This is a genomic window from Pseudomonas sp. S09G 359, from assembly GCF_002843605.1.
GTDB lineage: Bacteria > Pseudomonadota > Gammaproteobacteria > Pseudomonadales > Pseudomonadaceae > Aquipseudomonas.
In genome coordinates this window covers 6,127,501-6,183,815 of the sequence record NZ_CP025263.1, presented here as the reverse complement: position 1 = coordinate 6,183,815, position 56,315 = coordinate 6,127,501, and the positions used below count along the sequence as shown (strand labels likewise).

Sequence of the window (56,315 nt, the reverse complement as noted above, 5' to 3'; positions counted from 1 at the left end):
AATCCGTACGCAGCCACGCCACGTAATCGAACTCGCCGCTCACTGCACACAACTGTTGCACCTGAGCCATGGCACTCAGCCTGCGCAGCACCTCTTTGCCCGAGCGTGGTTGCACGGTGATGCCCACGTACGCCTGCAACCCGCCATCGACCACGCGCTGGCCCAAGCGCACGCCGTAACCGGTGATCACCTGGGTTTTCTCCAACCGCGCCAGGCGCGAGGTGACCGTCGTGCGCGCGATACCCAACTGCCGGGCAAGCATGGCCACGCTTTCGCGGGCGTTGATCTGCAGGGCAGCGATGAGTTGGCGGTCGATTTCGTCTAGGGCGGGCAAGGGCGAAGCTCCAGTGCGGGCGGCGGTGGAGGGGTATGTTACAGACTTCCAGACACACAAAAGCCGCGCAATGCGCGGCTTTTGAATTGGTGGGCCCACACGGACTTGAACCGTGGACCAAAGGATTATGAGTCCTCTGCTCTGACCAACTGAGCTATAGGCCCTTAACAGGTCGCGGATTATAGCGATGGTTTCCCCGCTGTGCCATCCGAAAAATCCTCAATGCTTGTGCGAAGAAATGTTGCCGCAAAAAGCGCCGGCGGAAGTGGCAGGCTGACGATGTAGCCTTGCATCTGTTCGCAGCCTTCGGCGGCCAGGAAGGCTTGCTGTGCGGGGTTCTCTACGCCTTCGGCGATGATGGTGAATTGCATGCTGTGGCCCAGGGCGATGATGGCGCGCACGATCGCGGCGTCGTGGGGGTCGTCGGGGAGGCCGCGGACGAAGGATTGGTCGATCTTGAGGAAGTCCAGCGGCAGGCGTTTGAGGTAGCTGAGGGAGGAATAACCGGTGCCGAAGTCGTCAATCGCCAGCTGTACGCCCAGGTGCTTGAGTTGGTGCAGCACCTCCAGGGCTTCTTCGGCCTGGCTCATGATGAAGTTTTCGGTGATCTCCAGTTGCAGGTAGCCGGGGTCCAGGCGGTTGTCGTGCAGGAGCTGTTCGATGCGCCCCAGCAAACCAGGGTGGCGCAGTTGCGCGCCGGCCAGGTTGACCGACAGCGGGCCGAAGTCATTGAAGGTGGTTTGCCAGGCGTGCATTTGTCGGCAGGCCTGTTCCAGCACCCAGTCGCCAATCTGCAGGATCATGCCGTTCTCTTCGGCCAGGGCAATGAAGTGTTCGGGGGGCACGTCGCCAAACGTCGGGTGGCGCCAGCGGATCAGCGCTTCGGCGCCAATCAGCTCATGTGTCGCCAGGCTCAGCTTGGGTTGGTAATACAGGGTCAGCTCATCGCGCTCGATGGCGCGGCGCAGTTCGTGTTCCAGCGCTACGCGTTCGTTGGCCTGGGCGGTGAGGTCTTGGGTGTAGCTTTCGACGCGGTTACGGCCCTTGGCCTTGGAGCGATACATTGCCGCGTCGGCGTTTTTGACCAGGGTGGCGACGTCCGTACCGTCCTGTGGGTACAAGCTGGTGCCGATGCTGGCGCTGATAAAAAACTCGTGTTCGCCAGCCTGGAACGGCGGGGTGAAGCAGGCCAGCAGTTTATTCGCCAGGTGCTCGGCATCGGTGGCGTGTTGCAGGCCGGGTAGCAGGATGATGAATTCGTCGCCGCCCAGGCGCGCAACGGTGTCGATGTCGCGCAGTTGTTCCTTGAGGCGCACGGCGATGTCTTTGAGCAGCAAGTCGCCGATGGGGTGGCCGAGGCTGTCGTTGATATGTTTGAAGCGGTCCAGGTCCAGAAACAACACGGCACCTTGCTTGCCGGTTTCTTGATGGCCGTTGAGCGCGGCCTGCAACCGGCTTTCGAACAGGGTGCGGTTGGGCAGGCCGGTCAGTGGGTCGTGGTGCGCCTGGTAGTCGAGGCGCGCCTGGGCCAGCTTGAGGCTGGAGATGTCGGCAAACACCGCGACAAAATGGGTGATCAACTGGTCGCGGTTGCGCACGGCGCTGATGGTCAACCAGCTGGGGTACAGCTCGCCGTTCTTGCGCCGGTTGGAAATTTCGCCCTGCCAATGCCCTTGGGCCGTTAACTGGTGCCACATCGCTGCATAGAACGCGCTGTCATGCAGGCCGGAGGCGAGCAGGCGCGGTGTGTGCCCCAGGGCTTCGGCTTCGCTGTAGCCGGTGATTTCGCTGAAGGCGCGGTTGACGGCGCTGATGTTCTGCCGGGTGTCGGTGATCAGCACGCCCTCGGCGGTACTCTCGAACACGGTGGCGGCCTGCTGCAGTTTTTCCTGCATCAGCTGGCGTTCGGTGATGTCGCGGGCGATGGTCAGCATGCAGTCTTCTTCGCCGATAGGCAGCGGGCGGCTGGACAGCTCGCAGAGGCGTATCAGGCCGTCGGCGCGGCGGATATGGCAGACAAAATCACGCACAAAGCCGTCGCGGCGCATCAGATCCAGCATGTGTTGACGTTCGTTGAGATCAACCCAGATGCCGAGGTCCAGGGTCGATTGGTCGAGGGAAGTGGCGGCTGTGTAGCCGGTGATGCGACTGAAACCGTCGTTCACTTCAATCAGCAGGCCGTCACGCTGGCGGCTCAATAGCAGGCCGTCGGGGGAGGCATGGAAGGCCTTGGCGAATTTCTCTTCGGAGGTTTGCAGCTGTTGCTGGGTTTCTTTGAGCTGGGTGATGTCGCGCACCACGACCACGATGGCTTCGACCGTATCGAGCTGGAACGGCTCGGCGGAAATCAGCCCGGTAAAGGCTTGGCCGTTGCTGCGTCGGAACGGCATTTCCAGGTTGCGAATGCTGGTGGTCTGTACCCGCTGCAACAGGTCGGGGCCGACGCCGTCGATGCCCCAGATATTCAGCGCGGTGGCGGTTTTACCCACGACCTGTTCGGCCGAGAGGCCGATCTGGTCCTCAAACGCCTTGTTGACCTCCAGCAGGCAGCCATCGCAAAGGCGCGCGATCACCAGGATGTCCGGGCATTGCTGGAACACCGAGGCAAACTTCTGCTCGGACAGCTGCAGCGCCTCCTCGGTGCGCTTGGCTTCGCTGATATCGATCATCAGGCCGCGCAGGACCGGTTCATGGCCGTGTTCGATCAGGCTGACAATGTCACGCACCCACAAACAGCGACCGTCGGCGGTGATCACCCGGTAATCAATGCTGTGATCGCGGTTGGCGCGGGTTTCGCGGTAGCAATACGCCTCGGCGCGGATCAGGTCGGCGGGGTGGATGATATTGCGCCAGAAGCCCGGAATCAGCCAATGGGCGCGCGGGTAGCCGAGCAAGTCCTCGGCGTGGGGCGACACGTAGCTGTAAGTGAAGTCGGTGACGCTGGCTTCCCAGGCGATGGCGGACAGGCTCTCTACTAGGCCGCGGTAGTGGTATTCGCTGCTGCGCAATTCTTGTTCGAGGGCGACGCGGCGGGAAATCTCCGAGCTGAGCCGGCGGTTGATGCGAATCACGATGGCCAATACGGTGCTCAGCAACAGCACGGCGGGCAGACCGTACATCAGCAGGTCTTTCCAGAAGGTGCGGCTATCGGTGAAGTTGCCCACCCAGTGTTGCTGGATGGCGTTGGTTTCTTCCGGGCTGAGGTCGGCCAGGACTTTGTCGAGGATACCGACCAGCATCTTGTCGTCGCGCGGCACGCCCATCGCCAATTGATAGCGGTAGGGGGTTTCGCCACTGACATACAAGCCGTCGAGCTTGAGTTCGCGCAGGCTCCAGACGCTGGATGCCAGGTCGCTGACCACGGCATCCACCTCACCGGTGGCCAGGGCTTGCAGCGTGGAACTGACGTTGGGCAGAGCCACCAGGTTGAGGTCTGGGTGGTGGGTGCGCAGCAGCTCATGGGGTGCGTAGTTTTCCACCACGGCAATCTTCAACCCGTACAGGTCCTTGAGATTACGCGGCCGCGCGCCGCCTTCGTGGGCCAGAATCACCATTGGGAAGTCGATATAAGGCCGGGTGAAGGCCAGGTAATTCTGGCGTTCCGGGGTCGACATGATGCTCGGGATCAGGTCGAGCTGGTTGCTGCGTGCCATGTCCAGCACGGCGCCCCAGTTCGGCGGTTCGATCAGCTTGACCCTGACGCCCAGGCGGTCCTGGATCAGGCGTACGTAATCCGCCGACAAGCCCTGGTAGTGGCCATTTTCATCACGGTATTCAAAAGGTGGCCAGGAGGCATCCACCCCAAGGCTCAGCTCCTGATGGTCCGCCAGCCAGCTACGCTCATCATCGGTAAGAGTCAACGCGCCAGCCGTTGCGGTCCAGGTCAGCAGCGACAGCAGTAACACGGTCGGCAATCTGGGCATAACGGTCTCGTTATGGCACGGGGAATGGTTCGAGTGTAGACGGGCATTGCGGGGAGGGGAGGTGCGCGGGCAGTTAATCTATAGAAAGAAATCTATACAAAACAAAACCCCCGGCCTGGGCCGGGGGTTCTGGTATCACTCGTCGAGGAAGGAGCGTAGATGCTCGCTTCGCGTCGGGTGGCGCAACTTGCGCAGCGCCTTGGCTTCGATCTGACGGATCCGCTCACGGGTCACGTCAAACTGCTTACCGACTTCCTCAAGGGTGTGGTCGGTATTCATGTCGATGCCGAAACGCATGCGCAGTACCTTGGCTTCACGGGCAGTGAGGCCGGACAGTACGTCGCGAGTCGCTTCTTTAAGGCTCTCAACGGTGGCGACATCGATTGGCGACTGCATGGTCGAGTCTTCGATGAAGTCACCCAGATGGGAGTCTTCGTCATCACCGATCGGGGTTTCCATGGAGATCGGCTCTTTAGCGATCTTCAATACCTTGCGGATTTTATCCTCAGGCATTTCCATGCGTTCGCCCAGCTCTTCCGGGGTCGGTTCGCGACCCATTTCCTGCAACATCTGCCGGGAAATACGGTTGAGCTTGTTGATCGTCTCGATCATGTGCACCGGAATACGGATGGTGCGGGCCTGGTCGGCGATCGAGCGAGTGATCGCCTGACGGATCCACCAGGTGGCATAAGTCGAGAACTTGTAGCCGCGACGGTATTCGAACTTGTCCACAGCCTTCATCAAGCCGATGTTGCCTTCCTGGATCAAGTCGAGGAATTGCAGGCCACGGTTGGTGTACTTCTTGGCGATGGAGATCACCAGACGCAAGTTCGCTTCAACCATCTCTTTCTTCGCGCGGCGGGCTTTAGCCTCACCGATCGACATGCGACGGTTGATGTCCTTGATCTCGGCGATCGTCAGGCCGGTCTCGGTTTCAAGCGCGGTCAGCTTCTGCTGGCAACGGATGATATCGGGCTGCAGGCGGCCAATGGCTTCGGCGTACTTCGCCTTGCCTTTTGCCAGTGCGTCGGTCCAGCTTTCGTCTACTTCGTTGCCCGGGAACTGGCGCAGGAAGTCGGCACGCGGCATGCGCGCATCACGCACACACAGCTGCATGATGGCACGCTCTTGTGCACGCAGACGCTCAAGGGCGCTGCGAACACGCTCAACCAGGCCTTCGAATTGCTTCGGTACCAGCTTGATCGGCATGAACAGCTCAGCCAACGCCAACAGCTCGGCGATTGCCTGCTTGTTGGAGCGACCGTGCTTTTTCAGGGCCTTGCGGGTGATTTCCATTTGATCGGAAACCGCACCGAAACGCTGGGCAGCGATGATTGGGTCTGGACCGCTTTCGACTTCATCTTCGTCGTCGCCGCTGGCTTCAGCATCGTCGTCTTCGGAATCGTCGTCGGCTTTCGCGGCTTTCGCATCGACAGGCGGCGGTACTTCGGCAGCTGGCGGCGCAATGCCGTCGTCCGGGTCGATATAACCGCTCAGGACGTCGGACAGGCGGCCACCTTCGGTGGTGACACGAGTGTATTCGGAGAGAATGTGGTCAACCGTGCCAGGGAAGTGCGCAATTGCGCCCATCACTTCACGGATACCCTCTTCGATACGCTTGGCGATTTCGATTTCGCCTTCACGTGTCAGCAACTCGACGGTACCCATTTCACGCATATACATGCGCACAGGGTCAGTCGTGCGACCGATGTCGGTCTCCACCGCGGCCAACGCGGCAGCGGCTTCTTCAGCGGCTGCCTCGTCGGTATCGGCGTCGGCCAACATAAGGGCGTCCGCATCCGGAGCACTCTCGTGTACGGGGATCCCCATGTCATTAATCATGCGGATGATGTCTTCCACCTGCTCTGGATCTGAAATATCCTCAGGCAGGTGGTCGTTGACCTCTGCGTAAGTCAGATACTTCTGCTCACGACCAAGGGTGATCAACTCTTTGATACGAGACTGCTGTTGCGCTTTTCCGGACATAACACCCTATCCACTGAAGGTCTTGGCGGGCAAAAAACAAGCCGAGGATTATACCCGAGCTATGACCTCACACGCCAGCTGAGGTCGGGTTTGATGCGGAAACATTCTGTTTTAAGAGGTCGCGCATCTGTTTTGCTATCTGAATTTGCTCTTCAGCCGATAATCCCGGCTGCCTCGCTCTCTTGATGAGTTCATCGAGGGTCTGCGTGTGCTGACCCGCGGATAACCTAGTAATGGTGTCTAAAAACTGTTGTTCAAGGTTATCGCCGTCAATTAGCCACTCCTTTTCCGCAAGTGCTTTCAATAAACGGCCTTGTTCGGTGCCATGCCAACGAGCCATCAGCTGAATAGAGTTTAGCTTAGGATTTTTCTGCACGGCTTCGATCAGGGCAATCAGCACCTGAGCGTAGGTGTTGCTCTCGTTGGCAAAATGATCGGCACTTTCAACCCTCTCCGCCAATTGCGGGTGATGGATGAGTGTGCGCAGGGCAATCAGTGTCGGTGCTTCTACGGCAACCGGCGTGCGCGGGGCGTAGGCCTCATCGCGATCGCCACGCTTGCCGTTCTTGCTCCAGGGTTTCTTGTCCCATTTCTTGCCGCCGGCACCGGGTTTCTTCGGTGTCCAATCCTGCTGCGGCGCGTAGGCGTCCTGCGGCTGGTGGAAGTCGGAGTAGTCCGGCATGGCGTCGTAATCCATGCCCGGATCGTAGGCCGGCGGCGCATCCTGCGGCGCGCTGTGCACCAGCTGGCTGACGGCTTCGCCGCTCAGACCGGTGATTTCCAGCAGGCGCTGGCGCATCAGGGTACGCAGGTTGGCGCCAGGCACTTTGTCGATCAGCGGCGCGGCGAGGGTGGCCATGTGGGCCTTGCCTTCGAGGGAGCGCGGGTCGGCTTCTTCGGTCAGTTGCTGGAAGAAATAATCCGCCAGCGGCTGCGCATGTTGGTTGATGCGTGCGCGGAACGCGTCGGTGCCTTCGGAGCGCACCAAGGTGTCCGGGTCTTCGCCTTCGGGCAGGAACAGGAAGCGCGCACGGCGCCCGTCCTGCAGGCTCGACAGCGTGGCTTCGAGCGCGCGCCAGGCGGCGTTGCGGCCGGCTTGGTCGCCGTCGAAGCAGAATAGTACGCTGGGCACGACGCGGAACAGGCGTTTCAGGTGCTCCTCGCTGGTGGCGGTGCCGAGGGTAGCCACCGCGTTGCGCAAGCCTTGCTGGGCCAGGGCGATCACGTCCATATAGCCTTCAACCACGATGATCTCATCGAGGTTGCGGTTGTTCTTGCGGGCCTCGAACAGGCCGTACAGTTCCTGGCCCTTGTGGAATACCGCAGTTTCCGGGGAGTTCAGGTACTTGGGCTTGTCGTCCCCCAGTACGCGGCCACCGAACGCGATGATGCGGCCACGGCTGTCGCGGATCGGGAACATCACACGGTCGCGGAAGCGGTCATAGCGCTTGCCGGTCTCGGCGTTTTCCACCAGCAGGCCGGCATCGATCATGGCTTTTTGCTGGAGGGTGTCGCTGCTCAAGTGTTTGTAGAGATTGTCCCAGCCGGGCGGGGCGAAACCGAGGCCGAAGTCGCGGGCGATTTCACCGGTGAGGCCGCGCCCCTTGAGGTAGTCGACAGCGGCCTTGCGCTGCGGATGGCTTTTAAGCGCCTGACGATAAAAGTCGGCAGCGGCCGTCAGCAGGGGGTACAGCGGCGAATCGGTGGGCTGGCGCGGTTTGTGCGGGCGGCCACTTTCCTCGCGGGGTATTTCCATGCCGGCGGCTTTGGCCAGGTCCTCGATGGCCTGGGGGAAGTCCAGGTTGTCGTGGTCCATGAGGAAGCCGAGGGCGTTGCCGCCGGCGCCGCAGCCGAAGCAGTAATAGAACTGCTTGTCGGGGCTGACGCTGAATGACGGGGTTTTCTCTTTGTGAAACGGGCAGCAGGCCGTGTAATTCTTGCCGGCTTTCTTCAGTTGCACGCGCGAGCTGACGACATCGACGATGTCGGTGCGGTTCAGAAGGTCGTCAATAAAGCTCTGGGGAATCAGCCCGGCCATGGCGTTCTCGTCATCACTGCGTGTAAATGAGGGCCCGTGAGGTGTTCAAGCGCACGTATCGAGTGCTCGAACATCCAGCGTCTGCATGGGGAGTGTATCTGCCGAACATTCGCTGACGTTAATTTCTATCAGTCTTCGGCATGGAAATGTTGCCCAGGCGCCCGGTGTTGACCAATGGCTGGCCTCGGGAACGCCTCGATGGGCACAGTCGACCGTTGGTCGTCTGTTTACAGAATTAGTGTGCTCGTCAGTAGCCTTGTTAGGCTCGTCAGAAGAGACGTGCACCGCTGGCAGAAGAGCCAGTCCTGACGTGTGAAGCAGTTGTCTCGGTCGCGTGTGCGGCGTCGACGATTTGAAGCATCAAGCGATATCCGCAAATGCCAACAGCCCGGCTGAGGGCCGGGCTTGGCAGAAGCTTGCTACGAACGTCTGTGTATTAGTACAGACGAACGGCGCGGCGCTGTTCGCGCTGAACTTTCTTGGCGTGACGCTTAACAGCGGCTGCTGCTTTACGCTTACGCTCAGAAGTTGGCTTCTCATAAAATTCGCGGCTACGAACTTCAGCCAGAACACCGGCTTTTTCGCAGGAGCGCTTGAAACGACGCAGAGCTACGTCGAAGGGTTCGTTCTCTTTTACTTTGACGGCTGGCATCCAGAGCTACCTTCTTTCATTACCGGGAATCAACGTTCTCGTCGCAAAAAATTCGCGGCTGAGGTCGTCGGTTTTTAAGGGTTGCGGATGTTAACCCCTCATTGCCCGGAATGCAAAGCCTCTGATCGAAAACCGCTAGTCGGGAGGGGGAGTGACGACTATTATGCGCGCCTTCGAATTCAGCCTCTACAAGGCGCAAACCCATGCTAGTACTGGGACTTGAAACCTCCTGCGACGAAACCGGAGTCGCACTTTACGACAGTGAACGCGGGCTTTTGGCCGATGCACTGTTCAGTCAGATCGACCTTCACCGTGCCTATGGCGGTGTGGTGCCGGAGCTGGCCAGCCGTGATCACGTCAAGCGCATGCTGCCGTTGATTCGCCAGGTGTTGGACGAGGCCGGCTGTGTGCCGACCGAGATCGACGCCATTGCCTACACTGCCGGCCCCGGATTGGTTGGAGCCCTTCTGGTTGGGGCCTCTTGCGCCCAGGCGCTGGCTTTTGCCTGGGGCATTCCGGCCCTGGGTGTGCACCATATGGAAGGCCATTTATTGGCGCCCATGCTGGAAAAAACACCGCCGCAGTTCCCGTTCGTCGCTTTGTTGGTTTCGGGCGGTCATACGCAGCTGGTTCAGGTCGACGGGATCGGCCAATACACGCTGTTGGGCGAATCTCTGGACGACGCTGCCGGCGAAGCATTCGACAAGACGGCGAAGATGATGGGGCTCAATTATCCGGGTGGCCCGGAAATCGCGCGCCTTGCCGAAAAAGGCGTGCCGGGCCGCTACACCTTCCCGCGCCCGATGTGCGACCGCCCGGGCCTGATGTTCAGCTTCAGCGGTTTGAAAACCTCCGCGTTGAACACCTGGCAGCAGAGCGTCAGCGCCGGGGACGACAGTGAGCAAGCCCGTTGCGACATCGCGCTGGCGTTCCAGCAGGCCGTGGTGGAGACTTTGACCATCAAGTGCAAGCGCGCCCTGAAGCAGGCTGGCATGCAGCGGCTGGTGATCGCTGGCGGCGTCAGCGCCAACAAGGCGTTGCGTGTTTCGTTGGAGAAAATGCTCGGCGACATGAAGGGCGATGTGTTCTACGCGCGCCCCGAGTTCTGCACCGACAATGGCGCGATGATCGCTTATGCCGGTTGCCAGCGCTTGCAGGCCGGGCAGCATGAAAGCCTGGCGATCAGCGTGCAGGCGCGCTGGCCGATGGAGCAGTTGTCGCCGTTGTGAGGCATGGCCTGCGCCGGGCGCATCGAACGTATTTAAAAATGCCGTTCGCGCCCGGCAAACAGGTCGCGTAAATTGCCCCGGTGGCGCCACACGATCAGCAGTGTCAGCACGCTCATCGGCAGCAGCGCCGCCGGTTCCTGCCAGGCCAGCAGCGGCAGGGTGAGCGGTGTGGCGATCAGCGCGGCCAGTGAGCTGGTACGCGTCAGGTAGAACGTCAGCAGCCAGGCGAGCACGGCCAGCAGGGCGGCGGGAGGGTAGATCCCCAGCAGCATGCCGGCCGCCGTGGCGACACCTTTGCCACCGCGAAAGCGGAAGTACAGTGGAAACAGATGGCCCAGGACGGCGCACACGCCTACCCAGGCCTGTTGTTGCAGGGTAAGGCCGGCGAGGCTGGCGATCAGCACGGGCAACAGGCCCTTGCAGACGTCGCCGAGCAGCGTCAGCACGGCAAGTTTCTTGCCGGCCAGGCGCAACATATTGGTGGCGCCGGCATTGCCTGAGCCACTCATTCGCGGGTCGGGGTTTCCCGTCAGGCGGCTGAGCAAAATGGCGAAGGACAGCGAGCCGAGCAGGTAGGCGAGAATCGCCAGTGACCAAAACATGCTAACTATTCCGGGCGAGGACGCCCTGATTCTAACGGGGCATCGCGCCCTTGTCGTGCTGCGGAGAAGAGCTTGGACAGAGTGTTTATCGAAGGCCTGGAAGTCGACACCGTAATCGGGGCCTACGACTGGGAGCGCGGCATCAAGCAATGCCTGCGCCTGGACCTGAGCTTCGCCTGGGACAACCGCCCGGCCGCCGCCGGTGACGACCTGACCCTGGCGCTGGATTACGCCAGCGTATCCACACGTATCCAGGCCTTCGCCGAGCAATCCCAATACCAGCTGGTGGAAACCTTCGCCGAGCGCCTGGCTGAAGTGTTGATGGGTGAGTTCCAGATTCCCTGGCTGCACCTCAAGCTGACCAAGCCGGGGGCCGTGCCGGCCGCCAAGGGCGTGGGCGTGGAGATCGAGCGCGGATGTCGCTAACTCAGGTTTACCTTGGCCTTGGCAGCAATATCGACCGCGAAGCCCATTTGCACGCGGGCCTCGACGCGCTGGCGGGCTTTTTGACCGACATGCGCTGTTCGGCGGTATTCGAAAGCCAGCCGGTGGGCATCAAAAGCGGGCCGTTCTTCAATCTGGTGGTGTCGGGGTACACCGACCTGCCGTTGATGGAGCTGGATCGCCGGCTCAAGTTCATCGAGGCTGACAATGGCCGTTACGCGCCGGACCGCAAGGGCCTGCCGTTGGATATCGACGTGCTGTTGTATGGCGATTTGGTCGGCAACTTTGATGGGTTGGTCCTGCCGCGTGCAGAGATCCTGAAAAACGCGTTTGTGCTGTGGCCGCTGTCGATGATGGCGCCCGATCGCGTGCATCCAGAGGTGGGCAAGACCCTGGCCGAGTTATGGCGCGATGCGCAGATCGATCAAGTGCTGGCGCCTGTCGGGTTTGAATGGCAGGGCCGGCAACTGACGCCGACGGATCTCCTGTAGCCGCCGATGCTCCTGGCTTGACCGGATCAACTGTGGGAGCGGGCTTGCCCGCGAAAGCGGTTAGTCAGCCAGCATCAATGTTTGCTGGGCCGACGTCTTCGCGAGCAAGCCCGCTCCCACAGGTTTTGCATTTAACTGAATCGGCAAAGGTTGGCGTCTACAGGCTGTGTTGTTCTTTGTAGGCCTTCAGTGCCTTGAGCCGTTCGCGCTTGAGCGCTTCGCCCAGCTCGGGGCCTTTGAAGCCCTTTTCCAGCAATGGCGCCACCGCCACTTCGCGCGCTGCTTTCGCTGCGCCGCGTAAATAATCCGCTTGTGGATAACTTCTCTGTTCCAGCCCTTTACGGCCCCGGGCGTCCATCTCACAACTCACCACAAATTCTTCAAAGCGCTGTGGCCGACGGTACACGTCAAAGCTCTGCAGCAACTCCAGCAGCGTCGAGGCCTTAAGCTCCAGCGCGCGATGGCCATGGGTGTGATATTCGCCGACCAGCAGCGCCAATTCCTGACAATCCCTGGGCACCTTGAAGCGTTCATTCACCGCTTTGATCAGCGTCAAGCCCCGGTGCTCATGGGCAATATGCTGTGGCAACTTATCCACAGGTGTCAGGCCCTTGCCCAGGTCATGCAGCAGGCACGCCCAGCGCACAGTCAGCGGTTGTTTGTGCAGGGCGGCCTGTTCCAGCACGCTCAAGGTGTGCACGCCGGTGTCGATCTCGGGGTGGTGGGCTGCCGGTTGCGGCACGCCGAACAGCGCGTTCACTTCAGGCATCAGGGTTTTCAGCGCGTCGCAGTCGCGCAGTACCTGGATAAACACCTGAGGCTGATCTTCCATCAGGGCGCGGGAAATTTCTTTCCAGCTGCGCTCCGGGGTGAGGGCCTCCAGCTCGCCGGATTCGCTGAGCTGGCGCATCAATTCCAGCGTCTCGGCGGCTACGGTGAAACCCAAGGGTGCATAACGCGCGGCAAAACGCGCAACGCGCAGGACGCGCAGGGGATCTTCGGCGAACGCGGGGGAAACGTGGCGCAAGATGCGGGCTTCAAGGTCGCGCCGGCCGTAATAAGGATCGGTCAGGTTGCCGTCATCATCTTGCGCCATCGCGTTGATGGTCAGGTCCCGACGGATCAGGTCTTCTTCCAGGGTGACGTCGGGGCTGGCGTGAAACACAAAGCCGCCGTAGCCGCGGCCGCTCTTGCGCTCGGTGCGGGCCAGGGCGTATTCGTCGCCATTTTTTGGGTCGAGGAACACCGGGAAGTCAGAGCCTACCGGTTTGTAGCCGTTGGCTAGCATCTCTTCAGCCGTTGCGCCGACAACGACGCGGTCGATATCGGTGACTTCAATGCCCAGCAGGCGGTCACGCACGGCCCCGCCGACTTTGTAGATTTTCATGAAAAAGCCTCCATTAGCGCCACAGGATACCGCCTGTGCCTGGCCAATGGAGGCTTTGCTGTTTCAGAGATGTACGACGGCCAGGTCCAGGCGCCCGTAGTCGTTGTCGTTGTGGTCGCTGCGTGGCGGTACATGGTGGGTTTTCATTACCTGATCGCCCTGCAGGGTCTCCAGGTGGATGTCGAAGCCCCATAGCCGGTGCAGGTGCTTGAGCACTTCCTCGGTGGATTCGCCCAAGGGTTTGCGGTCGTGCTGCTGGTGGCGCAAGGTCAGCGAGCGATCACCGCGCACGTCGATGCTGTAGATCTGCACGTTAGGCTCACGGTTGCCCAGGTTGTACTGCGCGGCCAGGGTTTCGCGGATGGTGCGGTAGCCAGGTTCGTCGTGGATGGCCGGTACCAGCAAATCGTCCTTGAGGTCGTCGTCGAGGATGCTGAACAGCTTGAGGTCACGAATCACCTGGGGTGACAGGTACTGCAGGATGAAGCTCTCATCCTTGAAGCTGCTCATGGCGAACTTGATCGTCGACAGCCAATCGCTGCCGGCGATTTCCGGGAACCAGCGACGGTCTTCCTCAGTGGGGTGTTCGCACATGCGCCGGATGTCGCGGTACATGGCAAAGCCCAGTGCATAGGGGTTTATGCCGCTGTAGTAGGGGCTGTCGAAACCCGGTTGGAACACCACGCTGGTGTGCGACGTGAGGAACTCCATCATGAAGCCATCGGTGACCAGGCCTTCGTCGTACAGGTCGTTCATCAAGGTGTAGTGCCAGAACGTCGCCCAGCCTTCGTTCATCACCTGGGTCTGGCGCTGTGGGTAAAAGTACTGGGCGATCTTGCGCACGATGCGCACGATTTCCCGTTGCCATGGCTCCAGCAGCGGCGCGTGTTTTTCCAGGAAATACAGGATGTTTTCCTGGGGTTCGGCGGGGAAGCGCGCATTGTCCTTGTCACTGTTTTTGCCGGTTTTCTTCGGGATGGTACGCCACAGGTCGTTGATCTGTTTCTGCAAGTGCTCCTCGCGCTCCTTCTGGCGCAGGCGTTCTTCCTCGGCGGAAATCGGATACGGGCGCTTGTACCGGTCAACCCCGTAGTTCATCAGTGCATGGCAGGAGTCGAGCAAGTCCTCGACCGCATCGATACCGTGGCGCTCCTCGCACTGCATGATGTACTGCTTGGCGAACACCAGGTAATCGATGATCGAGCTGGCATCGGTCCAGGTACGGAACAGGTAATTGCCCTTGAAGAAGCTGTTATGCCCGTAGCAGGCATGGGCCACCACCAGTGCCTGCATGCAGATGGTGTTTTCTTCCATCAGGTAGGCGATGCACGGGTCGGAGTTGATCACGATTTCGTAGGCCAAGCCCATCTGGCCACGGGTGTAGGACTTCTCGGTGCTGAGGAAGTGTTTGCCGTAGGACCAATGGTGATAACCCAAGGGCATCCCGACGGACGCGTAGGCGTCCATCATCTGCTCGGCGGTGATCACTTCGATCTGGTTGGGGTAGGTGTCCAGGGCATAACCCGCCGCAATGCGGCTGATTTCCCGGTCATAAGCCTGGATCAGTTCAAAGGTCCATTCGGAGCCTGTTGAAATGGGTTGGCGTTTATTCTCTTTTTTGGCGGTCATGTCACTAACCTGCGCTGGAAGAGTTCACGGAAGACCGGGTAGATATCGCCGGCCGAGACCAGTTGCTGCTGGGCGAATGTGTCGGCAAAGGCTTCGCCGATGCGCTCGTATTCGAACCACAGGGCCTGGTGCTCACGGGGGGTGATTTCGACGTAGGTGTAGTACTGCACGAACGGCATGATCTGGTTGATCAAAATGTCGCGGCAGATTGGCGAGTCGTCGTTCCAGTTATCGCCGTCGGAGGCCTGGGCCGCGTAGATGTTCCACTCGTTGGCCGGGTAGCGTTCGGCCATGATCTCCTGCATCAGCTTCAACGCGCTGGACACGATGGTGCCGCCGGTTTCCCGCGAATAGAAGAACTCTTCTTCGTCGACTTCCCGGGCGCTGGTGTGATGGCGGATGAACACTACGTCGATCTTGTCGTAGTTCCGCTTCAGGAACAGGTACAGCAGGATAAAGAAGCGTTTGGCAATGTCCTTGGTGGCTTGGGTCATCGAGCCGGACACGTCCATCAGGCAGAACATCACGGCCTTGGAGCTGGGGTTGGGTTGCTTCACCAGCAGGTTGTATTTCAAGTCGAAGGTGTCGAGGAACGGCACGCGGTGAATACGCGCGCTAAGTTTTTCTATTTCTGCCTCGATTTGCTGGATATCGCCGAAGTTGTCCGGCTCTTCACGCTTTAAGCGCGCCAACTCTTCCTTGGCTTCTTTCAGTTTTGCGCGGCTGCTGCCCGACAGGGCAATACGTCGCGCGTGGGCCGAGCGCAGGGTGCGGATGATATTGATGCGGGACGGGTTGCCCTCGTTGCTGATCCCGGCGCGCACGGTCTTGAAGGTGTCGGTACCGGTCAGGTTGCGTTTGACCAGGTTGGGCAGCTCCAGGTCTTCGAACATGAATTCGAGGAATTCTTCCTGGGTAATCTGGAACACGAACTCATCCATGCCCTCGCCGGAGTTGCCGGCCTTGCCCGGGCCTTTGCCGCCGCCACCGCCTTGGGGGCGCTGGATATGTTCGCCGGTGGTGAATTCCTTATTGCCCGGGTGCACGACGGTCTGTTTGCCGCCCCGGCCATGGTGCAGCACCGGTTCGTCGATGTCGCGTCCGGGAATGCTGATTTGCTCGCCATGCTCCATGTCGGTGATGGAGCGGCGGCTGACGGCCTCTTCAACGGCCTTTTTGATGTGGTCACGGTAACGCCGCAGGAAACGCTGGCGGTTTACCGTGCTCTTGTTCTTGCCATTGAGGCGTCGGTCGATCACATAGCTCATGGGGAGCCCTCCGGGCAGCTTCACGTTACAAGCTTCAAGCCGCGAGCTGGAAGCTTAGAGACAAGCGGTCGGCTACCCGGCCAACGGCCCGGCAGCCCACGCTTGTCGCTGCCTTATTGTGATTTACGAACCCGCAGGTACCACTCGGAGAGCAGCCGTACCTGTTTGTCGGTGTAGCCACGCTCGACCATTCGTGTAACGAAGTCGTTGTGTTTTTGCTGGTCCTCCTTGCTGGCCTTGGCGTTGAAGCTGATGACCGGCAGCAGGTCTTCGGTGTTGGAGAACATTTTCTTCTCGATGACCACCCGCAGCTTCTCGTAGCTGAGCCAGGTTGGGTTCTTGCCGTTGTTGTTGGCGCGGGCGCGCAGCACGAAGTTGACGATTTCGTTGCGGAAATCCTTCGGGTTGCTGATGCCGGCGGGTTTTTCGATCTTCTCCAATTCCTCGTTGAGGGCCACCCGGTTGAGGATTTCGCCGGTTTCCGGGTCGCGGTATTCCTGGTCCTGGATCCAGAAATCGGCGTACAGCACGTAGCGGTCGAAGATGTTCTGGCCGTACTCGCTGTAGGACTCCAGGTACGCTGTCTGGATTTCCTTGCCGATAAACTCGATGTAGCGCGGTGCCAGGTATTCCTTGAGGAAGCGCAGGTAGCGTTCGCGTGTTTCGGCCTGGAATTGCTCCTGTTCGATCTGCTGTTCCAGCACATAGAGCAGGTGCACCGGGTTGGCGGCGATTTCATGGGGGTCGAAGTTGAAGACCTTGGACAGGATCTTGAACGCAAAGCGTGTCGACAGGCCGTTCATGCCCTCATCCACACCGGCGGTGTCACGGTATTCCTGGATCGACTTGGCCTTGGGGTCGGTGTCCTTGAGGTTTTCGCCGTCGTATACCCGCATCTTCGAATAGATATTCGAGTTCTCCGGCTCCTTGAGGCGTGACAGCACGGTGAACTGGGCGAGCATCTTGAGGGTGTCGGGCGCGCAATGGGCCTTGGCCAGGGAGCTGTTGAACAGCAGTTTGTCGTAGATCTTGATTTCATCGCTGACCCGCAGGCAGTACGGCACCTTGACGATGTAGATCCGGTCGATGAAGGCTTCGTTGTTCTTGTTGTTGCGGAAGGTGTGCCATTCCGATTCGTTGGAGTGAGCCAGCAGGATCCCGGTGAACGGAATCGCGCCCAGGCCTTCGGTACTGTTGTAGTTGCCTTCCTGTGTGGCCGTGAGCAGTGGGTGCAGCACCTTGATCGGTGCCTTGAACATTTCCACGAACTCCATCAGGCCTTGGTTAGCCCGGCACAGTGCGCCCGAATAGCTGTAGGCGTCGGCGTCGTTCTGCGGGAATTCTTCCAGCTTGCGGATATCGACCTTACCTACCAGCGCCGAAATGTCCTGGTTGTTCTCATCCCCAGGCTCGGTCTTGGCCACGCCGATCTGGTTGAGGATCGACGGGTACAGCTTGACCACGCGGAACTGGCTGATATCACCACCAAACTCAGCCAGACGCTTGGTGGCCCAGGGCGACATGATGGTGTTGAGGTAGCGCCGTGGGATGCCGAAGTCTTCTTCGAGAATCGCGCCATCTTCCGTGGCGTTGAACAGGCCCAGCGGCGACTCGAAGACCGGTGAGCCCTTGATGGCGTAGAAGGGCACCTTCTCGATCAGTTGTTTGAGCTTTTCGGCCAGGGACGACTTGCCGCCGCCGACGGGGCCGAGCAGGTAGAGGATCTGTTTCTTCTCTTCCAGGCCTTGGGCGGCGTGGCGGAAGTAGGAGACGATCTGGTCAATGCATTCTTCCATTCCGTGGAAGTCTTCAAAGGCCGGGTAGCGACGGATCACCTTGTTGGAGAATATTCGCGACAAGCGCGAATTATTCGCGGTTTCCACCAGCTCCGGCTCGCCAATCGCCAGTAGCAGGCGTTCGGCGGCAGACGCGTAGGTGCTGCGGTCCTGTTTGCACAGCTCAAGATACTCTTGCAGCGTGAGTTCTTCCTGCTGGGTGGACGCGAAGCGTTGTTGGAAGTGGCTAAAAATACTCATGACGTCGTCACCTCGCTCGATACGTGGAGCCGACGCCGGATCAATCAGTCGATGCTGGCAGACATTGACGAACGCCAATGGCCGTTTTCCCCCCAGAACACCCTGAAACGCTACCGATGACCCGCACGCCGGTGTACCGGCTCTCCCCTGATTCGGATGGCCTGCGCTTAAGGATAGTTCGGAATCGGGGAGGTCAAGGCGCGATGCGTAATTAGTTTGGCCGCGCCGTTCGTCAGAAACGGCGCGAGCCCAAGCGTCACGCGGGGTAGCGGGGTTTGAAAAAAATTATTGCGAATCGCCCGAGGCAATTTCTGCAGGATAGGTCGTACGCCACAGCTCAAAGCCGCCGTCCAGGCTATAGACGTCGGAGAAGCCCTGGCTGATCAGGTAGGCCGCCGCGCTCTGGCTGGAGTTGCCGTGGTAGCAGGCCACGATCAGCGGCGCGTCGAGGTCGGCGGCGCGGATGAAGTCGGCGATATTGACGTTGTCCAGGTGCTTGGCGCCGTTGATGTGGGCGGCTGCGTACGTCGGCTGGTCGCGGATATCAACCACCACGGCGCCTTGCTCGCGCAGGGCCTGGGCTTGTTCGGGAGAGATACGTTTGAATTCGCTCATGGCGGGCTCCTATGGCTTGGCGGCCGGCAGTGTAACGGGAAGTGGGGATTCGCACTGGCAGCTGTGGCGCTCGCCGGTGTCGATGTTCATCAGGGTCATGGCGCCGCCCCACACGCAACCGGTGTCGAGGGCAAAGACGCCGGGCTCGTCGCACTTGCCTTCGAGGGCTGCCCAGTGGCCGAAGATGATCTTCGTGTCACGGGTCTTGCGCTCCTTGTGGGCGAACCAGGGTTTGTAGCCGGGCAGGGCGGTGTCGGCGCCTTCCTTGCTCTTGAGGTCGAGCTTGCCCTCGGCGGTGCAGAAACGCATGCGCGTGAAGTAGTTGGTGATCACCCGCAGGCGCGTGACGCCGGTGAGGTCGTTGTCCCACTTCACCGGTTCGTTGCCGTACATGCCGTCGAGGTAGGCGATGTACAGGTTGTCGTCGGCCAGCGCGCTCTCGACTTCGGCGGCGCACTTGAGGGCTTTCTTCAGCGTCCACTGCGGCGGCAGGCCGGCATGCACCAGTGCCATGTTACGGCGCTCGTCGTAGTGCATGAGCTTTTGTCGGCGCAGCCAGTCGAGCAGTTCGGCACGATCGGGCGCTTCGAGGATTTCCCGCAGGGTGTCGCCCTTTTTCAGACGCTCGATGTTATTACCGGCCGCCAGCAGGTGCAGGTCGTGGTTGCCGAGTACACACACCAGGGAATCGCGCAGGCTATATAGGTAGCGCAGCGTGTCCAGCGAGGCGGGGCCGCGGTTGACCAGGTCGCCGACCAGCCACAGGCGATCGTTCGCCGGGTCGAAGGCCACACGCTCGAGCAGGCATTTGAGGGGGGCCAGGCAGCCTTGCAGGTCGCCTACCGCGTACGTCGCCATCAGTGCAGGGACCCCGGCACGGCGAGGCGGAAGGGCGCGATAACGGCATCGAATAACTGACCGTCGGTGGCTTTCATCTGATAGGAGCCTTGCATGGTGCCGACCTTGGAGGTCATGACCGTGCCGCTGCTGTAGGTGTGGCTGGCGCCAATATCGATCAGCGGCTGCTGGCCGACCACGCCTGCGCCGCGGACTTCCTCGACCTGGCCGTCACCGTCGGTAATCACCCAGTGGCGTGACAGCAGCTTGGCCGGCACCAGCCCGTTGTTTTTCACCGTGATGGTGTAGGCAAAGGCGAAGCGGTTCTGTTCAGGTTGCGATTGGTCCGCCAGGAAGCGGGTGACGACGCTGACGTCGATCTGGTAGCGAGGATCGGACATGCAAGAGGCCTTAAAAGCAAAAGCGGAGGACAGCAGATGCGGATCAGTCTAGGCCAATAGGTGGGCACTAGGCCAGACAAGTGTCTGGCCAGGTCCGGGTGGCTCAGTCCGCGGCGGGCGCCGGCTGGATCGCAAGCTGGTCGGCCAGGCGCACGAACGCGGCCAGGTCCAGTTGCTCGGGGCGCAGGCTGCCGTCGACGCCGGCCGCTTCGATCTCGGCGTTGCTCAGCAGCGCCTTGAGCGTGTTGCGCAGGGTCTTGCGGCGCTGGTTGAACGCCTCGCGCACCACACGCTCGAGCAGCTTGTGATCCTTGGCCGGGTGCGGCAGCACCGCGTGCGGCACCAGGCGCACAATGGCCGAGTCGACTTTTGGCGGCGGGTTGAACGCGCCCGGGCCGACGTTAAACAGATGTTCGACGCGGCAGTGGTACTGAACCATGATCGACAAGCGACCCCAATCACCGCCACCCGGGCCGGCCGCCAGACGCTCTACCACTTCTTTTTGCAGCATGAAGTGCATGTCGCGGATGATCCCGGCGTTGTTCAGCAGGTGAAAAATCAGCGGCGTAGAGATGTTGTAGGGCAGGTTACCGACAACCCGCAAGCTGTTGGGCGCGGCATTGAGGCTGTTGAAGTCGAACTTCAGCGCATCGCCCTGGTGCAGGTTGAAGTTGGATTTGCCGGCGAACTGCTGGTTGAGGATCGGGATCAGGTCCTTGTCCAACTCCACCACGTCCAGCTGCCCGCCACTGGCCAGCAGGCCTTGGGTCAGCGCGCCCTGGCCCGGGCCGATTTCCAGCAGGCGGTCTTCGGGCTTGGCATGGATGGAGCGCAGGATACGGTCAATCACGCCAGCGTCGTGCAGGAAGTTTTGCCCGAAACGCTTGCGCGCCCGGTGTTGGTAATGCTCGGTCATATACGGGTCTCGGCCATCTGATAGGCGGTTTCCAGGGCCACGTGCAGGCTGCCGGTATCGATCTTGCCGCTGCCCGCCAGGTCCAGGGCAGTGCCATGGTCGACGGAGGTGCGGATGATCGGCAGGCCCAGTGTCACGTTGACTGCGGCGCCGAAGCCTTTGTATTTCAGCACCGGCAGCCCCTGGTCATGGTACATCGCCAGCACTGCGTCGCAGTGCTCCAGATATTTGGGGGTAAACAGAGTGTCTGCAGGCAATGGGCCACGCAGGTCCATGCCTTCTTGGCGCAGGCGCTCCAGGGTTGGTTCGATGATGTCGATTTCTTCATGGCCCAGGTGGCCGCCTTCGCCGGCGTGGGGGTTGAGCCCGCAGACCAGGATGCGTGGTTGGGCAATGCCGAATTTGTGTTGCAGGTCGGCATGCAGGATGCGCGTTACGCGCTCTACACGTTCGGCGGTGATGGCATCGGCAATGTCACGCAGTGGCAGGTGCGTGGTCACCAGGGCGACCCGCAGGCCGCGCGTGGCCAACATCATCACGACTTGTTCGGTATGGGTCAGTTCAGCAAGGAATTCGGTATGGCCGGAAAAGGCGATGCCAGACTCGTTGATCACGCCCTTGTGCACCGGGGCGGTGATCATGCCGGCGAAGTCGCCGTCGATGCAGCCTTGCCCGGCGCGGGTCAGGGTTTGCAGCACGAAGGCTGCGTTGGCCGTGTCCAGCCGCCCGGCAACCACCTTGGCCGCCAGCGGGGTATCCCACACATACAGGCTGCCGGCGGGCGCGGGCAGGTCGGGCCAGTTGCCGGGTGCCACGTCCAGCAAGTTGACAGCCACGCCCAGTTGCGCGGCCCGCTCAAGGAGCAGGTCGCGGCTGGTAATGGCAATCAGGGGGTGTGGCTGGGGTTGCGAGGCGAGCAGCAGGCACAGGTCTGGACCAATGCCGGCCGGCTCGCCGGGTGTCACCGCGAAACGCTGGGGTTTCACTGGGTTGCCTGGCTGGCGCCTGTTTGCTCAGCGCCTGGCAGCTTGTTTTCTACGTAGGCTTCGTCACGGATCTGACGCAACCAGGTTTGCAGCTCTTCGTCGTACTTGCGGTTACGCAGTACGTTAAGCGCCTGTTGCTCGCGGGCCTGGCTGGTGTTGTCGGTGGCGCGACGGCCAAGGACTTCCAGCACATGCCAGCCATATTGGGTTTTGAACGGCTTGGACAACACGCCTTGCGGGGTCTTGGCCATAACGTCCTGGAACTCTGGCACCAGCGCTTTCGGGTCGATCCAGTTCAGGTCGCCGCCGTTGAGGGCAGAACCCGGGTCTTCCGAGAAGCTCTTGGCCAGGGTGGCGAAGTCTTCGCCGCTTTCGATGCGGTCGTAGATCTTCTGGGCCAGTTCCTTGGTTTGCGCTTCGGTACGGATTTCGCTTGGTTTGACCAGGATGTGACGAACATGCACTTCGTCTTTCAGCGAGGTCTCGCCACCACGACGCTCCAGCAGCTTCAGGATGATGAAGCCTCCTGGGGTGCGGGCCGGCTGGGTGATGCCACCGACTTCCATGGCGCTGAGTTCGCGGTCGAATGGAGGTGGCAGTTGAGCGGCTTTACGCCAGCCCATGTCACCGCCTTCAAGGGCGTTGTCACTGCCGGACACGGCGATGGCCGTCTGCGCAAAGTCGGCGCCAGCCTTGAGGCGGTCATAGACAGCCTGGGTCTTGGCGGCGGCGGCATTGAGCTGCTCGGAGTTGGCGCTGTCCGGGGTAGGGATCAGGATGTTGGCCAGGTGCAGTTCTTCGGAAAGCTGCATCTTGCCCAGGTCCGATGCCAGGAAGTTCTTCACTTCCTGCTCGGAGACCTGAACCCGCTCGGCCACACGGCGCTGACGCACACGGCTGATGATCATTTCGCGGCGGATCTGGTCACGGGCGTCCTCATAGGACAAACCGTCGTGGGCCAGGGCGGCGCGGAACTGGTCAATGCTCATGTTGTTGCGCTGGGCAATGGTGCCGACAGCCTGGTTCAGTTCTTCGTCCGAAATACGGATGCCGGAGCGATCGCCGATCTGCAGTTGCAGGTTTTCGACGATCAGGCGCTCGAGCACCTGTTGGTCCAGGACGCTGGTCGGTGGCACGCCGCCGCCACGCTTGGCGATGGTTTGCTGCACTTCCTTGACGCGCTGGTCCAGTTGGCTCTGCATGATCACGTCGTTATCGACGATGGCCACTACTTTATCCAGTTCTTGAACCGCAGCGTGAGCCGATGCGGTACCCAGGAACAGTGCGCCCAGCACTAGCGGGCGCAGACAATCAGAAAGCTTGGTCTTCACGTTCACGATAACCTTCAATGCCTTTGTCGAGGAAGCTCTCTACCTTGGCGCCGGTCAGGCCGCCGAGTCCTTTGAGGACGATCTGCAGGAAGAGCCCGTGGTCACCCTTTTCGTTAAGCGGGGCGATCTGGCTGTATTCGTCGTTGGAAACCCAGTAGCGGTTGATGACGCGCAGTTTCCAGCAGCAGTTGTCGTACTCGAAACCACCAAAGGCTTCCAGGGTACGGTTGCGAGCGTAGTCATACTGCCAACGGGTGATCAGGTTCCACTGGGGAATGATCGGCCACATCATCGAGAAATCGTGTTGCTGGATTTTGTAGTAATCCTTCACGAAGTTCGCGTCGCCTGGCTGGCCGTAGTCACCACCGAACTGCCATTTGCCGGTCAGCTGGTTGTAGACGACCTGGTCGTTACGATAGCGATAACCAACGTTGATGATCTTGTTCGGGTTGTCTTCCGGCTGGTAGTGAAGCATTGCGCTGCCGGAACGAGGGCTGTGCTCCTCGGTGTCCCAGTTGTAGTCGGCAGTAGCGCGCCAGTCGCGGTTGAAGCGGAACTCGTAGTCCAGGGCAACCGGCGACACGTCGGTATTTGCATCGGCACGGTCAGACGCGAGGATGCCCGGCAGTTGGACTTCACGATCCTTGAAGTACAGGGCCTGGCCCACGGACACGCGCTGACGCTCGAAACCATTGTCTTCGATCCAGCGGCTGGTCAAGCCCAGGGACAGTTTGTTCTCGTCGCCGATCCGGTCGGAGCCGCTGAAGCGGTTGTCACGGAACAGCGACGCGTAGCTGAACGAGTACTCGCTGGTGTCGAATACCGGGATATCAGCCTGGTCCTTGTTCGGTACGTACAGGTAGAACGCACGCGGCTCAAGGGTTTGGCGATAGTTGGTGCCGAACCAGTTGGTATTGCGATCGAAGTACAGGCCGCTGTCGACGCTGGCCACCGGAACCGCACGGTCCTGGGAGCTCTTGAAGGTGCCGCCTGCGTACGGGTTGGCTGCAGTTGCCGCGGCTTGATCAGCAATGATCTGGTTCTTGCCGGTGCTGTCCAGGTCCAGGTCGTACTTGGTGTAGACGTACTTGAGCTTCGGCGTGACGAAGCCGTAGGTCCAGTTCATCGGGTACTCGACGGCTGGCGCTACGTTCAGGCGGGTACCGTTTGCACGGGTCAGGCCGCGTACGTAGGTGTCCAGGCGCGCTGTTTCGACGCCGTCCTGATCTTTGAACGTGCCGTTCTCCAGGTCGCGGTCGAAGCGTACGGCTTCGGTCTCGTAGCTGAAGTTCAAGCCACCTGGGTGGTACGGCAGCTGACCGTTGAAGGTGATCTGCGGCAGGCGGTCATACGGGGTGACCTGGGAAATCGTTGCCAACTGGTAGGCTTGCAGGTTCAGGCGTGCCTGGAAGGTATCGCCACGATAAGTGACGGCGCCCTGCTGGTTGACGTAGTCCCGGCTTTCAACACCTTCCTGGTTCGACTTGAGGTCCTGGAAGAAGTAAGGGTCGCTGATCGTGGTGTAGTCGACTTCGGTCAGTACACGCGAATCCAGCCCGCCCTTGTGTTGCCAGTTGAGCATGTAGCGGGTTTTTTCGTAATCGGTCTGCAGCTTGCGTTCGTCGTTGTCGTCGTTCAGGTACGCGCCGCCGAACTGGCCTTCGCTGGACTTGGTGAGGTAGCGGAATTCGCCTTCCATCATCATGCCGCGCTTGGTCATGTATTGCGGGTACAACGTGGCGTCGTAGTTGGGCGCCAGGTTGAAGTAGTACGGCGTAACCAGGGTAAAGCCGGTTTCGCTGCCGCTGCTGAAGCTCGGCGGCAGGAAGCCGGATTGACGACGGTCGTCGATCGGGAAATAGATGTAGGGGGTGTACAGGATCGGGATGTTCTTGATCCGCAACGTCGCGTTGGTGGCCGTACCGAAACCGGTGGCCGGGTTCAACGTGATGTTGTTGCCCTTGAGCTGCCAGGCGTTGCTGTCCGGCTCGCAGGTGGTGTACGTACCGTCCTTGAGACGGATGATCGCGTTCTCGGCACGCTTGGCGTACAGCGCGTTACCGCGGATACGCGACTTGTGCAGCACGTATTCGGCGTTGTCGACCTGCGCCGCACCGGTGTCCAGCTGAACCTCGGCGTGGTCGCCGACGATCAAGGCACCGTTGTCGCGCATACGCACATTGCCATTCAGCTCGCCACGGTTCTCAGCCTGGTACAGGCTGGCTTCCTCGGCTTCGAGCTGCATGCTGCCCTGGCGCATGACGACGTCACCGGCCAGGGTTGCGACTTGTTGTTCCTGCTCGTAACGAGAGGCCTTGGCACCGATGAAGGTGGGCGCATCGCTCTTGTTCGTCTTGTCGTTCATGCCAGGACGAATTGGCTCGATGTACGCACCGCCGCAGTAAGGACCGGTTTCGGCCAACTGGGCTGCGGTCAACTTATCGCGCGGTACCCAGTCCAAGTGGCTGTAGTCGGCGCTGCGCGAACGCAGGCCACGGCCCTTGGAGTCGGTGACCAGTGCGGTCTTCGGCTCGGCATCGGCTTTGCCACCAGTGTCGGCTTGCGCCGTGCTGTTGGCCGAGCTGATGGCTGCGCCATCATGCACCGGACGCGGTGGCAACGGGGCTGCGGCGGTTTTCGGCGCGCAGTCCCAGGCACCCGAAGCAGAGACTGAGCAGTCATACTGTTCCGCGGCGACCACGAATGAAGTGGCGAAGGGTTGCAGGGCCAGCAGACTGCCGGTTACCAGCAACGGAAATTTTCTACGAAACGCGGGGGATTTCAATGCCATCTTATTAGTCCGGGCTTCCTGCGTGCCATCTGCCCGCGGTTTGGGCCGCACGCCTCTCGATGGTCTGAAAAAGATGCGTGATAATAAAGCATGCCCCGCTTGACGGCTAGCGCCGTCGGAGACCCTTGTAATGCCCGAGCAAGATCTACGTTTACAACAGCTGGAAGTCTGGCTGGAAGAGCAGTTGCCGATCCTTTTCAACGCTCAAGGCTGGGGTGCCGTACCCCCGGCCACATTGACCGCGGCCAGCAGCGACGCGAGTTTCAGGCGCTATTTCCGCTGGGAAGGCGGCGGTCGAACCTTCGTCGTCATGGACGCGCCACCCCCCCAGGAAAACTGCAAACCCTTCGTCGATATCGCGCATTTCTTGGCAAAGTCAGGAATAAATGTTCCAAAAATTTACGCAGAAGATTTGCCGCGCGGCTTTCTTTTGCTCAATGACCTGGGCAAAAAGACTTACCTGGACGTGATTGACGAGCAAAACGCCGATCAATTGTTTGCCGATGCCATCGATGCCTTGCTGGCTTTTCAGCAACTGCCGATGGATACGCCGCTGCCCAGTTATGACGTGGCGTTGCTGCGCCGCGAGCTGGAATTGTTTCCCGAGTGGTACGTGCGCCGGCACCTGGGTATCGAACTGGATACCCGCCAGCAAGCCTTGTGGCAGCGTGTCAGCGACCACTTGATCGACAGCGCCCTGGCGCAGCCCAAAGTGCTGGTGCACCGTGACTATATGCCGCGCAACCTGATGATCAGCGAGCCGAACCCCGGCGTGCTGGATTTCCAGGACGCGGTGTACGGCCCGGTGACCTACGACATTACCTGTCTGTTCAAGGACGCCTTCCTCAGTTGGCCCCAGGCCCGCGTGCGCGAATGGCAGCGCGGCTACTGGGAGCGCGCGGGGCAGGCCGGTATTCCGGTGCAGGCCGACTTCAGCGAATTCCTGCGCGCCAGCGACCTCATGGGCGTACAGCGTCACCTCAAAGTCATCGGTATCTTCGCGCGCATTTGCCATCGCGACGGCAAACACCGCTACCTGGCCGACGTGCCGCGCTTCTTTGCTTATATAGAAGCGGTGTTGGCTGAACGGCCTGAATTGAGCGAGCTGGCTGAACTGCTGAACAGCTTGCGTCAGCCCGCCGAGGCCAGCGTATGAAGGCGATGATCCTGGCGGCGGGCAAAGGCGAGCGCATGCGCCCGCTCACCCTGCATACGCCCAAGCCGCTGGTGCAGGCCGGCGGCAAGCGCCTGATCGAGTATCACCTGGAGGCGCTGGCCAAGGCCGGCTTCAGCGAAATCGTGATCAACCATGCTTGGCTGGGCCAGCAGATCGAAAGCTACCTGGGCGATGGCGCGCAGTTTGGCGTGCGCATCCGCTATTCCCCGGAAGGCGAGCCGCTGGAAACCGGCGGCGGAATCTTCCAGGCCCTGCCATTGCTGGGGGATGAGCCGTTCCTGGTGGTCAATGGCGATATCTGGACCGACTACGACTTCATCCGGCTGCGCCAACCGCTCCAGGGGCTGGCCCACCTGGTGATGGTCGACAACCCGGCGCATCACCCTTCGGGCGGGGATTTCTACCTTGATCAGGGTTTGCTTCATGATGCGGCGCCCGGTGCCGATAACCTGACCTTCAGTGGCATTTCAGTGCTCGACCCCAAGTTATTCGCGGGTTGCAGCGCCGGTGCCTTCAAGCTGGCGCCGCTGCTGCGTGCGGCCATGGCGAAAGGGTTGGTAACGGGGGAACACATGGCTGGACGCTGGATTGATGTCGGCACGCTGGAGCGCCTGGCGCAAGTCGAAACCTTGCTGACAGCAGGCCAGTAACATGTTGTGGCCAGGGACGCTGATCGGCGCCGGGGCTGGCTTTGCCATTGCCAGCATTCCGGGGGCCTTATTGGGTGCGCTGTTGGGGCAGGCGCTGGATCGCCGCCTGCAACTGCAAAGCTGGGCGCAATTGCGCGAACGCCTGGGCGGGCGTGCGGCGTTGCGCAATGACGAGTTGTTGTTTGTGTTGCTCGGGCGCCTGGCCAAGAGCGGCGGGCGTGTGGTGGATGGGCATATCCAGCAGGCGCGGCAAGAGATGCGTTCTCTGGACATGACCGAATCGGCCCAGCGCCGTGCAATTGCCGCGTTTAACCGTGGCAAGTCCGGCTCCGACCGGGTGCGCAGCTACCTGCGTGTGCTCAAGGCCCAGCCCCATGCGGCGGAAGGTGTGTTGCGTGCGTGCTGGCGGATGGTCTGGGCGGATGGCAAGGCGGATGACGCCGAGCGCGACCTGATCGATCTGTGGGGCAAATGGCTGGGCTGGACGCCGCAACAACTCCAGGCGCTGGCCGCTGACTACACGCCGGAACGCAAGCCGCTGGTCAATCGCGGTGGCAGCTACCAGGATGCGTTGCGCTTGCTCGGCGTCACGGCCACCACCGAGCCATCGGCGATCAAGCGCGCCTATCGCCGCCTGCTTAGCCGCCACCACCCGGACAAGGTGGCCGGCAGTGGCGCCACCCCCACGCAAGTGCGCGAGGCCACCGAGCGCACCCGCGAATTGCACAATGCCTATGCGTTGATTCGCGAGCGCCGGGATTTTCGCTGAAAACCACAATTTTAGTGTGACAGCCCAATCCCATGTGGGAGCGGGCTTGCTCGCGAATGCGGAGTATCAGTCGACTCATTCGTCAACTGACAGACTGCATTCGCGAGCAAGCCCGCTCCCACACAAGCCCGCTCCCACATGGGTTCTGTGGTGTTATTGAAATAGTGATCAGTCCGCGTTGGCCTGCGGGCTCAACCAGCCACGAACCCGGCGATACAGCTGCTCCTGCTCGGCAGCACTGTTGCCGGGTAGGGTTTTGAGCGACACCTGCTTATAACCGTCGTTTTTTGCACGCTTGGCGGCCTGGGCGCGCTCTTGTGCGTTTTTGCGATCCTGGGGGCTGTCTTGATAGAAGACATCCGCCGTGGGCACTTTCAAGGTCGGCGCCAGTTGCTGCAGGTCCGGCGTGCGTGCCGCCGGGGTTTTGCCGGCCACCATGACCAATTTCTGCACCTGGGCCGGCTGTTTCTCGCTCAGGTAACGTGCGGCCCACCAGGCGCCGGTGCCATGGCCGGCCAACACTATGCTGCGCGCACTCTGGGTTTGGGCGAAGGCCACGGCGGCATCGATGCGCGCAAAGATGCGCGAGGCGTCGGTTTTGTCCTGCTCGTCGGCCCCAGGCACCACGGCCGGGTCAGTGCCTTCGGCTTCGGCGCTGGCGGCCTGCTCGATCGGTTTGTCGGCGGTGGCCGCGTCTTTGCTGCTGGTGTCGACGGTGGCTGCGGGCGCTGGTGCGGCGCGCGGCGGCAGGGTGTCTACGCTGATATCCGGCAGCGACAGGCTGAGGCTGCCCCAATTGGCATCCGGCAATTTGCGCCGCAATGGGCCGATTGCTTGCGGCCAGTCAGCATTTTCCCCGGCGCCCGGGACGATAATCACCACGCCTTCGGGCTCGGCGCTGTTGGCGGGCTTCCACAGGGCGAGGAACGAATCACTGCCGGCCTGCAACTGTTGCTGTTCCTGTTGCGGGATTTTACGCTCCAGCGCGCTGGCTTCTTCCAGGCTGCGCTCGGGCAAGGGCTGGCGTTCTGCGGGTTTTTCGGCGGCCGGCGCAGGTGCGTCGGCGGCCTGGACAGAAAAGGCACTGGTAACGAGCAGTGACAGGCACAATGCTGGCAGTGCCGAACGGTTTCGATGTGGCATCGTTGATTTCCGGCCAGAAGTGATTCCAGCAGCCTAATGGGTTGGTCAGTATTTGTCAGTGATGTGAGACGTGGATCATGGGTTTTCGCTGTCTGCTGGTTATCGGCTGTTTGTGCTTTGCCTTGATGGCAAATGCTGCTCCCGCGCCCGCCGCACCGCAGGCGCAACTTACCGCGCAGCAACGTGAATGGCTGGTGGCGCACCCGGAACTGCGGGTGGGCGTGGTATTGCAGGCGCCCTACGCGCAATACGATCGCCGCCTGCAACGCTTGTCCGGGGCCAACGTGGAATTGATGCAGTGGCTGGTCAAGGCGCTGAATATCGAAGTGTCCTGGCGCAACTTCCCCAACCAGGAAGCGCTTGAAGCCGCCGTGCGCGATGGCGAAGTGGATATCGCCCCCGGGCTGCAACAAACCCCGGCCGGTTTGCGCCTGTGGCTGTTCAGTGACCCGTATATGCGCGTGCCCCAGCACATCGTCGGCATCCGTGACGGCGGCGGGGCGGTGGAGCTGGAAAAGCTCGATGACCAATCCCGCGTTGCCGTGCGCATGCCCAGCGCCGTGGCCGACTACCTGCGCAGCACCTACCCTGCACTTAATCTGCAAGGCGTGCCCCTGGAGCGCCAGGCTTTGCAGTTGCTGGTCAGCCAGCAGGCGCGGTATGCCGTGGTGGATGAAGCGCAGCTGAGCCGGTTGTCTGCTGAGGCCGAGTTCGCCGGGCTGGCAGTGGTGGGGGATATCGGCCTGCCGCAACTGCTGCGGGTGGCCACGCGGCGCGAATGGCCGGAGTTGGCCGGCATTATGGAAAGCGCCCTGCGCGCCATCCCCGCCCGCGACCTGGACCAATTGCACAACCGCTGGCTGCAAGCCAAATACCCACGGTTGTCGGAATCCCCGGGCCTGTGGCAAAACCTCAGCCTGTTGCTGGGCCTGTTCCTGCTCGCCAGCCTGGCCATCGTGTTCTGGCAGCGCCGCCAGCAACGCGTGCTGGAACATGACCTGCTGGCCGCCCGCGAAGAAAGCGCGGCCCGCGCCGCCGGTGCCGAAGCGCTGCGCTTGACGCAGTTTTCCATCGATCAAAGCACCGTCGGCATTCTCTGGGTCAACTGGGACAGCCATGTGCGCTACGCCAACCGCGCGGCCGAAAGCATGCTCGGCTATGGCCCCGGCGCCTTGATCGAGCGCCCCCTGGTCGACCTCGACCCGAGCCTGGATATGGACCGCTGGCTCAACCTGTGGAAACGCGCGCGGGCCAGCGAAGACGGCCCGCAGAACTTCGCCACCGACTGCCGGCGCGCCGATGGCAGCATCCTGCCGGCCAACGTGTCCTTGAGTTTTCTGCGCTTTGCCGAGGCCGAATACCTGGTGGTCTACCTCAACGACGTCACCGAGTTGCGCCGCACCCTGGCCGCCTTGCTGCAAAGTGAGGCGCAACTGCGCGAGCTGTCGGCCCACCTGGAAACCGTGCGCGAAGAAGAAAAAGCGCGCATCGCCCGCGAGGTCCACGACGAACTCGGGCAGATGCTCACCGTGCTCAAACTGGAAACCTCCATGTGCGAACTGGCCTACGCACAGCTGGACTCTGGCCTGCACGAGCGCTTGAACAGCATGAAGCGTCTGATCGCCCAGCTGTTCCAACTGGTGCGGGACGTGGCAACCGCGCTGCGCCCGCCGATTCTCGACGCCGGGATTGCCTCGGCCATCGAGTGGCAGGCGCGGCGTTTCGAAGCGCGCACGCAAATCCCCTGCCTGGTGCAGGTTCCGGATAACCTGCCGGCCCTGAGTGACGCCAAGGCCATTGGCCTGTTCCGCATCCTGCAGGAAGCGCTGACCAATGTGATGCGCCATGCCCAGGCGCATACTGTGGAGCTGACCCTGGCGGTGGAAGGCACGGACCTGCGGCTGACCATCAGCGACGACGGCGTCGGCTTCGTCCAGCCCCAAGGCCGGCCGGTGTCGTTCGGCCTGGTGGGCATGCGCGAGCGGGTGCTGATCATGGGCGGGCAGTTGAGCCTGGAAAGTGAAGTGGGCGAGGGCACCACCCTGAGTGTCACGGTGCCGCTGGATGCATAACCATATGAGGAAACCCTTGTGATTCGCGTACTGGTAGCCGAAGACCACACCATCGTTCGAGAAGGCATCAAGCAATTGATCGGCCTGGCCAAAGACCTGCTGGTGGTGGGCGAGGCGAGCAATGGTGAGCAATTGCTCGAGACCCTGCGCCATGTGCCCTGCGAGGTGGTTTTGCTGGATATCTCGATGCCCGGCGTCAACGGCCTGGAAGCGATTGCGCGGATCCGCGCATTGAGCAACCCGCCGGCGATCCTGGTGCTGTCGATGCACGATGAGGCGCAAATGGCCGCCCGTGCCTTGAAGGTCGGCGCCGCCGGTTATGCAACCAAAGACAGCGACCCCGCGCTGCTGCTCACGGCGATCCGCAAGGTGGCGGCCGGCGGGCGTTATATCGACCCGGACCTGGCCGACCGCATGGTCTTCGAAGTCGGCTTGACCGATACCCGGCCGTTGCATTCATTGCTGTCCGAACGTGAGTTTTCGGTGTTCGAGCGCCTGGCCCAGGGCGCCAACGTGAACGACATCGCCCAGCAACTGGCGCTGAGCAGCAAGACCATCAGCACCCACAAGGCACGGCTGATGCAAAAGCTCAATATCACCTCCCTGGCGGAACTGGTGAAGTACGCCATGGAGCACAAGCTTCTGTAGCGACATGCCTGTTTGCGACGCCCTTTGAGTTGCGCTGAGCCGATTCCCGGCGCGCGGCGCGGCGGCACTGTTCCATCCCCGCCATCTGTGTAGGGCGATCCCTACCCCCAACCTTCCATCCGGCTGATGCAATTCTCTCACGGCCCCCGATTTCCGGGGCCTCGCGCCTGGACTACGCTTGTGCCACAGCAGTCCAAAATACAAAGGTGCGGGTATGAGCGAGGTGGATTCAAATGATGTGCTGGTCAGCTTTCGTGGCGTGCAGAAGAGCTACGACGGCGAGAACCTGATCGTCAAAGACCTCAACCTGGAGATTCGCAAGGGCGAGTTCCTGACCCTGCTCGGGCCGTCCGGTTCAGGCAAGACCACCAGCCTGATGATGCTCGCCGGTTTTGAAACACCGACCGCCGGGGAAATCCAGCTGGCCGGGCGGTCGATCAACAACGTGCCGCCGCACAAGCGCGATATCGGCATGGTGTTCCAGAACTACGCGTTGTTCCCGCACATGACCGTCGCCGAGAACCTGGCGTTCCCGTTGTCGGTGCGTGGTTTGAGCAAGACCGATATCAGCGAGCGGGTCAAACGCGTGCTGAGCATGGTCCAGCTCGATGCCTTCGCCCAGCGCTACCCGGCGCAACTCTCCGGCGGCCAGCAACAGCGCGTTGCCCTGGCACGCGCGCTGGTGTTCGAACCGCAATTGGTGCTGATGGATGAACCCCTCGGCGCCCTCGACAAGCAACTGCGCGAACACATGCAGATGGAGATCAAGCACCTGCATCAACGCCTCGGCGTGACGGTGGTGTACGTGACCCACGATCAGGGCGAAGCGCTGACCATGTCCGACCGTGTGGCGGTGTTCCATCAGGGCGAGATCCAGCAGATCGCCGCGCCGCGAACCCTGTACGAAGAACCGAAGAACACCTTCGTTGCCAACTTCATCGGCGAGAACAACCGCCTCAATGGCCGCCTGCACAGCCACACCGGCGACCGTTGCGTGGTCGAGCTGGCGCGCGGCGAGAAGGTCGAGGCGCTGGCGGTGAATGTCGGCCAGGTCGGCGGCCCGGTGACGCTGTCGGTGCGCCCGGAACGCGTGAGTCTTAATGGCTCCAGCGAGAGTTGCGTCAACCGCTTCTCCGGGCGGGTGGCGGAATTCATCTACCTGGGCGACCACGTGCGTGTGCGCCTGGAAGTCTGCGGCAAGGCCGATTTTTTTGTGAAACAACCGATTGCCGAGCTGGACCCAGCCCTGGCGGTTGGCGACGTGGTACCGATTGGCTGGCAAGTCGAGCACGTTCGCGCACTCGACCCACTTCTAGAGGCGAATTAATCGCCCCCATGGCTTCACCAACCCTGCACGTGGAGAGAACAACAATGTTGAGTTCCTTGAAGTATTCCGTTCTGGCATTGAGCTTGATGGGCGCGACACAGGCCATGGCCGGCCCGGACCTGACCGTCGTATCGTTTGGCGGCGCGAACAAGGCGGCCCAGGTCAAGGCCTTCTATGCACCGTGGGAAAGTGCGGGCAACGGCAAGATCGTCGCCGGCGAATACAACGGTGAGATGGCCAAGGTCAAAGCCATGGTCGACACCAAGAGCGTGTCCTGGGACCTGGTGGAAGTGGAATCGCCAGAACTGTCGCGTGGCTGCGACGAAGACATGTTCGAGCCGCTGGACCCGAAACTGTTCGGCAACAGCGCCGATTACGTCAAAGGCGCCATCCAGCCATGCGGCGTGGGTTTCTTCGTGTGGTCGACCGTGCTGGCCTACAACGCCGACAAGCTGACCAGCGCACCGACCAGTTGGGCGGATTTCTGGGATACCAAGAAATTCCCGGGCAAACGCGGCCTGCGTAAAGGCGCCAAGTACACCCTGGAATTTGCACTGATGGCCGACGGTGTGGCGCCGAAGGACGTGTACAAAGTGCTGGCCGGCAAAGATGGCCAGGACCGTGCGTTCAAGAAACTCGACGAGCTGAAACCGTCGATCCAGTGGTGGGAAGCCGGCGCACAACCGCCGCAGTACTTGGCCTCGGGTGACGTGGTAATGAGTTCGGCCTACAACGGCCGTATCGCGGCCGTGCAAAAAGAAAGCAACCTGAAAGTGGTGTGGAACGGCGGCATCTACGACTTCGATGCCTGGGCCATTCCAAAAGGCCTGGCGAAGGACCGCGCCGAAGCGGCGAAGAAATTCATCGCCTTCTCGGTAGCCCCGCAACAGCAAAAAACCTACTCGGAAAACATCGCCTACGGCCCGGCCAACACCCAAGCCGTGCCGTTGCTGGCCAAGGATGTGCTGAAGGACATGCCGACCACCCCGGAAAACATCGCCAACCAGGTGCAGATCGATGTGAGCTTCTGGGCGGATAACGGCGAGCAGTTGGAGCAGCGCTTCAACTCCTGGGCGGCTAAATAACCAGCAACACCGCTAAATCCTTGTGGGAACCGGTAAGTGTGGGAGCGGGCTTGCTCGCGAAAGCAGTGTGACAGTCAACACATGAGGAGGCTGACCCACCGCATTCGCGAGCAAGCCCGCTCCCACACAAGCCCGCTCCACATGGGATCTGCTGTGTTGGGCAGATTGCATTCATTTTCATAATCGGAGTTTGCCATGGCTATCGCCATTCCTGGCCCCACCCTCAAGCAGCGCCTGGCGCGTGCCGAGCGGCTCAACCGCTGGAAGGCCCAGGCCTTGATTGCGCCGTTGGTGCTGTTTTTGCTGCTGGTGTTCCTGGTGCCTATCGTCGCGCTGCTGTTCAAGAGCGTCGGCAACCCGGAAGTGGTGGGCGGTTTGCCGCGTACCGTGGTGGCGGTGACGGCCTGGGATGGCCGCGGCCTGCCGGGCGAGCCGGTGTACCAGGCCCTCAGTGAGGATCTGGGCGAGGCACGGGCCAACCAGACCTTGGGCGATCTGTCCAAACGCTTGAACATGGAACTGGCGGGCTACCGCAGCCTGCTGACCAAAACCGCGCGGGCGCTGCCGTTCAGCGAAGTGCCTGGCTCGTATAAAGAAGCACTGGAAAACCTCGACGAACGCTGGGGTGACCCGGCGTACTGGCAGGCGATCCGGCGCAATACCAGCAGCCTGACGCCGTTCTACCTGCTGGCAGCCGTCGATCACCGTATCGACGACCTCGGTGAAGTGGCCCCGGCCACCCCCGACCAGGCGATCTACCTGGACATCTTTGCCCGCACCTTCTGGATGGGCCTGGTGATCACCGCCATCTGCCTGGTGCTGGCGTACCCGCTGGCGTACCTGCTGGCCAACCTGCCGGCGCGTAAAAGCAATTTGCTGATGATCCTGGTGTTGCTGCCGTTCTGGACCTCGATCCTGGTGCGGGTGGCCGCGTGGATCGTATTGCTGCAGTCCGGTGGTTTGATCAACAGCGCGTTGATGGGCATGGGCCTGATCGATAAGCCGCTGGAACTGGTGTTCAACCGCACCGGTGTGTACATCTCGATGGTGCATATCCTGCTGCCGTTCATGATTCTGCCGATCTACAGCGTGATGAAGGGCATCTCGCCGACCTATATGCGCGCGGCGATTTCCCTGGGCTGCCATCCTTTCGCCAGCTTCTGGCGTGTGTATTTCCCGCAGACCTACGCCGGTGTCGGCGCCGGTTGCCTGCTGGTGTTCATCCTGGCAATTGGTTACTACATCACGCCCGCGCTGCTGGGCAGCCCGAACGACCAGATGGTCAGCTATTTCGTGGCCTTCTATACCAACACCAGCATCAACTGGGGCATGGCGACGGCGTTGGGCGGCTTGCTGCTGCTGGCGACCGTGGTGCTGTACCTGATCTACAACCGGCTGGTGGGCGCCAGCCGCCTGCGCCTGAGCTGAGGAGACCTTTGCGATGCTGAGCCCTTATATGTCACCGGTGGAACGGGTGTGGTTCTACAGCTTGCGGATCCTCTGCGGCTTGATCCTGCTATTCCTGATCCTGCCCGTGCTGGTGATCATCCCGCTGTCGTTCAACAGTGGCAGTTTCCTGGTGTACCCGTTGCAAGGTTTTTCGCTGCACTGGTACCAGGACTTCTTTGCCTCGGCCGAATGGATGCGCGCCCTCAAGAACAGCATCATCGTCGCCCCGGCGGCCACGGTGCTGGCCATGGTATTCGGTACCCTGGCCGCTATTGGCCTGACCCGCGGCAATTTCCCCGGCAAGGCGCTGGTCATGGCCCTGGTGATTTCGCCGATGGTGGTGCCGGTGGTGATCATCGGCGTGGCCAGTTACTTGTTTTTCGCGCCGCTGGGCCTGGGCAACAGCTTCTTCTCGTTGATCGTGGTGCATGCGGTGCTCGGCGTGCCGTTTGTGATCATCACCGTGTCGGCGACCTTGCAGGGCTTCAACCATAACCTGGTGCGCGCGGCGGCCAGCCTGGGCGCGTCGCCGTTGACTGCATTTCGCCGGGTGACCTTGCCGCTGATCGCGCCGGGGGTGATTTCCGGGGCGCTGTTCGCCTTTGCCACCTCGTTCGATGAGGTGGTGGTGACGCTGTTCCTCGCCGGCCCCGAGCAAGCGACCCTGCCGCGCCAGATGTTCAGCGGTATCCGGGAAAACCTCAGCCCTACGATTGCTGCAGCAGCGACCTTGCTGATTGCGTTCTCGGTATTGCTGTTGCTGACCCTGGAATGGCTGCGTGGGCGTAGCGAGAGGCTGCGAACTGCCCAAGTCTAAAGCCCAGCAGAGATCAAAATGTGGGAGCGGGCTTGCTCGCGAATGCGGTGGGTCAGCTATTCATTGATTGACTGACAGTCCGCATTCGCGAGCAAGCCCGCTCCCACATTGGTTCTGTGTCCATTCAGTGGGTGAATGCAAGACAACCAGCTTCAGTCAGCTACTCTTGTGCCAGCCCACCACTAATAAGAGGCCGCGCACATGAGTACCTCCTCATTCAAGATCGCCCACAAACTGCTGACCGGCGCCGGTGCCATCGAGCAACTGGCCGCCGAGCTCACGCGCCTGGATGTGGATAACCCGTTGATCGTCACCGATGCCGCGCTGGTCAAGTCCGGCACCGTGGCGTTGGCCCTCGAACACCTGGGCGAACGTACCTACGAGATTTTCGACCGCGTATTGCCTGACCCGGAAATCGCCATCGTCGAGGACTGCATGCGCGTGTACCGCGAGGGCGGGCATGACGGCCTGATCGGCGTAGGCGGCGGCAGCGCCATCGATATCGCCAAAAGCGTCGCGGCCTACGCCGGTTATCACGGCGCCCTGGCGGATTTGTTCGGCGTCGACCAGGTGCCGCGCAAGGGCCCGCCGCTGATCGCCATCCCCACCACGGCCGGCACCGGCTCGGAAGTGACCAATGTGGCGATCCTCTCTGACAAGGCCGCGCAGCTGAAAAAAGGCATCGTCAGCGATTACTTGCTGCCGGATGTAGCGCTGATCAGCCCGCAAATGACCCTCACCTGCCCGCGCAGCGTCACCGCCGCCAGTGGTGTGGATGCGCTGGTGCATGCCATCGAGTCGTACCTGTCGCTGCATGCCTCGCCGATCACCGATGCCTTGGCGATTGGCGCGATCAAGCTGATTGCCAAAGCGTTGCCCAAGGCCTACGCCAACCCGGCCAACCTGCAGGCACGCGACGATATGGCCACCGCCAGCCTGATGGCCGGCATGGCCTTCGGCAATGCCGGGGTGGGCGCGGTGCATGCCTTGGCCTACCCGCTGGGCGGGCGCTTCAATATCGCCCACGGCGTCAGTAATGCCTTGCTGCTGCCGTATGTGATGCATTGGAACAAGCTGGCCTGCGTAGAGCGCATGCAGGACATTGCCCAGGCCATGGGCGTGAATGTGACCGGGCTGAGTGCCAACGATGCCGCCGACCAGGCCGTCGAGGCGATGACGCGACTGTGTGCCGCCGTAGAGATCCCGGCGGGCCTGCGTAGCTTCGGGGTTCCCGAGGACGCAATCCCGGCCATGGCCACGGAAGCTGCGGGTATCGAGCGGCTGATGCGCAACAACCCGCGCAAGCTCAGCGCGGCGGATATCGAGAAAATCTACCGGGCCGCGTTCTAACCGTTGAGTTAGGTCACGGTGCGCGCAGCAAAGCATGAGGTATACAATGCGCGCCATCGTGATTTAGCTCAAAAAAGGTGCGTCATGCAGCCCTTCGTTATTGCTCCATCGATTCTCTCCGCCGATTTCGCCCGCCTGGGTGAGGAAGTGGACAAGGTGTTGGCCGCCGGTGCCGACTTCGTGCACTTCGATGTCATGGACAACCACTATGTGCCCAACCTGACCATCGGCCCGATGGTCTGCGCGGCGCTGCGCAAGTACGGCATCACCGCGCCGATCGACGCGCACCTGATGGTCAGCCCGGTGGATCGCATCATCGGCGACTTCATTGAAGCCGGCGCGACCTACATCACCTTCCACCCGGAAGCCTCGCTGCACGTGGACCGCACCCTGCAACTGATCCGCGAAGGCGGCTGCAAGGCGGGCCTGGTGTTCAACCCGGCGACCCCGCTGGACGTACTCAAGTACGTGATGGACAAGGTCGACATGGTGCTGCTGATGAGCGTCAACCCAGGCTTCGGCGGGCAGAAGTTCATCCCCGGCACCCTCGACAAGCTGCGCGAAGCCCGTGCACTCATCGATGCCTCGGGCCGTGATATCCGCCTGGAAATCGACGGTGGGGTCAACGTCAACAATATCCGTGAAATCGCCGCTGCCGGCGCCGACACCTTTGTGGCCGGCTCGGCGATCTTCAACGCCCCGGACTATCAGCAAGTCATCGACACGATGCGTGCAGAGCTGGCGTTGGCGCGCCCATGAGCGGCTTCGAGCAGCTGTTCCCCGGCAAACTGCCACGGCTGGTGATGTTCGATCTGGACGGTACGTTGATCGATTCGGTGCCTGACCTGGCGGCGGCGGTGGACGAAATGCTGCTCAAGCTGGGGCGCAAGCCGGCGGGGGTCGAGTCGGTCCGCGAGTGGGTCGGTAACGGCGTGCACATGCTGGTGCGCCGCGCCCTGGCCAACCACATCGACGCCGAGGGTGTCGATGAGGTGGAGGCCGAGCATGCGCTGGAACTGTTCAACGTGGCCTATGAAAATGGCCACGAACTGACCGTGGTGTACCCCGGCGTGCGCGACACGCTCAAATGGCTGAGTAAGCAGGGCGTGGAAATGGCCCTGATCACCAACAAGCCGGAGCGCTTCGTCGCGCCGCTGTTGGACCAGATGAAAATCGGCCGTTATTTCCGCTGGATCATCGGTGGCGATACCCTGCCACAGAAGAAACCCGACCCGGCGGCGCTGTTTTTCGTGATGAAAATGGCCAATATCCCGGCGTCACAGTCGTTGTTTGTCGGTGACTCGCGCAGCGATGTGCAGGCGGCAAAGGCTGCTGGCGTGCAGTGTGTAGCCTTGAGTTACGGCTACAACCATGGCCGGCCGATTGCCGAAGAGTCCCCGGCGCTGGTGATTGATGACCTGCGACTGTTAATCCCGGGTTGCTTGGGAGCTGGCGCTGAGATAACGTTGCCCGATATCGATCCGTCCCCTTCTGGAAATTCCATCGTGGTGGTCACTCGCAAACTCTGGATGAAAGTCATCAAGGCCCTGGCCCGCTGGCGTTGGCGCGCCTGACTGATCCTGGCCGCACTCTGCGGTACGTTTGCATACCTGACTGTTAGACCCTCATGCCACGAGGCACATCATGATCCGCGAAGAATTCCTGCGTTTGGCCGCTGCCGGCTATAACCGTATTCCCCTGGCCTGCGAAACCCTGGCCGACTTCGACACCCCGCTGTCGATCTACCTGAAACTGGCCGATGAGCCCAACTCTTACCTGTTGGAATCGGTGCAGGGCGGGGAGAAGTGGGGCCGCTATTCGATCATCGGCCTGCCGTGCCGTACCGTCATGCGTGTTCACGATCACCATGTGAGCATCACCCATGATGGCGTCGAGATCGAAAGCCATGATGTCGAAGACCCGCTGGCCTTCGTCGAAACCTTCAAGGCGCGCTACAACGTGCCGACCATCCCTGGGCTGCCGCGCTTCAATGGCGGCCTGGTCGGGTACTTTGGCTACGATTGCGTGCGCTACGTGGAAAAACGCCTGGGCAAATGCCCTAACCCGGACCCGCTGGGCGTGCCGGATATTCTGCTGATGGTGTCCGATGCGGTGGTGGTGTTCGACAACCTCGCCGGCAAGATGCACGCGATCGTGCTTGCCGACCCGTCCCAGGCCGACGCTTTCGAGCAAGGCCAGGCCGGCCTCGAAGCCCTGCTGGAAAAACTGCGCCAGCCGATCACCCCGCGTCGCGGCCTGGACCTCAGCCGTCCGCCGGCGGCCGACCCGGTGTTCCGCTCCAGCTTTACCCAGGATGACTACGAGCGCGCGGTGGATACCATCAAGGAATACATCCTTGCCGGTGACTGCATGCAAGTGGTGCCGTCGCAACGCATGTCCATTGACTTCAAGGCCGCGCCGATCGATTTGTATCGCGCGCTGCGTTGCTTCAACCCGACGCCGTACATGTACTTCTTCAACTTTGGCGACTTCCACGTGGTGGGCAGCTCGCCGGAAGTATTGGTGCGGGTCGAAGACAACCTGATCACCGTGCGCCCGATTGCCGGTACTCGCCCACGGGGCGCGACCGAAGAGGCCGACCTGGCGCTGGAAGAAGACCTGCTGTCCGACGACAAAGAAATCGCCGAGCACCTGATGCTCATCGACCTGGGCCGCAACGACACCGGGCGCGTCTCGGAAATCGGTTCGGTGAAACTCACCGAGAAGATGGTGATCGAGCGTTATTCCAACGTGATGCACATCGTGTCCAACGTCACCGGCGAGCTGAAAGCCGGCTTGACCGCGATGGACGCCCTGCGCGCGATTCTGCCGGCGGGCACCTTGTCGGGCGCGCCGAAAATTCGCGCGATGGAAATTATCGACGAGCTGGAGCCGGTCAAGCGCGGCGTCTACGGCGGCGCCGTGGGCTATTTCGCCTGGAACGGCAACATGGACACCGCCATTGCGATCCGCACGGCGGTGATCAAGGACGGGGAGCTGCATGTGCAGGCCGGCGGCGGGATTGTTGCCGACTCGGTGCCGGCCCTCGAATGGGAAGAAACCCTGAACAAGCGCCGCGCGATGTTCCGCGCCGTTGCGCTGGCTGAACAGACCCCCAATTCCTGAGGTTTCCCCCATGTTGCTGATGATTGATAACTACGACTCCTTTACCTACAACGTAGTGCAGTACCTGGGCGAGCTGGGTGCCGAGGTCAAGGTGGTGCGCAACGACGAACTGAGCGTGGCCGAAATCGCCGCGCTCAACCCGGAACGCATCGTGGTGTCGCCGGGCCCGTGCACGCCGACCGAGGCGGGTATTTCCCTCGAAGCGATCAAGTATTTCGCCGGCAAACTGCCGATCCTCGGCGTGTGCCTGGGCCACCAATCCATCGGCCAGGCCTTTGGCGGTGATGTGGTGCGCGCGCGCGAGGTGATGCACGGCAAGACCAGCCCGGTGTTCCATAAAGACCTGGGCGTATTTCAGGCGCTGAACAACCCGGTGACCGTGACCCGCTACCATTCGCTGGTGGTCAAGCGCGAAACCCTGCCGGAATGCCTGGAACTGACCGCCTGGACCCAGCTGGAAGACGGCTCGGTCGATGAGATCATGGGCCTGCGCCACAAGACACTGAATATCGAAGGGGTGCAATTCCACCCTGAGTCGATCCTGACCGAGCAGGGCTACGAGCTGTTCGCCAACTTTCTCAAGCAGAGCGGCGGCACGCGCTAAGGACTTTCCATGGATATCAAGACTGCCCTGAGCCGTATCGTCGGCCACCTGGACCTGAGCACCGCTGAAATGAGCGATGTGATGCGCGAAATCATGACCGGCCAATGCACGGACGCGCAGATCGGCGCGTTCATGATGGCCATGCGCATGAAGAGCGAAAGCATCGACGAGATCGTCGGCGCCGTCTCGGTGATGCGTGAGCTGGCGGACAAGGTCGAACTCAAGACCCTCGACGGCGTGGTCGATGTGGTCGGCACCGGCGGCGACGGGGCAAATATTTTCAACGTGTCGACCGCGTCATCCTTTGTGGTGGCGGCGGCAGGTTGCACGGTGGCCAAGCACGGTAACCGTGCCGTGTCCGGCAAGAGCGGCAGTGCCGACCTGCTGGAAGCGGCCGGCATCTACCTGAACCTCACCCCGGTACAAGTGGCGCGCTGCATCGACAACGTCGGCATCGGCTTTATGTTTGCCCAATCCCACCACGGTGCGATGAAGCACGCCGCCGGCCCGCGCAAAGACCTCGGCTTGCGTACCCTGTTCAACATGCTCGGCCCGCTTACGAATCCGGCCGGTGTGAAACACCAGGTGGTCGGCGTGTTCAGCCAGGCGTTGTGCAAGCCGTTGGCCGAAGTGCTGCAACGCCTGGGCAGCAAGCATGTGCTGGTGGTGCATTCCAAAGATGGCCTGGACGAATTCAGCCTGGCCGCGCCGACCTTTGTGGCGGAGCTGAAGAACGACCAGATCAGCGAATATTGGGTCGAGCCTGAAGATCTCGGCATGAAGAGCCAGAGTCTGCACGGCCTGGCGGTGGAAAGCCCGGCGGCCTCGCTGGAGCTGATTCGCGATGCCCTGGGGCGTCGCAAGACCGAAAACGGTCAAAAAGCTGCCGAAATGATTGTTTTGAATGCTGGCGCGGCACTTTACGCGGCCGACCATGCCTATAGTCTCAAGGAAGGTGTCGCCTTGGCCCACGATGCGCTGCACACCGGCCTGGCTCGTGAAAAACTCGAAGAGCTGGGAGCATTCACCGCAGTATTCAAGATGGAGAATGAAGGATGAGTGTGCCGACCGTTCTGGAAAAGATTCTGGCCCGCAAAGCCGAAGAAGTCGCTGAGCGCCGTGCCCGTGTCAGCCTCGCCGAGCTGGAAAGCCAGGCGAAGCTCGCGGATGCACCGCGTGGTTTTGCCAGAGCCTTGATCGCCCAGGCCAAGCTCAAGCAGCCGGCGGTGATCGCCGAGGTCAAGAAAGCCTCGCCGAGCAAAGGCGTGATCCGCGAACATTTTGTACCGGCCGAGATCGCCGTCAGCTATGAGAAGGGCGGGGCGACGTGCCTGTCGGTGCTGACCGATATCGATTACTTCCAGGGTTCCGACCTGTTCCTGCAGCAGGCCCGCGCCGCGTGCAAGCTGCCGGTGATCCGCAAGGATTTCATGGTGGACCCGTACCAGATCGTTGAGGCCCGTGCCCTGGGTGCCGACTGCGTGCTGCTGATCGTTTCCGCACTGGATGACGTGAAGATGGCCGAGCTGGCAGCCGTGGCTAAAAGTGTCGGCCTGGATGTGTTGGTGGAAGTGCACGACGGCGATGAGCTGGAACGTGCGCTGAAAACCCTCGACACACCGTTGGTGGGGGTTAATAACCGTAACCTGCACACCTTCGAAGTCAGCCTGGAAAACACCCTCGACCTGCTGCCGCGTATTCCGCGCGATCGCCTGGTGATCACCGAGAGTGGCATCGTCAACCGTGCCGATGTGGAACTGATGGAAATCAGCGGGGTGTACTCGTTCCTGGTGGGCGAGACGTTCATGCGCGCCGAGAACCCAGGGGCGGAGTTGCAGCGCCTGTTTTTCCCGGAGCGGGGTGTGGCGGTGAGTGGGTCGACCCTGGACTGACTCAAGCGCGGTCAACATTTGGAATACGGTTTAAATGTGGGAGGGGGCTTGCCCCCGATGGCAGTGTGTCAGGTTCAAATGTGTTAACTGACCCACCGCTATCGGGGGCAAGCCCCCTCCCACATTTGGTTTTTGTGTTTATCCTGATAGGTAGGTGTTCCTATGATCCGGCCCGTGATGATGACTGTCGAAGCAGGGCTTGCCGCCGAGCAAGACTTGCTGGCCGCCGTTTGCGCCGGTGAGAGGGAATTCGGCCTGCTGTTCTGGCAGCCCAGCGATCAAGCCTTGGTCATGCCGCGCCGTCTGAGCCGCCTGCCGGCGTTTGAAACCGCCAGCCAAATCTCAGCCGATGCCGGTTGGCCAGTATTGCTGCGCGAAACCGGTGGTGAGCCGGTACCGCAATCAGCCGCCACGGTGAATATCGCCCTGGTCTACGCGCCACCGCGCAGTGAGGGCGATCAGGGCCGTATCGAAACCGGTTACCAGCGCCTGTGCCAGCCGATCTGCGATCTGTTGCTCGAGTTGGGCGGCGATGCTTCCGTCGGTGAAATCGACGGAGCGTTCTGCGACGGTCGCTACAATGTCAACCTCAACGGCCGCAAGATGGTCGGCACCGCTCAGCGCTGGCGTCAGAGCGGCGGTCGTCCGGTAGGGTTGGTGCACGGCGCGTTGTTGCTGGATAACGACCGTGAGGCATTGATTGCGGCGGTCAACCGCTTCAATGCAGCCTGCGGCCTCGATCAGCGGGTGCGCGCCGACAGCCATATCGCCCTGCATGAAGCTTTCCCCGCGCCGGATGCGATCAGCCGGCTGGATACCCTGTACCGTCAGATGCTGGCCAGCTTCCTGCCGGTTTAACGGGTACCGAACACCACCATCGTCTTGCCTTTGACGTGCACCAGGTTGCGCTCTTCCAGGTCCTTGAGCACGCGGCCGACCATTTCCCGTGAACAGCCGACAATGCGCCCGATTTCCTGGCGCGTGACCTTGATCTGCATGCCGTCGGGGTGGGTCATGGCGTCGGGCTGCTTGCACAGCTCCAGCAGGCAGCGGGCTACGCGACCGGTGACGTCAAAGAACGCCAGGTCGCCGACCTTGCGCGTGGTGTCGCGCAGGCGCTGGGCGATCTGGCCGCTGAGGGCGTAGAGGATATCGGGGTCGTGCTGGGCCAGTTCGCGGAATTTGGTATAGCTGATCTCGGCCACATCGCATTCGACCTTGGCGCGTACCCAGGCGCTGCGTTCCTGCTCCTTGCCGGCTTGTTCGAACAGCCCCAGCTCCCCAAAGAAATCGCCGGTGTTGAGGTAGGCGATGATCATCTCGCGGCCGTCTTCATCCTCGATCAGAATGGTGACCGAGCCTTTGATGATGAAGAACAGTGTTTCGGAGCGCTCGCCCGCGCAGATGATGTTGTGCTTGGCCGGATAGCGGCGGCGCTGGCAGTGCATCAACAGCTTGTCGAGATTCTTGATCTTGGGTATGGGAGTAAGAGCAACCATGGTTGTATCCCGAAAAGACAGCGCGAAGTGGTTTGAGTTTTTGTATTCATCGGTATCGGCATTGATACACGTTGTATAAAGGGTGGCAATACGCCATCGATTTGGCGCCAGCTTAACAGACACATTCTGTCTCGATTAGCCAATTTACTGGGCGCGCCGCGTTATTGGTCGCTTTGATGGGAAACGCTGTGGTGGACGGGCCCTGTGCTAAGCTGGCGACCCTTTTTTAGCAGTGGAGTCTGGGCGATGAAGGCACGCATCCAATGGGCGGGCGAAGCCATGTTCCTCGGTGAGTCGGGCAGTGGCCATGTAGTGGTCATGGACGGCCCGCCGGAAGCCGGTGGCCGCAACCTGGGCGTACGCCCGATGGAAATGCTCCTGCTCGGTGTAGGCGGTTGCAGCAATTTCGACGTGGTCAGCATCCTGAAAAAATCCCGCCAGGCCGTGGAAAGCTGCGAAGCCTTCCTGGAAGCCGAGCGCGCCACGGAAGACCCGAAGGTGTTCACCAAGATCCACATGCATTTCGTGGTGAAGGGCCGGGCGCTGAAAGAAGCCCAGGTGAAGCGTGCCATCGAGCTGTCGGCCGAGAAGTACTGCTCGGCATCGATCATGCTGGGCGCGGCGGGTGTGGCCATCACCCATGATTACGAAATCATCGAGCTGGGTTGATCCAGGATCGGCCGGCAAAAAAAGGGCGCTTTGAAAGCGCCCTTTTTTGTGGCTCAGATTCGATACGTGCTTTTGGTCATGACCTTGGCCAGCAGGCTCATGCCAAACCGTACCGGCGCCGGAAAGCGGAAACCGCCGGCATCCAGGGCGCTTTCTGCGTGGTGTTCTTCGTCAATGCGCATCTGCTCAAGAATCGCCCGGGACTTTTCGTCTTCGGCCGGCAATTGCTCCAGATGCTCATCCAGGTGCTTGCACACCTGATGTTCGGTGGCGGCGACAAAACCCAGGCTGACCTTGTCGCTGATCAGGCCAGCAGCCGCACCGATGCCAAATGACAAACCATAGAACAGCGGGTTGAGCACGCTGGGGTGGCTGCCCAGTTGGCGGATGCGTTGCTCGCACCAGGCCAGGTGGTCGATTTCTTCCTCGGCCGCATGCTCCATGGCTGCGCGCACCTGTGGCAACTTGGCGGTCAGGGCCTGGCCCTGGTACAGCGCCTGGGCACAGACTTCGCCGGTGTGGTTGATGCGCATCAGGCCGGCGACATGGCGGGTATCGGTCTCGCTCATCTGTGCGTCGGGCTGCACGATGGCGGGGGATGGGCGATACGGCTGGCCGCTGAACGGTAGCAGCGTGCGCATGGCCATGTCGGCTTGCAGCAACAGACGGTCAATCGGCGAGTAGTGACGTTGGGTAGTCATGCTGACCTCCGGGAAGAATCTCGGCGGCCAGTTTACCGCAAGAGAGGGCGAAGCGTTTGCGCTGAGTCAATTGTGGCCAGGGAGCTTGCTCGCGCTCGAGCGCGAAGCGGTCGCAAACTCCCCCATGAGACTCAGCCCGGCGGCCAGTTCATCTGGCGCTGACCCAGCACATGCATATGGATGTGATAAACAGTCTGCCCGCCTTTCGGGTTGCAGTTCATCACCACCCGGAAGCCTTCCTCGCAGCCTTGCTCCAGCGCCAGGCGCTGGGCGGTGAACAGGATATGGCCGGCCAGGGCTTTGTCTTCCTCGGTCAGGTCATTGAGGGTACGGATGTGTTTTTTCGGGATGACCAGGAAATGCACGGGCGCCGCCGGAGCGATGTCCTTGAAGGCCAGGACTTGATCATCTTCGTAGATGATCTCCGCGGGTATTTCTCTGTTGATGATCTTGGTGAACAGAGTATCCACAGCTGTTTCTCCGTTATGAAAGTGCAGGGTGAGTGTACTCAGCCGGTCAGCGCGGGCAATAGGCCTTGTTGATGGCCCCGGCGATCTTGCGGGTCAGCCAGCGCGGGCTGAAGCGCGAGCTGAAGGTCATCCAGCGGTTGCGCCGGCCGGGAATAATGATGGCTTTGTTCCTTTCCAGGGCGCGCACGGTGTAAAGCGCCACTTCTTCCGGGCTCATCAGTTTGTCACTGCGTTCGAGCTTGGCGGTGTCCATTTGCGCGGTGCCGAAGAATGCGGTGCGCGTAGGGCCGGGGCAGAGCACCGAGACCTTGATGCCACAGGTCTTGAGTTCTTCGCGCAGGCCTTCGGAAAAGTGCAGCACATAGGCTTTGCTCGCGTAGTAACTGCTCATCCACGGGCCGGGCTGGAATGCCGCGACGGAGGCGACGTTGAGAATCTGCCCGCCACCCTGCAGCGCCATGGCATTGCCGAGGGCGTGGCACATGCGGGTCAGGGCCAGGATGTTGACTTCGATCAGGTCTTGTTCGGTCATCCAGTCCTGGGCCAGGAACGGCCCGCTGGTGCCGATGCCGGCGCAGTTGACCAGCAGGTCGATCTGCCGTTCGCCTTCTTCAAGCTCCAGCAGGAAACCGGACAAACGCAGTGGCTCGCCCAAGTCGCAGGCCCGAAACAGCACCTCGACACCAAAGCGTTGGGTCAATTCGATTGCAATGCTTTCCAACTGATCACGCTGGCGGGCCACCAGAATCAAGCTGCGGCCGCGGCGGGCCAGTGCTTCGGCCAAAGCCAGGCCGATGCCGCTGGAGGCACCGGTGATCAGAGCGTAACGGGTCATGCCTTTCTCCATCGCAACGCCCCCGGGCCTGTGATGGAGGCATCACAGGCGGCGGGCGTTTCTTCACTGTTCCGGAGAGTCTACAGGTTCGGCCGCTTCGTCAGCACTTTGCGCTTCGTCTTCCTCGACGGTGGCGCCTTGATCGTAGGCTTCATCGGAGGTGATGGAGCTGTTTTCGTAGCTGCTGTCCATATTGGCTTCGAGTTGATCCAGGTAGCCGTTCATGCCCAGGGTGACCACGATGGCCAGCATCACCGGAATAAACGCCAGCCACAGGGTGGCCAACACTTTGACCGCGGTGGAGTTGCGCGGAGGTGGCGCGCCGTACTGGTTGGCGCCTGCATTGCCCGGCAGTACCAGCAGCAGGATCGGGAACACGCTGTTCACCAGCGGGACCAGGTTGAGGAAGTACAACCAGCCGGACCAGCCCAGGTCGTGCAGGCGTTGCACGCCGATTTGCACGCTCACCCAGACCAGCGCCACAAACAGCCCAAGCCCCAGCAACACGCCGAGAAGGGTGCCGGCGGTCGGCGAGGCGGTCGCCACGGCAAAGCTCACGGTGCTGATGATGCCGCCGATGACCAGCATGGCGAGGGTCAATACCAGCGTCCAGGCCAAGTAGCGCAGACGGCCAATGCGCCCGTGGATGGTGAATACCTTGAGGGTGGCGTATTCCGGCAAGTCGTCGCCCACGGCTGCGCGCGGTGGCGCATAGGGTGAGGCAGCCGGGCGCGAGAAATCAGCAGCGGCGGAGTCGGTCTCGTGGGTTTCGGCGAGATTGAAGGCCACCGGTTGCTCGGTTTCGATACGCGCATCGATGCCGGCGTTTTTCAGGGCGGTGAGGTAGGTTTCGGCATCGGGGCGCGACAGGTCGCGTTTCAGCGCGACCGGGCGACCGGTAAACAGCTTCTCGATAGCCGCGACATCACTCTTGAACAGCTCAGCCAGGTTCAGTTTGGCTGTGGTGCTCTCGACGCCCGGGAGCAAGGCCCCATCAAATACAATCTTGAAACGGTTGTCGCTCATGCAGGCATCCTTGTCACTTATTCAGGAAGGTTGTGCAGGCCTGCTCAAACGGCAGGCCTTGCGGTGGGTTCAGCGTGGCCAGCGCAGTTGTGTCGCCTGCTCGCGGGCCTTGCGGTATTCGGCATCCAGGCGGGCAACGAGTTCATCGACGCTGGGCAAATCATCAATTTCACCGACGCCCTGGCCGGCGGACCATACGGTCTTCCAGGCTTTGGCTTCGTCGCTCAACGGCTTGAGCTTGGAACCGAAGTTGACTTCGCCTTTGCCTTGCAAGGCGGCGAGGTCGAAACCGGCGTTTTCCAGGCTCTGGCGCATAAAACTCGCAGGCACGCCGGAGACAGCGGGAGTGTGCACGATGTCGGCGGCGCGCGATGTGAGCAGCATCTCTTTATACGCATCCGGGGCGTGGCTTTCGGTGGTGCCGATAAAGCGCGTGCCGAAATAGGCCAGGTCTGCGCCCAGCAGTTGGGCGGCGAGTATCTCATGCCCATGGTTGAGGCAACCGGCCAGCAGCAGGGTTTTGTCGAAGAACTGACGAATCTCGGCGACCAGCGAGAACGGGCTCCAGGTGCCAGCATGGCCACCGGCGCCTGCGGCCACCGCGATCAGGCCATCCACGCCGGCTTCAGCGGCCTTCTCGGCGTGGCGCCGCGTCGTCACGTCGTGGAACACCAGGCCACCATAGCTGTGTACGGCATCCACCAGTTCCTTGACCGCACCCAGGCTGGTGATGACGATCGGCACTTTGTGCTCCACGCAGATCGCCAGGTCGGCCTCCAGCCGGGGGTTGCTGTTGTGCACGATCAGGTTGACGGCATACGGTGCGGGGTTGTCCAGTTGCGCAAGGCCCGCTTCGATCTCTTCCAGCCAAGCCTTGAAACCACTGCTTTCACGCTGGTTGAGGGCCGGGAAGCTGCCGACCACTCCATTGCGACAGCAGGCCAGGACCAGTTGCGGGTTGGAAATCAGAAACATCGGCGCAGCGACGACAGGCAGGCGCAGACGTTGTTCGAGCAAAGCGGGCAGCGACATTGGAGGTACCCCGAGTAATTGAAATTAGAACGGTTTGACCACGACCAAAATTACGATAGCCAGCAATATCAGAACGGGCACTTCATTGAACCAGCGATAAAAGACATGGCTGCGGGTGTTTTCGCCACGGGCGAAACGTTTTACCTGTGCGCCGCACATGTGGTGGTAGCCGATCAGCAGCACCACCAGGGTCAGCTTGGCGTGGATCCAGCCGCCAGACTGAAAGATCGCGGGGTTGAGGTAGATCAGCCAGCCGCCGAATAACAGGCTGGCGATCATCGCCGGGCCCATGATGCCGCGGTACAGCTTGCGCTCCATGACGCTGAAGCGTTCCTTGCTGACGGTGTCCTCGCTTTGGGCGTGGTAAACGAACAGGCGCGGTAGGTAAAACAGCGCGGCAAACCAGCAGACGATGCTGACAATGTGGAAGGCTTTGATCCATAGATAGAGCATTTCTAGTTATTCCCAGGTTCACGGTAGCCGAGATAGTAGTAGCTCATACGTCCATACGTCACGTTGACGGTTGTCGCAGGACGATACGGCCCCTATTATCGACGGCTTTCCAGTGGGTTCGTTGAGGGCAGGTATATGGTCAAGGTCGGTATCGTCGGCGGCACGGGTTACACCGGTGTCGAATTGCTGCGTCTGTTGGCTCAGCATCCGCAAGCAGAGGTGGTGGTGATTACCTCCCGATCCGAGGCCGGCCTGGCCGTGGCCGATATGTACCCGAACCTGCGAGGCCACTACGACGGCTTGGCGTTCAGCGTGCCGGACATCAAGACACTGGGCGCCTGTGATGTGGTGTTCTTCGCCACGCCTCACGGTGTTGCCCATGCGCTGGCCGGTGAACTGCTGGCCGCCGGCACCAAGGTGATCGACCTCTCCGCCGACTTCCGCTTGCAGGACGCCGATGAGTGGGCCAAGTGGTACGGCCAGCCCCACGGCGCGCCGGAACTGTTGGAAGAGGCGGTGTATGGCCTGCCGGAAGTCAATCGTGAGCAGATCAAGCAAGCGCGCCTGATCGCCGTGCCGGGTTGCTATCCGACTGCGACGCAGCTAGGTTTCCTGCCATTGCTGGAAGCTGGGCTGGCAGATGCTTCGCGCTTGATTGCGGACTGCAAGTCGGGCGTTAGCGGCGCCGGTCGTGGCGCGGCCGTAGGCTCGCTGTACTCCGAAACGTCGGAAAGCATGAAGGCCTATGCGGTAAAAGGGCATCGCCACTTGCCGGAAATTCGCCAGGGGCTGCGTCGTGCTGCCGGTAAGGATGTGGGCCTGACCTTCGTGCCGCACCTGACGCCGATGATCCGTGGCATTCACTCCACGTTGTACGCAACCGTGGTCGACCGCTCGGTTGATCTGCAGGCGCTGTTTGAAAAACGCTACGCCAACGAACCGTTCGTCGACGTAATGCCGGCCGGCAGCCACCCGGAAACCCGCAGCGTGCGCGGCGCCAACGTGTGTCGGATTGCCGTGCACCGTCCGCAGGATGGTGACCTGGTGGTGGTACTGTCGGTGATCGATAACTTGGTCAAGGGCGCGTCGGGCCAGGCGGTGCAGAACATGAACATCCTGTTCGGCCTGGACGAGAAGCTGGGCTTGTCCCACGCGGGCATGCTGCCTTAAGGCTGTTTGGCAGTTAAGCAAAAGGCCCGTTGATCGGGCCTTTTGTGTTTTTAATGGCCGCCGCGCAGATTGATATACCGTAACAATAGTTGACCGCTTTTCTAGGAGAAGCGGATAATGCCGCCCATTACGCATATGGCGGCGTTACGCCGGGAGATTATCAGCATGAGCGTTGAATCCTTCACCCCCACGGCTTTGCAATTCACCCACGGTGCCGCGCACAAGGTGAAGAGCCTGGTCGATGAAGAGGGTAATGATCGCTTGAAGCTGCGCGTATTCGTTACGGGCGGCGGTTGTTCAGGGTTTCAGTACGGTTTTACCTTCGATGAAGATGTGGCCGATGACGACACCATCGTGGAGCGCGAGGGCGTGAGCCTGGTCGTGGACCCGATGAGCTTCCAATACCTGGCGGGTGCCGAGGTGGATTACCAGGAAGGTCTAGAGGGTTCGCGTTTCGTGATCAAGAACCCTAACGCCACCACGACCTGTGGTTGCGGGTCTTCGTTCTCGATCTGATCGGTAACCTGATCTACACCAGATAACAAAACGCCGCTTGGCCCTGATCGGCCAAGCGGCGTTTTGCTGTCTGCCTGGTGTGAAATGTATTCAGGCGGGGTAGATCGCGCCCAATACCCGCAGCCCGCGCGCACCGGTGACGCTCGGGCGGTTGGCGGCGATGCCTTCCAGGCAGCAATGAGCCAGCCAGGCAAAGGCCATGGCTTCGACCCAGTCGGGGTCCACGCCGTAAGTGGCGGTGCTGCTGACCTGGGTATTGGGGAGCAGGGCGGCCAGGCGGCTCATCAGTGTGCCGTTATGGGCGCCGCCACCGCAGACCAACAGGGTTTCTGTGTTGGCTTGGGCGGTTTGCAGGGACTCAACGATGGTCATGGCCGTCAGCTCCAGGAGGGTAGCTTGTACATCCTGGGGGGCGAATGCCGGTAGTTGGCTCAGGTGTTGTTGCAGCCATGGCAGGTTGAACACTTCACGGCCGGTGCTTTTCGGGCCTTGGGTCTGGAAGAACGGGTCGCCGAGCAGCGCGTTGAGTAGCGCAGGCTCTACCTTGCCGCTGGCGGCCCACTGCCCATCGCGATCAAAGTGTTCGCCGCGTTGTTGATGAATCCAGGCGTCCAGCAGAACATTGCCCGGGCCGCAGTCGAAACCGGCTACGGGCTTGCCGGTCTCGATCAGGCTGAGGTTGCTGAAACCTCCGACATTCAATACGGCGCGATTACCGCTGCGCTCGCCAAACAATGCCTCATGAAACGCAGGCACCAGTGGTGCGCCCTGGCCACCGGCCGCGACATCACGACTGCGGAAATCACTGACCACGGTGATGCCGGTCAGCTCGGTGAGCAAGGCCGGGTTGCCGATCTGTACGGTAAAGCCCCGCGCGGGTTCGTGGCGGATGGTCTGGCCGTGGCTGCCAATCGCACGAATAGCCTGGGGCTTGAGGTTTTGCTGGTCGAGCAAGGCGTGAATGCCCTGGGCGGCGAGCTTCACCCAATTCTGCTGGGCGATTGCCGAGCGGGCGATCTCATCCGGGCCACTTGCGCAAAGGCCAAGCAGCTCGATGCGCAGCGCGCTCGGCATGGGAATGTAATGCGTGGCGATCAGCTTGACCGCCGGGGCTTGTTCGATCAGGGCGATGTCCAGGCCATCAAGGCTGGTCCCGGACATGACACCTATATAGAGCGGCATGCCTTAACGCTTCGCCGAGGCTAGCAAGGTGGAGCGCTCCTGGTCCATGCGTGCCATGAGCGGCTGGCTCTGTTGCATGAAGCGCGCACGCTCGGCCTTGGCAATCGGGTCGGCCATCGGCAGCTTCTGGCCCAGTGGGTCAACGTGTACGCCATTGACCTGGAACTCGTAGTGCAAGTGCGGCCCGGTGGACAGGCCTGTGGTGCCGATATAACCGATCACCTGGCCTTGCTTCACGGTGCCGCCAGTCTGCACGCCTTTGGCGAAGCCTTGCATGTGGCCATACAGCGTACGGTAAGTGTTGCCGTGCTGGATGATCACGGTGTTGCCGTAACCGCCGCGGCGCCCGGCCAGCAATACTTTGCCATCACCGGCCGCCTTGATTGGCGTACCGCGAGGGGCGGCATAGTCGACGCCTTTGTGGGCGCGGATTTTGTTCAGAATTGGGTGCTTGCGGCCCATGGAGAAACGCGAGCTAATGCGAGCGAAGTCAACCGGAGTACGGATGAAGGCCTTGCGCATGCTATTGCCGTCAGCAGTGTAGTAGCTGCTGTTGCCTTGTTTGTTGGTGTAGCGCACGGCGGTGTAGGTCTTGCCGCGGTTGGTGAAGCGCGCGGACAGAATGTTGCCGGTGCCCACCACCTTGCCGTTGGCCATCTTCTGTTCGTAGATCACGTCGAATTCGTCGCCCTGGCGGATGTCCTGGGCGAAGTCGATGTCGTAGCCAAATACGCTGGCCATGTCCATGGTCATGCTGTGGGACAGGCCGGCACGCGCGGCGGATTGCGACAACGAGCTGTTGATCACGCCGTGCACATAGGCGGAACGCATCACCGGCTTGGTGGTGATGCGGTTGAAGGCAAAGCCTTTGGCGCCTTTGGTCAGTGTGATGCTTTCGAGGTCACTGACATTGCTGTGCAGGTTGTTCAGCTGGCCGTCGGGGGTGAGTTCGAACTCAAGTTTCTGGCCATGTTTAAGCTGGGTGAACTGCTTGGCCTGTTTGTCGCTGGCCAGCACCTCGTTAACTGTTGCAGCGGGCAGGCCGACCTTCTCGAAGAGGGTCGATAGCGTGTCGCCTTTGGCCACAATCACTTCGCGGTGCTGTGGGTTCTTGGCGACGTCTGCTGCGGGCGGCTGTTGGGTGGCTTGCTGGGTGTCTTCAGGGGTGGTTTGTATCTGCGCGAAGGGTGACTCGGTTGGCGCATTTGTGGCTTGTTGGGCGTCGGAAGCGTCTTGATCTTGTGTGAGTTGTTCAACCGGGCTTTCCAGGTCAAGGCTCAGGGATGTTCGTTTGGCTTCTACGTCACTGGAAGGGAATACCAGGAGTGCCAGGCTGAGAAGGGCGGCGATACCACTTGCGGCCAGCAAGTGGGTCTTCGGGTAAAGCGGCGGCGCTTTAGACGGTTCAGTGGTCATAAGTAATTTTGACTTTGAAGATGAAATGGAAAAGATGAATGACATGATGAAGATGAAATAACTGTATAAAATATAACCAAATCATCTGTGGCGCAAGCTCGCGAATGCTGGGCTTGCTGAACGGTGTCCGTGCGCAGGGCAAAACTTGTAATTAGTCCCTGATCTTGTATGGTTGGTTCCCTTTTGAATCTGAGCCTTGCGGGTCTGTTATGAAGTCGGTTGAAGAGCAGCTAGCGCTGATAAAACGTGGTGCGGAAGAACTGTTGGTCGAAGCGGAGCTGATCGAAAAGCTCAAGCGTGGCCAGCCCCTGCGTATCAAGGCCGGCTTTGATCCGACGGCGCCGGATCTGCACCTGGGTCATACCGTGCTTATTAATAAGCTGCGTCAGTTCCAGGAGCTGGGGCATCAGGTCATCTTCCTTATAGGTGACTTCACCGGGATGATCGGTGACCCGAGCGGCAAGAGCGCGACGCGCCCGCCGCTGACGCGTGAGCAAGTTCTCGATAATGCCGAGACCTACAAGACTCAGGTGTTCAAGATTCTCGACCCGGCCAAAACCGAAGTGGCATTCAACTCCACTTGGATGGACCAGATGGGGCCGGCGGATTTCATTCGCTTGACGTCCCAGTACACCGTGGCGCGCATGCTTGAGCGTGATGACTTTGACAAGCGCTACTCCACCAACCAGCCGATCGCGATTCATGAGTTCCTGTATCCGCTGGTTCAGGGCTACGACTCGGTGGCGTTGCGTGCGGATGTCGAGCTGGGCGGTACCGACCAGAAGTTCAACCTGCTGATGGGGCGTGAGTTGCAGCGCGCCTATGGGCAGGAAGCACAGTGCATTCTGACCATGCCGTTGCTGGAAGGGTTGGATGGCGTCAAGAAGATGTCCAAGTCCCTGGGTAACTATGTAGGTATCCAGGAAGCGCCGGGTGTGATGTACGGCAAGCTGGTTTCGATTCCTGATGCGTTGATGTGGCGCTACTTCGAGCTGTTGAGCTTCCGCTCGATGGACGAGATCAATGCGCTGCGTGCGGATGTCGAGGCAGGTACCAACCCGCGTGATGTGAAAATCAAGCTGGCGGAAGAGATTGTTGCGCGCTTTCATGGTGAGGAGGCTGCGGCCAATGCTCACCGTGCCGCAGGCAATCGTATGAAGGATGGCGAGCTGCCGGATGACCTGCCAGAGATCGAGCTGAGCGCTGCTGAAGCGATGCCGATTGCTGCTGTCCTTAATAAGGCGGGCCTGGTGAAGAACTCGGCGGTTGCGCGTGACCTTCTGGGTTCCGGCGGTGTGCGTATAGATGGTGAGGTGGTAGATCGCACCTTTATATACCAGC

General features: G+C 61.0%; 51 protein-coding genes and 1 tRNA gene (2 of these 52 only partly in view). 24 read left to right on the top strand and 28 right to left on the bottom strand.

Going from position 1 to position 56,315, the window contains the following annotated elements; translation table 11 throughout:
• The 6 genes from CXQ82_RS28485 to rpsU all read right to left on the bottom strand — a co-directional run.
• Positions 1-334 carry the 5' portion of an Lrp/AsnC family transcriptional regulator gene (locus CXQ82_RS28485; RefSeq protein ID WP_101273272.1) on the bottom strand. It extends 113 nt beyond the left edge of the window, so the window shows 334 of its 447 coding nt (coding positions 1-334); its start codon is at positions 332-334; its stop codon lies beyond the left edge, outside the window.
• Positions 335-421: 87 nt separating this feature from the next.
• Positions 422-498, bottom strand: a tRNA-Ile gene (locus CXQ82_RS28480).
• A gap of 15 nt (positions 499-513) precedes the next feature.
• Positions 514-4,257: an EAL domain-containing protein gene (locus tag CXQ82_RS28475; RefSeq protein ID WP_101273271.1), complete on the bottom strand. Its 3,744-nt coding sequence runs from the start codon at positions 4,255-4,257 to the stop codon at positions 514-516.
• 135 nt (positions 4,258-4,392) lie between these two features.
• Complete coding sequence (gene rpoD, locus CXQ82_RS28470) at positions 4,393-6,243, bottom strand: RNA polymerase sigma factor RpoD (RefSeq protein WP_101273270.1); 1,851 nt, start codon at positions 6,241-6,243, stop codon at positions 4,393-4,395.
• Between the two features lie 67 nt (positions 6,244-6,310).
• Positions 6,311-8,281, bottom strand: coding sequence for a DNA primase (gene dnaG / locus CXQ82_RS28465; protein WP_101273269.1), 1,971 nt, complete (start codon positions 8,279-8,281; stop codon positions 6,311-6,313).
• 436 nt (positions 8,282-8,717) lie between these two features.
• The gene (gene rpsU, locus CXQ82_RS28460) at positions 8,718-8,933 is read right to left on the bottom strand and encodes a 30S ribosomal protein S21 (RefSeq protein ID WP_002551877.1); all 216 of its coding nucleotides are present in this window, start codon (positions 8,931-8,933) and stop codon (positions 8,718-8,720) included.
• 203 nt (positions 8,934-9,136) lie between these two features.
• Between rpsU and tsaD the strand changes: the two genes are divergently transcribed.
• Positions 9,137-10,162 (top strand): tRNA (adenosine(37)-N6)-threonylcarbamoyltransferase complex transferase subunit TsaD, encoded by a 1,026-nt coding sequence (gene tsaD, locus CXQ82_RS28455; RefSeq protein WP_101273268.1) that lies wholly within the window; start codon positions 9,137-9,139, stop codon positions 10,160-10,162.
• Positions 10,163-10,194: 32 nt separating this feature from the next.
• Here tsaD and plsY read toward each other — a convergent pair whose 3' ends face one another.
• On the bottom strand, positions 10,195-10,764 hold the full coding sequence (gene plsY / locus CXQ82_RS28450) for a glycerol-3-phosphate 1-O-acyltransferase PlsY (RefSeq protein WP_065925396.1): 570 nt from the start codon (positions 10,762-10,764) through the stop codon (positions 10,195-10,197).
• 72 nt (positions 10,765-10,836) lie between these two features.
• On the opposite strand from plsY, the gene folB reads away from it, so the two are divergent.
• Together folB and folK are read left to right on the top strand one after the other, a co-directional pair.
• Positions 10,837-11,190 carry a dihydroneopterin aldolase gene (gene folB, locus CXQ82_RS28445; protein WP_101273267.1) on the top strand — a complete coding sequence of 118 codons (354 nt, stop codon included), beginning with the start codon at positions 10,837-10,839 and terminating at the stop codon, positions 11,188-11,190.
• Complete coding sequence (folK, locus tag CXQ82_RS28440) at positions 11,181-11,699, top strand: 2-amino-4-hydroxy-6-hydroxymethyldihydropteridine diphosphokinase (protein ID WP_101273266.1); 519 nt, start codon at positions 11,181-11,183, stop codon at positions 11,697-11,699. Before folB ends, folK begins: the two co-directional genes overlap by 10 nt.
• Positions 11,700-11,856: 157 nt before the next feature.
• Here the strand turns inward: folK and CXQ82_RS28435 are convergent, their stop codons facing one another.
• From CXQ82_RS28435 to CXQ82_RS28385, 11 genes are all read right to left on the bottom strand, one after another.
• Positions 11,857-13,086, bottom strand: a complete 1,230-nt coding sequence (locus tag CXQ82_RS28435; protein ID WP_101273265.1) for a multifunctional CCA addition/repair protein — start codon at positions 13,084-13,086, stop codon at positions 11,857-11,859.
• A 63-nt stretch (positions 13,087-13,149) separates the two neighbouring features.
• On the bottom strand, positions 13,150-14,715 hold the full coding sequence (locus CXQ82_RS28430; RefSeq protein ID WP_101273264.1) for a SpoVR family protein: 1,566 nt from the start codon (positions 14,713-14,715) through the stop codon (positions 13,150-13,152).
• Entirely contained in the window at positions 14,712-15,983 is a 1,272-nt protein-coding gene (locus tag CXQ82_RS28425; protein ID WP_017138057.1) for a YeaH/YhbH family protein, read from the bottom strand. The genes CXQ82_RS28430 and CXQ82_RS28425 overlap by 4 nt, the downstream gene beginning before the upstream one ends.
• A gap of 113 nt (positions 15,984-16,096) precedes the next feature.
• Positions 16,097-18,019, bottom strand: coding sequence for a PrkA family serine protein kinase (locus CXQ82_RS28420; protein WP_003194732.1), 1,923 nt, complete (start codon positions 18,017-18,019; stop codon positions 16,097-16,099).
• Between the two features lie 285 nt (positions 18,020-18,304).
• Positions 18,305-18,634, bottom strand: a complete 330-nt coding sequence (gene glpE, locus CXQ82_RS28415; protein WP_101273263.1) for a thiosulfate sulfurtransferase GlpE — start codon at positions 18,632-18,634, stop codon at positions 18,305-18,307.
• A gap of 9 nt (positions 18,635-18,643) precedes the next feature.
• The gene (locus CXQ82_RS28410; protein ID WP_101273262.1) at positions 18,644-19,492 is read right to left on the bottom strand and encodes a symmetrical bis(5'-nucleosyl)-tetraphosphatase; all 849 of its coding nucleotides are present in this window, start codon (positions 19,490-19,492) and stop codon (positions 18,644-18,646) included.
• Positions 19,492-19,872: a Co2+/Mg2+ efflux protein ApaG gene (gene apaG, locus CXQ82_RS28405; RefSeq protein ID WP_101273261.1), complete on the bottom strand. Its 381-nt coding sequence runs from the start codon at positions 19,870-19,872 to the stop codon at positions 19,492-19,494. Before apaG ends, CXQ82_RS28410 begins: the two co-directional genes overlap by 1 nt.
• Before the next feature lie 103 nt (positions 19,873-19,975).
• Positions 19,976-20,788, bottom strand: coding sequence for a 16S rRNA (adenine(1518)-N(6)/adenine(1519)-N(6))-dimethyltransferase RsmA (gene rsmA, locus CXQ82_RS28400; RefSeq protein ID WP_099585669.1), 813 nt, complete (start codon positions 20,786-20,788; stop codon positions 19,976-19,978).
• A complete protein-coding gene (gene pdxA, locus CXQ82_RS28395) occupies positions 20,785-21,774 on the bottom strand; it encodes a 4-hydroxythreonine-4-phosphate dehydrogenase PdxA (RefSeq protein ID WP_101273260.1) in 990 nt (329 codons plus the stop codon). The genes rsmA and pdxA overlap by 4 nt, the downstream gene beginning before the upstream one ends.
• Complete coding sequence (locus CXQ82_RS28390; protein WP_101273881.1) at positions 21,771-23,105, bottom strand: peptidylprolyl isomerase; 1,335 nt, start codon at positions 23,103-23,105, stop codon at positions 21,771-21,773. The genes pdxA and CXQ82_RS28390 overlap by 4 nt, the downstream gene beginning before the upstream one ends.
• A complete protein-coding gene (locus CXQ82_RS28385) occupies positions 23,086-25,896 on the bottom strand; it encodes an LPS-assembly protein LptD (RefSeq protein WP_101273259.1) in 2,811 nt (936 codons plus the stop codon). Before CXQ82_RS28385 ends, CXQ82_RS28390 begins: the two co-directional genes overlap by 20 nt.
• Before the next feature lie 130 nt (positions 25,897-26,026).
• Here CXQ82_RS28385 and CXQ82_RS28380 point away from each other — a divergent pair, with 130 nt between their 5' ends.
• Genes CXQ82_RS28380 through CXQ82_RS28370 form a run of 3 tightly spaced genes read left to right on the top strand, consistent with a single transcriptional unit; the run spans position 26,027 to position 28,492 of the window.
• Positions 26,027-27,052, top strand: coding sequence for an aminoglycoside phosphotransferase family protein (locus CXQ82_RS28380; RefSeq protein ID WP_101273258.1), 1,026 nt, complete (start codon positions 26,027-26,029; stop codon positions 27,050-27,052).
• Entirely contained in the window at positions 27,049-27,723 is a 675-nt protein-coding gene (murU, locus tag CXQ82_RS28375; protein ID WP_101273257.1) for an N-acetylmuramate alpha-1-phosphate uridylyltransferase MurU, read from the top strand. Before CXQ82_RS28380 ends, murU begins: the two co-directional genes overlap by 4 nt.
• A gap of 1 nt (position 27,724) precedes the next feature.
• Positions 27,725-28,492 (top strand): TerB family tellurite resistance protein, encoded by a 768-nt coding sequence (locus CXQ82_RS28370; RefSeq protein ID WP_101273256.1) that lies wholly within the window; start codon positions 27,725-27,727, stop codon positions 28,490-28,492.
• A 168-nt stretch (positions 28,493-28,660) separates the two neighbouring features.
• Here CXQ82_RS28370 and CXQ82_RS28360 read toward each other — a convergent pair whose 3' ends face one another.
• Positions 28,661-29,635, bottom strand: coding sequence for an alpha/beta hydrolase family protein (locus tag CXQ82_RS28360; protein ID WP_101273254.1), 975 nt, complete (start codon positions 29,633-29,635; stop codon positions 28,661-28,663).
• 77 nt (positions 29,636-29,712) lie between these two features.
• Between CXQ82_RS28360 and CXQ82_RS28355 the strand changes: the two genes are divergently transcribed.
• From CXQ82_RS28355 to CXQ82_RS28290, 14 genes are all read left to right on the top strand, one after another.
• Positions 29,713-31,707: an ATP-binding protein gene (locus CXQ82_RS28355; protein ID WP_101273253.1), complete on the top strand. Its 1,995-nt coding sequence runs from the start codon at positions 29,713-29,715 to the stop codon at positions 31,705-31,707.
• An 18-nt stretch (positions 31,708-31,725) separates the two neighbouring features.
• Positions 31,726-32,355: a response regulator transcription factor gene (locus CXQ82_RS28350; protein ID WP_017739608.1), complete on the top strand. Its 630-nt coding sequence runs from the start codon at positions 31,726-31,728 to the stop codon at positions 32,353-32,355.
• 214 nt (positions 32,356-32,569) lie between these two features.
• On the top strand, positions 32,570-33,682 hold the full coding sequence (locus tag CXQ82_RS28345) for an ABC transporter ATP-binding protein (protein ID WP_101273252.1): 1,113 nt from the start codon (positions 32,570-32,572) through the stop codon (positions 33,680-33,682).
• 44 nt (positions 33,683-33,726) lie between these two features.
• Complete coding sequence (locus tag CXQ82_RS28340) at positions 33,727-34,767, top strand: ABC transporter substrate-binding protein (RefSeq protein WP_101273251.1); 1,041 nt, start codon at positions 33,727-33,729, stop codon at positions 34,765-34,767.
• 195 nt (positions 34,768-34,962) lie between these two features.
• On the top strand, positions 34,963-36,195 hold the full coding sequence (locus CXQ82_RS28335; protein ID WP_101273250.1) for an ABC transporter permease: 1,233 nt from the start codon (positions 34,963-34,965) through the stop codon (positions 36,193-36,195).
• A gap of 13 nt (positions 36,196-36,208) precedes the next feature.
• Positions 36,209-37,033 carry an ABC transporter permease gene (locus tag CXQ82_RS28330; protein ID WP_101273249.1) on the top strand — a complete coding sequence of 275 codons (825 nt, stop codon included), beginning with the start codon at positions 36,209-36,211 and terminating at the stop codon, positions 37,031-37,033.
• Positions 37,034-37,234: 201 nt separating this feature from the next.
• The gene (locus tag CXQ82_RS28325; protein WP_101273248.1) at positions 37,235-38,383 is read left to right on the top strand and encodes an iron-containing alcohol dehydrogenase; all 1,149 of its coding nucleotides are present in this window, start codon (positions 37,235-37,237) and stop codon (positions 38,381-38,383) included.
• An 84-nt stretch (positions 38,384-38,467) separates the two neighbouring features.
• Complete coding sequence (rpe, locus tag CXQ82_RS28320) at positions 38,468-39,142, top strand: ribulose-phosphate 3-epimerase (protein WP_101273247.1); 675 nt, start codon at positions 38,468-38,470, stop codon at positions 39,140-39,142.
• Entirely contained in the window at positions 39,139-39,957 is an 819-nt protein-coding gene (locus CXQ82_RS28315; protein WP_101273246.1) for a phosphoglycolate phosphatase, read from the top strand. Before rpe ends, CXQ82_RS28315 begins: the two co-directional genes overlap by 4 nt.
• 70 nt (positions 39,958-40,027) lie before the next feature.
• Entirely contained in the window at positions 40,028-41,509 is a 1,482-nt protein-coding gene (gene trpE, locus CXQ82_RS28310) for an anthranilate synthase component I (RefSeq protein WP_101273245.1), read from the top strand.
• Positions 41,510-41,519: 10 nt separating this feature from the next.
• Entirely contained in the window at positions 41,520-42,113 is a 594-nt protein-coding gene (locus CXQ82_RS28305; protein ID WP_101273244.1) for an aminodeoxychorismate/anthranilate synthase component II, read from the top strand.
• A 9-nt stretch (positions 42,114-42,122) separates the two neighbouring features.
• On the top strand, positions 42,123-43,172 hold the full coding sequence (trpD, locus tag CXQ82_RS28300) for an anthranilate phosphoribosyltransferase (RefSeq protein ID WP_101273243.1): 1,050 nt from the start codon (positions 42,123-42,125) through the stop codon (positions 43,170-43,172).
• Positions 43,169-44,005: an indole-3-glycerol phosphate synthase TrpC gene (gene trpC, locus CXQ82_RS28295; protein WP_101273242.1), complete on the top strand. Its 837-nt coding sequence runs from the start codon at positions 43,169-43,171 to the stop codon at positions 44,003-44,005. The genes trpD and trpC overlap by 4 nt, the downstream gene beginning before the upstream one ends.
• A gap of 162 nt (positions 44,006-44,167) precedes the next feature.
• Positions 44,168-44,863, top strand: coding sequence for a lipoate--protein ligase family protein (locus tag CXQ82_RS28290; protein WP_101273241.1), 696 nt, complete (start codon positions 44,168-44,170; stop codon positions 44,861-44,863).
• Here CXQ82_RS28290 and crp read toward each other — a convergent pair.
• Complete coding sequence (gene crp / locus CXQ82_RS28285; protein WP_101273240.1) at positions 44,860-45,504, bottom strand: cAMP-activated global transcriptional regulator CRP; 645 nt, start codon at positions 45,502-45,504, stop codon at positions 44,860-44,862. The two genes, CXQ82_RS28290 and crp, sit on opposite strands and share 4 nt — an antisense overlap.
• Positions 45,505-45,750: 246 nt before the next feature.
• Here crp and CXQ82_RS28280 point away from each other — a divergent pair, with 246 nt between their 5' ends.
• Positions 45,751-46,173 (top strand): OsmC family protein, encoded by a 423-nt coding sequence (locus CXQ82_RS28280; RefSeq protein WP_005792019.1) that lies wholly within the window; start codon positions 45,751-45,753, stop codon positions 46,171-46,173.
• 53 nt (positions 46,174-46,226) lie between these two features.
• Here the strand turns inward: CXQ82_RS28280 and coq7 are convergent, their stop codons facing one another.
• From coq7 to hemJ, 6 genes are all read right to left on the bottom strand, one after another.
• Positions 46,227-46,874, bottom strand: coding sequence for a 2-polyprenyl-3-methyl-6-methoxy-1,4-benzoquinone monooxygenase (gene coq7, locus CXQ82_RS28275; protein ID WP_017739622.1), 648 nt, complete (start codon positions 46,872-46,874; stop codon positions 46,227-46,229).
• A gap of 131 nt (positions 46,875-47,005) precedes the next feature.
• Positions 47,006-47,344: a histidine triad nucleotide-binding protein gene (locus CXQ82_RS28270; RefSeq protein ID WP_101273239.1), complete on the bottom strand. Its 339-nt coding sequence runs from the start codon at positions 47,342-47,344 to the stop codon at positions 47,006-47,008.
• A 46-nt stretch (positions 47,345-47,390) separates the two neighbouring features.
• The gene (locus CXQ82_RS28265; RefSeq protein WP_101273238.1) at positions 47,391-48,179 is read right to left on the bottom strand and encodes an SDR family oxidoreductase; all 789 of its coding nucleotides are present in this window, start codon (positions 48,177-48,179) and stop codon (positions 47,391-47,393) included.
• Between the two features lie 63 nt (positions 48,180-48,242).
• Complete coding sequence (locus tag CXQ82_RS28260) at positions 48,243-49,205, bottom strand: DUF805 domain-containing protein (protein ID WP_101273237.1); 963 nt, start codon at positions 49,203-49,205, stop codon at positions 48,243-48,245.
• A gap of 69 nt (positions 49,206-49,274) precedes the next feature.
• The gene (locus CXQ82_RS28255; protein ID WP_101273236.1) at positions 49,275-50,237 is read right to left on the bottom strand and encodes a nitronate monooxygenase family protein; all 963 of its coding nucleotides are present in this window, start codon (positions 50,235-50,237) and stop codon (positions 49,275-49,277) included.
• A 24-nt stretch (positions 50,238-50,261) separates the two neighbouring features.
• Positions 50,262-50,690 carry a protoporphyrinogen oxidase HemJ gene (gene hemJ, locus CXQ82_RS28250; RefSeq protein WP_101273235.1) on the bottom strand — a complete coding sequence of 143 codons (429 nt, stop codon included), beginning with the start codon at positions 50,688-50,690 and terminating at the stop codon, positions 50,262-50,264.
• Positions 50,691-50,825: 135 nt separating this feature from the next.
• Here hemJ and argC point away from each other — a divergent pair, with 135 nt between their 5' ends.
• The gene (gene argC, locus CXQ82_RS28245) at positions 50,826-51,860 is read left to right on the top strand and encodes an N-acetyl-gamma-glutamyl-phosphate reductase (RefSeq protein ID WP_010206935.1); all 1,035 of its coding nucleotides are present in this window, start codon (positions 50,826-50,828) and stop codon (positions 51,858-51,860) included.
• Positions 51,861-52,025: 165 nt separating this feature from the next.
• A complete protein-coding gene (gene erpA, locus CXQ82_RS28240) occupies positions 52,026-52,376 on the top strand; it encodes an iron-sulfur cluster insertion protein ErpA (protein WP_003176443.1) in 351 nt (116 codons plus the stop codon).
• A gap of 90 nt (positions 52,377-52,466) precedes the next feature.
• On the opposite strand, the gene CXQ82_RS28235 is transcribed toward erpA, so the two are convergent.
• Complete coding sequence (locus CXQ82_RS28235; RefSeq protein ID WP_101273234.1) at positions 52,467-53,558, bottom strand: anhydro-N-acetylmuramic acid kinase; 1,092 nt, start codon at positions 53,556-53,558, stop codon at positions 52,467-52,469.
• A gap of 3 nt (positions 53,559-53,561) precedes the next feature.
• Positions 53,562-54,974 (bottom strand): peptidoglycan DD-metalloendopeptidase family protein, encoded by a 1,413-nt coding sequence (locus CXQ82_RS28230; protein WP_101273233.1) that lies wholly within the window; start codon positions 54,972-54,974, stop codon positions 53,562-53,564.
• Positions 54,975-55,183: 209 nt separating this feature from the next.
• Here CXQ82_RS28230 and tyrS point away from each other — a divergent pair, with 209 nt between their 5' ends.
• A protein-coding gene (gene tyrS, locus CXQ82_RS28225; protein WP_101273232.1) for a tyrosine--tRNA ligase crosses the window boundary here: on the top strand, positions 55,184-56,315 show its 5' portion. It continues 68 nt past the right edge of the window; only the first 1,132 of its 1,200 coding nucleotides appear in the window; the start codon lies at positions 55,184-55,186; its stop codon lies off the right edge, out of view.

What these genes read in the sequence shown, in the direction of transcription:
- glpE (WP_101273263.1), bottom strand. Translation starts at nt 18,634, where the DNA reads ATGAGCGAATTCAAACGTATCTCTCCCGAACAAGCCCAGGCCCTGCGC.
- CXQ82_RS28435 (WP_101273265.1), bottom strand. Translation starts at nt 13,086, where the DNA reads ATGAAAATCTACAAAGTCGGCGGGGCCGTGCGTGACCGCCTGCTGGGC.
- CXQ82_RS28335 (WP_101273250.1), top strand. Translation starts at nt 34,963, where the DNA reads ATGGCTATCGCCATTCCTGGCCCCACCCTCAAGCAGCGCCTGGCGCGT.
- apaG (WP_101273261.1), bottom strand. Translation starts at nt 19,872, where the DNA reads ATGTCCGATCCTCGCTACCAGATCGACGTCAGCGTCGTCACCCGCTTC.
- CXQ82_RS28280 (WP_005792019.1), top strand. Translation starts at nt 45,751, where the DNA reads ATGAAGGCACGCATCCAATGGGCGGGCGAAGCCATGTTCCTCGGTGAG.
- tsaD (WP_101273268.1), top strand. Translation starts at nt 9,137, where the DNA reads ATGCTAGTACTGGGACTTGAAACCTCCTGCGACGAAACCGGAGTCGCA.
- CXQ82_RS28325 (WP_101273248.1), top strand. Translation starts at nt 37,235, where the DNA reads ATGAGTACCTCCTCATTCAAGATCGCCCACAAACTGCTGACCGGCGCC.
- crp (WP_101273240.1), bottom strand. Translation starts at nt 45,504, where the DNA reads ATGGTTGCTCTTACTCCCATACCCAAGATCAAGAATCTCGACAAGCTG.
- CXQ82_RS28410 (WP_101273262.1), bottom strand. Translation starts at nt 19,492, where the DNA reads ATGGCGACGTACGCGGTAGGCGACCTGCAAGGCTGCCTGGCCCCCCTC.
- hemJ (WP_101273235.1), bottom strand. Translation starts at nt 50,690, where the DNA reads ATGCTCTATCTATGGATCAAAGCCTTCCACATTGTCAGCATCGTCTGC.
- rpsU (WP_002551877.1), bottom strand. Translation starts at nt 8,933, where the DNA reads ATGCCAGCCGTCAAAGTAAAAGAGAACGAACCCTTCGACGTAGCTCTG.
- erpA (WP_003176443.1), top strand. Translation starts at nt 52,026, where the DNA reads ATGAGCGTTGAATCCTTCACCCCCACGGCTTTGCAATTCACCCACGGT.
- rsmA (WP_099585669.1), bottom strand. Translation starts at nt 20,788, where the DNA reads ATGACCGAGCATTACCAACACCGGGCGCGCAAGCGTTTCGGGCAAAAC.
- murU (WP_101273257.1), top strand. Translation starts at nt 27,049, where the DNA reads ATGAAGGCGATGATCCTGGCGGCGGGCAAAGGCGAGCGCATGCGCCCG.
- argC (WP_010206935.1), top strand. Translation starts at nt 50,826, where the DNA reads ATGGTCAAGGTCGGTATCGTCGGCGGCACGGGTTACACCGGTGTCGAA.
- CXQ82_RS28315 (WP_101273246.1), top strand. Translation starts at nt 39,139, where the DNA reads ATGAGCGGCTTCGAGCAGCTGTTCCCCGGCAAACTGCCACGGCTGGTG.
- CXQ82_RS28290 (WP_101273241.1), top strand. Translation starts at nt 44,168, where the DNA reads ATGATCCGGCCCGTGATGATGACTGTCGAAGCAGGGCTTGCCGCCGAG.
- CXQ82_RS28420 (WP_003194732.1), bottom strand. Translation starts at nt 18,019, where the DNA reads ATGAGTATTTTTAGCCACTTCCAACAACGCTTCGCGTCCACCCAGCAG.
- rpoD (WP_101273270.1), bottom strand. Translation starts at nt 6,243, where the DNA reads ATGTCCGGAAAAGCGCAACAGCAGTCTCGTATCAAAGAGTTGATCACC.
- CXQ82_RS28370 (WP_101273256.1), top strand. Translation starts at nt 27,725, where the DNA reads ATGTTGTGGCCAGGGACGCTGATCGGCGCCGGGGCTGGCTTTGCCATT.
- trpC (WP_101273242.1), top strand. Translation starts at nt 43,169, where the DNA reads ATGAGTGTGCCGACCGTTCTGGAAAAGATTCTGGCCCGCAAAGCCGAA.
- CXQ82_RS28340 (WP_101273251.1), top strand. Translation starts at nt 33,727, where the DNA reads ATGTTGAGTTCCTTGAAGTATTCCGTTCTGGCATTGAGCTTGATGGGC.
- CXQ82_RS28265 (WP_101273238.1), bottom strand. Translation starts at nt 48,179, where the DNA reads ATGACCCGTTACGCTCTGATCACCGGTGCCTCCAGCGGCATCGGCCTG.
- CXQ82_RS28355 (WP_101273253.1), top strand. Translation starts at nt 29,713, where the DNA reads ATGGGTTTTCGCTGTCTGCTGGTTATCGGCTGTTTGTGCTTTGCCTTG.
- dnaG (WP_101273269.1), bottom strand. Translation starts at nt 8,281, where the DNA reads ATGGCCGGGCTGATTCCCCAGAGCTTTATTGACGACCTTCTGAACCGC.
- rpe (WP_101273247.1), top strand. Translation starts at nt 38,468, where the DNA reads ATGCAGCCCTTCGTTATTGCTCCATCGATTCTCTCCGCCGATTTCGCC.
- CXQ82_RS28425 (WP_017138057.1), bottom strand. Translation starts at nt 15,983, where the DNA reads ATGAGCTATGTGATCGACCGACGCCTCAATGGCAAGAACAAGAGCACG.
- CXQ82_RS28360 (WP_101273254.1), bottom strand. Translation starts at nt 29,635, where the DNA reads ATGCCACATCGAAACCGTTCGGCACTGCCAGCATTGTGCCTGTCACTG.
- CXQ82_RS28230 (WP_101273233.1), bottom strand. Translation starts at nt 54,974, where the DNA reads ATGACCACTGAACCGTCTAAAGCGCCGCCGCTTTACCCGAAGACCCAC.
- CXQ82_RS28380 (WP_101273258.1), top strand. Translation starts at nt 26,027, where the DNA reads ATGCCCGAGCAAGATCTACGTTTACAACAGCTGGAAGTCTGGCTGGAA.
- CXQ82_RS28430 (WP_101273264.1), bottom strand. Translation starts at nt 14,715, where the DNA reads ATGACCGCCAAAAAAGAGAATAAACGCCAACCCATTTCAACAGGCTCC.
- CXQ82_RS28385 (WP_101273259.1), bottom strand. Translation starts at nt 25,896, where the DNA reads ATGGCATTGAAATCCCCCGCGTTTCGTAGAAAATTTCCGTTGCTGGTA.
- trpD (WP_101273243.1), top strand. Translation starts at nt 42,123, where the DNA reads ATGGATATCAAGACTGCCCTGAGCCGTATCGTCGGCCACCTGGACCTG.
- CXQ82_RS28330 (WP_101273249.1), top strand. Translation starts at nt 36,209, where the DNA reads ATGCTGAGCCCTTATATGTCACCGGTGGAACGGGTGTGGTTCTACAGC.
- CXQ82_RS28345 (WP_101273252.1), top strand. Translation starts at nt 32,570, where the DNA reads ATGAGCGAGGTGGATTCAAATGATGTGCTGGTCAGCTTTCGTGGCGTG.
- CXQ82_RS28235 (WP_101273234.1), bottom strand. Translation starts at nt 53,558, where the DNA reads ATGCCGCTCTATATAGGTGTCATGTCCGGGACCAGCCTTGATGGCCTG.
- CXQ82_RS28255 (WP_101273236.1), bottom strand. Translation starts at nt 50,237, where the DNA reads ATGTCGCTGCCCGCTTTGCTCGAACAACGTCTGCGCCTGCCTGTCGTC.
- CXQ82_RS28260 (WP_101273237.1), bottom strand. Translation starts at nt 49,205, where the DNA reads ATGAGCGACAACCGTTTCAAGATTGTATTTGATGGGGCCTTGCTCCCG.
- CXQ82_RS28305 (WP_101273244.1), top strand. Translation starts at nt 41,520, where the DNA reads ATGTTGCTGATGATTGATAACTACGACTCCTTTACCTACAACGTAGTG.
- folK (WP_101273266.1), top strand. Translation starts at nt 11,181, where the DNA reads ATGTCGCTAACTCAGGTTTACCTTGGCCTTGGCAGCAATATCGACCGC.
- coq7 (WP_017739622.1), bottom strand. Translation starts at nt 46,874, where the DNA reads ATGACTACCCAACGTCACTACTCGCCGATTGACCGTCTGTTGCTGCAA.
- trpE (WP_101273245.1), top strand. Translation starts at nt 40,028, where the DNA reads ATGATCCGCGAAGAATTCCTGCGTTTGGCCGCTGCCGGCTATAACCGT.
- CXQ82_RS28475 (WP_101273271.1), bottom strand. Translation starts at nt 4,257, where the DNA reads ATGCCCAGATTGCCGACCGTGTTACTGCTGTCGCTGCTGACCTGGACC.
- plsY (WP_065925396.1), bottom strand. Translation starts at nt 10,764, where the DNA reads ATGTTTTGGTCACTGGCGATTCTCGCCTACCTGCTCGGCTCGCTGTCC.